The 57,671-nt window shown below is 42.7% G+C and carries 48 protein-coding genes and 2 pseudogenes (2 of these 50 only partly in view); 10 read left to right on the plus strand and 40 right to left on the minus strand.

Annotation, left to right across the window (positions count from 1 at the left end; genetic code table 11):
• From HWQ47_RS20350 to dnaK, 8 genes and pseudogenes are all read right to left on the minus strand, one after another.
• Positions 1 to 639: the start of a methyl-accepting chemotaxis protein gene (locus HWQ47_RS20350; RefSeq protein WP_269967852.1), read on the minus strand. 1,680 nt of this gene lie to the left of the window's left edge; 639 of the gene's 2,319 nt are visible here — the first part of the coding sequence; it begins with the start codon at positions 637 to 639; its stop codon lies off the left edge, out of view.
• A gap of 146 nt (positions 640 to 785) precedes the next feature.
• The gene (gene carB, locus HWQ47_RS20355) at positions 786 to 4,004 is read right to left on the minus strand and encodes a carbamoyl-phosphate synthase large subunit (RefSeq protein WP_269967853.1); all 3,219 of its coding nucleotides are present in this window, start codon (positions 4,002 to 4,004) and stop codon (positions 786 to 788) included.
• Positions 4,005 to 4,023: 19 nt separating this feature from the next.
• Positions 4,024 to 5,181 (minus strand): glutamine-hydrolyzing carbamoyl-phosphate synthase small subunit, encoded by a 1,158-nt coding sequence (carA, locus tag HWQ47_RS20360; RefSeq protein WP_269971808.1) that lies wholly within the window; start codon positions 5,179 to 5,181, stop codon positions 4,024 to 4,026.
• A 176-nt stretch (positions 5,182 to 5,357) separates the two neighbouring features.
• The gene (gene dapB / locus HWQ47_RS20365; protein WP_269971809.1) at positions 5,358 to 6,170 is read right to left on the minus strand and encodes a 4-hydroxy-tetrahydrodipicolinate reductase; all 813 of its coding nucleotides are present in this window, start codon (positions 6,168 to 6,170) and stop codon (positions 5,358 to 5,360) included.
• A 101-nt stretch (positions 6,171 to 6,271) separates the two neighbouring features.
• Complete coding sequence (locus HWQ47_RS20370) at positions 6,272 to 6,889, minus strand: FKBP-type peptidyl-prolyl cis-trans isomerase (protein WP_269967854.1); 618 nt, start codon at positions 6,887 to 6,889, stop codon at positions 6,272 to 6,274.
• 68 nt (positions 6,890 to 6,957) lie between these two features.
• Positions 6,958 to 7,774 (minus strand): annotated as a pseudogene (locus HWQ47_RS20375) (M48 family metallopeptidase).
• 548 nt (positions 7,775 to 8,322) lie between these two features.
• Positions 8,323 to 9,453 (minus strand): molecular chaperone DnaJ, encoded by a 1,131-nt coding sequence (dnaJ, locus tag HWQ47_RS20380; RefSeq protein WP_269967855.1) that lies wholly within the window; start codon positions 9,451 to 9,453, stop codon positions 8,323 to 8,325.
• A gap of 115 nt (positions 9,454 to 9,568) precedes the next feature.
• Positions 9,569 to 11,491, minus strand: a complete 1,923-nt coding sequence (gene dnaK / locus HWQ47_RS20385; RefSeq protein ID WP_269967856.1) for a molecular chaperone DnaK — start codon at positions 11,489 to 11,491, stop codon at positions 9,569 to 9,571.
• Between the two features lie 349 nt (positions 11,492 to 11,840).
• On the opposite strand from dnaK, the gene HWQ47_RS20390 reads away from it, so the two are divergent.
• Positions 11,841 to 12,761 carry a DMT family transporter gene (locus HWQ47_RS20390; protein WP_269967857.1) on the plus strand — a complete coding sequence of 307 codons (921 nt, stop codon included), beginning with the start codon at positions 11,841 to 11,843 and terminating at the stop codon, positions 12,759 to 12,761.
• Between the two features lie 34 nt (positions 12,762 to 12,795).
• Here the strand turns inward: HWQ47_RS20390 and HWQ47_RS20395 are convergent, their stop codons facing one another.
• From HWQ47_RS20395 to HWQ47_RS20420, 6 genes and pseudogenes are all read right to left on the minus strand, one after another.
• Entirely contained in the window at positions 12,796 to 13,332 is a 537-nt protein-coding gene (locus HWQ47_RS20395; protein ID WP_269967858.1) for a pilus assembly FimT family protein, read from the minus strand.
• 296 nt (positions 13,333 to 13,628) lie between these two features.
• Positions 13,629 to 14,294: a hypothetical protein gene (locus tag HWQ47_RS20400; protein ID WP_269967859.1), complete on the minus strand. Its 666-nt coding sequence runs from the start codon at positions 14,292 to 14,294 to the stop codon at positions 13,629 to 13,631.
• Between the two features lie 768 nt (positions 14,295 to 15,062).
• Entirely contained in the window at positions 15,063 to 16,079 is a 1,017-nt protein-coding gene (locus tag HWQ47_RS20405; protein WP_269967860.1) for an IS110 family transposase, read from the minus strand.
• 573 nt (positions 16,080 to 16,652) lie between these two features.
• Positions 16,653 to 17,884, minus strand: a pseudogene (locus HWQ47_RS20410) (ISL3 family transposase).
• Positions 17,885 to 18,684: 800 nt separating this feature from the next.
• Positions 18,685 to 19,506: a subclass B1 metallo-beta-lactamase gene (bla, locus tag HWQ47_RS20415; RefSeq protein WP_269967861.1), complete on the minus strand. Its 822-nt coding sequence runs from the start codon at positions 19,504 to 19,506 to the stop codon at positions 18,685 to 18,687.
• 91 nt (positions 19,507 to 19,597) lie between these two features.
• Complete coding sequence (locus HWQ47_RS20420; protein ID WP_269967862.1) at positions 19,598 to 19,780, minus strand: hypothetical protein; 183 nt, start codon at positions 19,778 to 19,780, stop codon at positions 19,598 to 19,600.
• A gap of 266 nt (positions 19,781 to 20,046) precedes the next feature.
• Here HWQ47_RS20420 and HWQ47_RS20425 point away from each other — a divergent pair, with 266 nt between their 5' ends.
• Entirely contained in the window at positions 20,047 to 20,328 is a 282-nt protein-coding gene (locus tag HWQ47_RS20425) for a hypothetical protein (protein WP_269967863.1), read from the plus strand.
• A 44-nt stretch (positions 20,329 to 20,372) separates the two neighbouring features.
• Here the strand turns inward: HWQ47_RS20425 and HWQ47_RS20430 are convergent, their stop codons facing one another.
• The 4 genes from HWQ47_RS20430 to HWQ47_RS20445 form a co-directional block, all read right to left on the minus strand.
• Positions 20,373 to 21,647: a glutamate-5-semialdehyde dehydrogenase gene (locus HWQ47_RS20430; RefSeq protein WP_269967864.1), complete on the minus strand. Its 1,275-nt coding sequence runs from the start codon at positions 21,645 to 21,647 to the stop codon at positions 20,373 to 20,375.
• Between the two features lie 51 nt (positions 21,648 to 21,698).
• Positions 21,699 to 22,817: a glutamate 5-kinase gene (gene proB / locus HWQ47_RS20435; RefSeq protein ID WP_269971810.1), complete on the minus strand. Its 1,119-nt coding sequence runs from the start codon at positions 22,815 to 22,817 to the stop codon at positions 21,699 to 21,701.
• A 222-nt stretch (positions 22,818 to 23,039) separates the two neighbouring features.
• Positions 23,040 to 24,329 carry an NCS2 family permease gene (locus HWQ47_RS20440; protein ID WP_269967865.1) on the minus strand — a complete coding sequence of 430 codons (1,290 nt, stop codon included), beginning with the start codon at positions 24,327 to 24,329 and terminating at the stop codon, positions 23,040 to 23,042.
• Positions 24,330 to 25,571: 1,242 nt separating this feature from the next.
• Entirely contained in the window at positions 25,572 to 27,110 is a 1,539-nt protein-coding gene (locus tag HWQ47_RS20445) for a M17 family metallopeptidase (RefSeq protein WP_269967866.1), read from the minus strand.
• A gap of 354 nt (positions 27,111 to 27,464) precedes the next feature.
• On the opposite strand from HWQ47_RS20445, the gene HWQ47_RS20450 reads away from it, so the two are divergent.
• A complete protein-coding gene (locus HWQ47_RS20450) occupies positions 27,465 to 28,925 on the plus strand; it encodes an aminoacyl-histidine dipeptidase (protein ID WP_269967867.1) in 1,461 nt (486 codons plus the stop codon).
• Positions 28,926 to 29,014: 89 nt separating this feature from the next.
• Here the strand turns inward: HWQ47_RS20450 and dinB are convergent, their stop codons facing one another.
• The 19 genes from dinB to HWQ47_RS20545 form a co-directional block, all read right to left on the minus strand.
• Positions 29,015 to 30,097 carry a DNA polymerase IV gene (dinB, locus tag HWQ47_RS20455; protein ID WP_269971811.1) on the minus strand — a complete coding sequence of 361 codons (1,083 nt, stop codon included), beginning with the start codon at positions 30,095 to 30,097 and terminating at the stop codon, positions 29,015 to 29,017.
• Positions 30,098 to 30,514: 417 nt separating this feature from the next.
• On the minus strand, positions 30,515 to 30,703 hold the full coding sequence (locus HWQ47_RS20460; RefSeq protein WP_269967868.1) for a hypothetical protein: 189 nt from the start codon (positions 30,701 to 30,703) through the stop codon (positions 30,515 to 30,517).
• A gap of 205 nt (positions 30,704 to 30,908) precedes the next feature.
• Complete coding sequence (gene bfr, locus HWQ47_RS20465; protein WP_269967869.1) at positions 30,909 to 31,376, minus strand: bacterioferritin; 468 nt, start codon at positions 31,374 to 31,376, stop codon at positions 30,909 to 30,911.
• Positions 31,377 to 31,385: 9 nt separating this feature from the next.
• A complete protein-coding gene (gene bfr, locus HWQ47_RS20470; RefSeq protein ID WP_269967870.1) occupies positions 31,386 to 31,856 on the minus strand; it encodes a bacterioferritin in 471 nt (156 codons plus the stop codon).
• A 369-nt stretch (positions 31,857 to 32,225) separates the two neighbouring features.
• Complete coding sequence (locus HWQ47_RS20475; protein ID WP_269967871.1) at positions 32,226 to 33,212, minus strand: GGDEF domain-containing protein; 987 nt, start codon at positions 33,210 to 33,212, stop codon at positions 32,226 to 32,228.
• Positions 33,213 to 33,558: 346 nt separating this feature from the next.
• Positions 33,559 to 33,783, minus strand: coding sequence for a (Na+)-NQR maturation NqrM (nqrM, locus tag HWQ47_RS20480; RefSeq protein ID WP_269967872.1), 225 nt, complete (start codon positions 33,781 to 33,783; stop codon positions 33,559 to 33,561).
• 97 nt (positions 33,784 to 33,880) lie between these two features.
• Positions 33,881 to 34,897, minus strand: coding sequence for an FAD:protein FMN transferase (locus HWQ47_RS20485; RefSeq protein ID WP_269967873.1), 1,017 nt, complete (start codon positions 34,895 to 34,897; stop codon positions 33,881 to 33,883).
• Between the two features lie 408 nt (positions 34,898 to 35,305).
• Complete coding sequence (nqrF, locus tag HWQ47_RS20490; RefSeq protein ID WP_269967874.1) at positions 35,306 to 36,553, minus strand: NADH:ubiquinone reductase (Na(+)-transporting) subunit F; 1,248 nt, start codon at positions 36,551 to 36,553, stop codon at positions 35,306 to 35,308.
• 45 nt (positions 36,554 to 36,598) lie between these two features.
• Positions 36,599 to 37,207, minus strand: a complete 609-nt coding sequence (gene nqrE / locus HWQ47_RS20495) for an NADH:ubiquinone reductase (Na(+)-transporting) subunit E (RefSeq protein ID WP_269967875.1) — start codon at positions 37,205 to 37,207, stop codon at positions 36,599 to 36,601.
• 5 nt (positions 37,208 to 37,212) lie between these two features.
• A complete protein-coding gene (locus HWQ47_RS20500; protein ID WP_269967876.1) occupies positions 37,213 to 37,845 on the minus strand; it encodes an NADH:ubiquinone reductase (Na(+)-transporting) subunit D in 633 nt (210 codons plus the stop codon).
• A complete protein-coding gene (locus tag HWQ47_RS20505; RefSeq protein ID WP_269967877.1) occupies positions 37,845 to 38,639 on the minus strand; it encodes a Na(+)-translocating NADH-quinone reductase subunit C in 795 nt (264 codons plus the stop codon). Before HWQ47_RS20505 ends, HWQ47_RS20500 begins: the two co-directional genes overlap by 1 nt.
• Entirely contained in the window at positions 38,632 to 39,831 is a 1,200-nt protein-coding gene (locus HWQ47_RS20510; RefSeq protein ID WP_269967878.1) for an NADH:ubiquinone reductase (Na(+)-transporting) subunit B, read from the minus strand. Before HWQ47_RS20510 ends, HWQ47_RS20505 begins: the two co-directional genes overlap by 8 nt.
• Positions 39,831 to 41,165 carry a Na(+)-translocating NADH-quinone reductase subunit A gene (locus tag HWQ47_RS20515; protein WP_269967879.1) on the minus strand — a complete coding sequence of 445 codons (1,335 nt, stop codon included), beginning with the start codon at positions 41,163 to 41,165 and terminating at the stop codon, positions 39,831 to 39,833. Before HWQ47_RS20515 ends, HWQ47_RS20510 begins: the two co-directional genes overlap by 1 nt.
• Positions 41,166 to 41,694: 529 nt before the next feature.
• Positions 41,695 to 42,204 carry an S-ribosylhomocysteine lyase gene (gene luxS / locus HWQ47_RS20520; RefSeq protein WP_269967880.1) on the minus strand — a complete coding sequence of 170 codons (510 nt, stop codon included), beginning with the start codon at positions 42,202 to 42,204 and terminating at the stop codon, positions 41,695 to 41,697.
• 146 nt (positions 42,205 to 42,350) lie between these two features.
• Positions 42,351 to 43,448 (minus strand): TRAP transporter substrate-binding protein, encoded by a 1,098-nt coding sequence (locus HWQ47_RS20525; protein WP_269971812.1) that lies wholly within the window; start codon positions 43,446 to 43,448, stop codon positions 42,351 to 42,353.
• 71 nt (positions 43,449 to 43,519) lie between these two features.
• Positions 43,520 to 44,884: a TRAP transporter large permease gene (locus HWQ47_RS20530; RefSeq protein ID WP_269971813.1), complete on the minus strand. Its 1,365-nt coding sequence runs from the start codon at positions 44,882 to 44,884 to the stop codon at positions 43,520 to 43,522.
• Positions 44,884 to 45,408, minus strand: a complete 525-nt coding sequence (locus tag HWQ47_RS20535; RefSeq protein ID WP_269967881.1) for a TRAP transporter small permease subunit — start codon at positions 45,406 to 45,408, stop codon at positions 44,884 to 44,886. Before HWQ47_RS20535 ends, HWQ47_RS20530 begins: the two co-directional genes overlap by 1 nt.
• A gap of 225 nt (positions 45,409 to 45,633) precedes the next feature.
• Positions 45,634 to 45,933, minus strand: a complete 300-nt coding sequence (locus HWQ47_RS20540) for a BolA family protein (protein ID WP_269967882.1) — start codon at positions 45,931 to 45,933, stop codon at positions 45,634 to 45,636.
• A 94-nt stretch (positions 45,934 to 46,027) separates the two neighbouring features.
• Positions 46,028 to 46,531: an ACT domain-containing protein gene (locus HWQ47_RS20545; protein ID WP_269967883.1), complete on the minus strand. Its 504-nt coding sequence runs from the start codon at positions 46,529 to 46,531 to the stop codon at positions 46,028 to 46,030.
• A 429-nt stretch (positions 46,532 to 46,960) separates the two neighbouring features.
• Between HWQ47_RS20545 and HWQ47_RS20550 the strand changes: the two genes are divergently transcribed.
• From HWQ47_RS20550 to HWQ47_RS20570, 5 genes are all read left to right on the plus strand, one after another.
• The gene (locus tag HWQ47_RS20550; RefSeq protein ID WP_269967884.1) at positions 46,961 to 47,656 is read left to right on the plus strand and encodes a response regulator transcription factor; all 696 of its coding nucleotides are present in this window, start codon (positions 46,961 to 46,963) and stop codon (positions 47,654 to 47,656) included.
• 120 nt (positions 47,657 to 47,776) lie between these two features.
• Positions 47,777 to 48,304, plus strand: coding sequence for a hypothetical protein (locus HWQ47_RS20555; RefSeq protein WP_269967885.1), 528 nt, complete (start codon positions 47,777 to 47,779; stop codon positions 48,302 to 48,304).
• A gap of 62 nt (positions 48,305 to 48,366) precedes the next feature.
• Entirely contained in the window at positions 48,367 to 49,065 is a 699-nt protein-coding gene (locus HWQ47_RS20560) for a fimbria/pilus periplasmic chaperone (protein ID WP_269967886.1), read from the plus strand.
• 71 nt (positions 49,066 to 49,136) lie between these two features.
• Positions 49,137 to 51,509 carry a fimbria/pilus outer membrane usher protein gene (locus tag HWQ47_RS20565; protein WP_269967887.1) on the plus strand — a complete coding sequence of 791 codons (2,373 nt, stop codon included), beginning with the start codon at positions 49,137 to 49,139 and terminating at the stop codon, positions 51,507 to 51,509.
• The gene (locus tag HWQ47_RS20570; RefSeq protein WP_269967888.1) at positions 51,496 to 52,395 is read left to right on the plus strand and encodes a hypothetical protein; all 900 of its coding nucleotides are present in this window, start codon (positions 51,496 to 51,498) and stop codon (positions 52,393 to 52,395) included. Before HWQ47_RS20565 ends, HWQ47_RS20570 begins: the two co-directional genes overlap by 14 nt.
• A 1-nt stretch (position 52,396) precedes the next feature.
• On the opposite strand, the gene HWQ47_RS20575 is transcribed toward HWQ47_RS20570, so the two are convergent.
• Positions 52,397 to 53,005: an alpha-ketoglutarate-dependent dioxygenase AlkB family protein gene (locus tag HWQ47_RS20575; protein ID WP_269967889.1), complete on the minus strand. Its 609-nt coding sequence runs from the start codon at positions 53,003 to 53,005 to the stop codon at positions 52,397 to 52,399.
• Positions 53,006 to 53,129: 124 nt separating this feature from the next.
• Between HWQ47_RS20575 and HWQ47_RS20580 the strand changes: the two genes are divergently transcribed.
• The gene (locus HWQ47_RS20580; RefSeq protein ID WP_269967890.1) at positions 53,130 to 54,389 is read left to right on the plus strand and encodes a methyltransferase; all 1,260 of its coding nucleotides are present in this window, start codon (positions 53,130 to 53,132) and stop codon (positions 54,387 to 54,389) included.
• Positions 54,390 to 54,691: 302 nt separating this feature from the next.
• Positions 54,692 to 54,853, plus strand: coding sequence for a hypothetical protein (locus tag HWQ47_RS20585; RefSeq protein ID WP_269967891.1), 162 nt, complete (start codon positions 54,692 to 54,694; stop codon positions 54,851 to 54,853).
• 998 nt (positions 54,854 to 55,851) lie between these two features.
• On the opposite strand, the gene HWQ47_RS20590 is transcribed toward HWQ47_RS20585, so the two are convergent.
• Complete coding sequence (locus tag HWQ47_RS20590; protein ID WP_269967892.1) at positions 55,852 to 56,853, minus strand: DUF4062 domain-containing protein; 1,002 nt, start codon at positions 56,851 to 56,853, stop codon at positions 55,852 to 55,854.
• Positions 56,854 to 57,418: 565 nt separating this feature from the next.
• Positions 57,419 to 57,671: the end of a porin family protein gene (locus HWQ47_RS20595; protein ID WP_269967893.1), read on the minus strand. 311 nt of this gene lie beyond the right edge of the window; the window shows 253 of its 564 coding nt (coding positions 312–564); its start codon lies off the right edge, out of view; its stop codon occupies positions 57,419 to 57,421.

Here is a 57,671-nt window from a genome sequence, read left to right on the forward strand (position 1 = left end):
CGAAGTTGCAAAATCCAGCTCTTTAAAAACAGAATACACCACTACGCCAGTTTCTGGTTCAACAAGGAAAATATCATAGAAACCGAACGACTCTAAATACTGATTGAGGTGAGGATGATACTGCTTGTGTAGCTCACTGTAACGAGTCCCGTCTTCTGCATAAGCTAGCTGATTTTTGCTACCCAATGGATTTTCGTTACCGCTAATATAAGCATGTTGGATTAATTTAGTATTATCACTCAATAACTCGAGTTTGACCGTTGAACTTGAGGAGCTTGAAGGGTTTTGCGAGCGATACTCCTCATCAAACATCTGAGTATAATATCCCTTTAACTCGCCATTTTCTTTAAGTTCTGTTTGTTGAGCATATTGAAAGAATGGTTGTGGGAGAGCCTCCATCATATTCATAACCATGCGATCATTGGACAAGGTTATCATTTCTTTTTCTATCGTCGAAAAGTAACGTTCAATCTGATTCTTTTGCAACTCTCTTATTGCGATCAATCGATCAAATGCTCTTTTCTCCAAAGCTGTGGATGCAATCGAAGAAGATTTCCATCCAACAAGCGCTCCTGCGGTAAGTATGCCCATTCCTGACAGTAAAACGGTCGCTAAAATAATCTTGCTTGATATTTTCATGCAAAACCCACCAACTAATATTACATTAAATTATTTATTTAAAGTCTAGTCGATATAAGAAAAGTCGCCTTCAGAACTAAAGACCGTGGCAATTAAAACAAAAAAGGCCACAAATGTGGCCTTTTGAACAAGATAAACTGAAAAAACTACTTAATCCGTTTGTGTAACTCTTGTACCGAATTGACATTAGTTCTGTCATCAGCAGCATGGGCCATACAAGTTGCAAATGCAGCATTTAACGTCGTTGTATAGTTCACTTTATAACGCAAGGCACCACGGCGAAGTTGACGTGAATCTTCAATCGCTTGACGACCTTCAGTTGTATTCACAATATAGGTGTATTCATCATTCTTAATACGGTCAAGAATATGAGGACGACCTTCGTGTACCTTATTGACTAAGCGAGGGTTAATACCCGCTTCACCTAAGATAACCGCAGTACCATGAGTTGCATCGATCTCATAGCCTAAACCGATTAACTTCGCCGCTAAATCGACAACACGCGCCTTATCACTGTCACGAACAGACAATAGTGCACGTCCAGACTTAGGCACTTCACATGTCGCACCAAGTTGAGCTTTGGCATAGGCTTCAGCAAATGTATCACCCACGCCCATCACTTCACCCGTTGAACGCATTTCAGGACCAAGCAAAGGATCGACACCAGGGAACTTGTTAAAAGGCAGTACCACCTCTTTCACAGAGTAATAAGGTGGAATAACTTCTTTAGTGAAGTTCTGTGATTTAAGGCTTTGGCCAGCCATCACGCGTGCTGCAATCTTAGCTAAAGGCACCCCAGTTGCTTTAGAAACAAATGGGACAGTACGTGCTGCACGTGGATTGACTTCGATCATGTAGATCTCATCATCCTTAACAGCAAACTGAACATTCATCAAACCGATAACGCCCAGTTCCATCGCCAGTTTACCCACCTGCTCGCGCATACGATTTTGAACATCGTCACTTAAACTATATGGTGGCAGTGAACAACCTGAATCACCAGAGTGAACACCCGCTTGCTCAATGTGTTCCATGATAGAACCGATAACCACAGTTTCACCATCACATATCGCATCAATATCGACTTCTATAGCGTTATCAAGGAAACGGTCTAGCAGTACCGGTGATGCATTAGATACGCTAACTGCTTCGTTAAAGTAACGACGCAAATCTTGCTCATCATAAACAATCTCCATTGCGCGACCACCCAATACATAAGATGGACGAACCACTAACGGATAACCGATACGCGCAGCTGAAATAACCGCTCTTTCAACAGTGGTTACTGTATCATTTTCAGGTTGCTTCATCTCAAGACGTTGGATAGCTTGCTGGAAACGTTCACGGTCTTCAGCGCGGTCAATCGCATCAGGGCTAGTGCCTATAATCGGTACGCCTGCAGCTTCTAACTCACGAGCAAGTTTCAGCGGAGTCTGACCACCGTATTGAACAATAACGCCTTTCGGCTTTTCAATACGTACAATCTCTAACACATCTTCAAGGGTTACAGGCTCGAAATATAGTCTGTCAGAAGTATCGAAATCCGTAGATACGGTTTCGGGATTACAATTGACCATAATGGTTTCATAACCATCTTCACGAAGCGCTAAGGCCGCATGAACACAACAGTAATCAAATTCAATACCTTGACCAATTCTGTTTGGTCCACCACCTAAAATCATGATCTTGTCACGATTTGATGGAGCAGCTTCACATTCCTCTTCATAAGTAGAATACATGTAAGCCGTATCCGTTGAGAATTCTGCCGCACAAGTATCGACGCGCTTATAAACCGGGAATATCTCGTGTTTGTGACGCAGTTTACGCATCTCAGATTCACTGATCCCAAGTAGTAATGACAATCTGATATCAGAGAAACCTTTACGCTTTAGTTGACGTAAAAATGATTCACTCATGCCTGACATACCTGAATCCTTAACATCAGATTCAAGCTTAATCAGTTCTTCAATTTGAACTAAGAACCAAGGATCAATGTTCGTCAGACCAAAAACATCATTCACAGATAATCCAGCACGGAAAGCATCGGCAATATACCAAATACGCTCAGCACCCGGCTCTTTAAGCTCATGACGAATACGTGTCATGGCATCAGGCTCATCAATATCGATAATCGGATCTAAGCCGTTCATACCCACTTCAAGCCCACGAAGCGCTTTTTGTAGCGACTCTTGGAAGGTGCGGCCAATGGCCATCACTTCACCCACAGACTTCATCTGAGTGGTAAGACGATCATTTGCGCCGGCAAACTTCTCAAAGTTAAAGCGGGGTAATTTAGTCACGACGTAATCGATGGAGGGTTCAAACGAGGCTGGAGTATTACCACCAGTGATATCATTTTTAAGCTCATCTAACGTATAACCGATTGCCAATTTTGCCGCTATTCTAGCGATCGGAAAGCCTGTGGCTTTCGAAGCAAGAGCTGATGAACGTGATACGCGCGGGTTCATCTCAATGATAACCATACGGCCATCAACAGGGTTGATACCAAACTGTACGTTTGAGCCACCGGTTTCGACACCAATCTCACGCAATACTGCAAGGGATGCATTACGCATCAACTGATACTCTTTATCGGTCAGAGTTTGCGCTGGTGCAACGGTAATAGAGTCACCGGTGTGAACACCCATAGGATCAAAGTTTTCGATAGCGCAGACGATGATGCAATTGTCATTGCGATCACGTACCACTTCCATCTCATACTCTTTCCAGCCGATCAATGACTCATCAATAAGCAGTTCACTTGTCGGTGAGAGGTCAAGACCCTGAGAACAGATCTCCTCGAATTCCTCTTTGTTATAGGCAATACCGCCACCGCTGCCACCCATTGTAAATGACGGACGGATAATACAAGGAAAACCAAGCTCAGCAACGACGGCATTCGCTTCATCCATGGTATGAGCAATACCCGCACGAGGACACTCAAGACCAATGGATTTCATTGCCTTATCGAAACGGCTACGATCTTCAGCTTTATCAATTGCATCGGCAGTTGCACCGATCATTTCGACATTAAACTCTTTAAGAACGCCTTTACTCTCTAATTCAAGCGCACAGTTAAGTGCTGTCTGACCGCCCATGGTCGGAAGTATCGCATCAGGGCGCTCTTTGGCAATAATGTTACGAACAACTTCCCAGTGGATAGGCTCGATATAAGTTGCATCGGCCATCTCAGGGTCTGTCATGATCGTTGCTGGATTAGAGTTAACCAAAATAACTCGGTAACCCTCTTCGCGCAGGGCTTTACAAGCCTGGGCACCAGAGTAATCAAACTCACATGCTTGACCAATAACAATCGGCCCAGCACCTAGGATAAGAATACTTTTTATATCTGTACGTTTTGGCATTGCTTAAACCTTCTCCCGACTATTTGGCGTTCTGACGATACAATTCAATAAGTTCAATAAAGTGATTGAACAGTGGAGCCGCATCATTGGGTCCTGGACTCGCTTCAGGATGTCCCTGGAAGCTAAATGCTGGTTTATCCGTCAAATGAATACCTTGCAAAGAACCATCAAAGAGTGATTTATGGGTCACCTTAATGTTGGCTGGTAAGCTAGATTCATCAGCAGCAAAACCATGGTTTTGGCTAGTGATCATCACATTACCTTGCTCGATATTACTTACTGGGTGGTTTGCACCATGGTGGCCAAACTTCATCTTCAAGGTTTTAGCACCAGACGCTAATGCTAATAACTGATGACCCAAACAGATCCCAAATACAGGGACCTCAGTTTTCAAGATCTCTTGAATAGCGGCAATCGCATAATCACATGGCTCAGGATCACCGGGTCCATTTGACAGAAAAACCCCATCAGGATTCATGGCTAACACTGTCGATGCTGGTGTTTGAGCGGGAACAACGGTCACATCACAACCACGGTCAACAAGCATACGTAAAATATTACGTTTTACACCGTAGTCATACGCGACGATTTTATACTTAAGATCAGATTCTGGTGTATCAACAGGCAATCCACCGACTAGACGCCAGCTTCCACTGCGCCATTGATACTGAGTTTCAGTTGTGACTTCTTTGGCTAAATCCATGCCTTTTAGACCCGGGAAAGCTTTTGCTTCTGCAAGTGCCTTAGCCACGTCTTGCTCACCGACTAGGATACACCCAGCTTGTGCGCCTTTCTCTCGTAAAATACGGGTTAACTTACGCGTATCAATATCAGCAATACCCACAATATTATGTGCTTTTAGGTAGTCACTGAGACATTGTTGATTACGGAAATTACTGGCTATTAAAGGAAGATCTCGAATAACCAGACCACGTGCATGCACGCTATCTGATTCTGTATCTTCATCATTGGTGCCAGTATTACCAATATGGGGATAGGTTAAAGTTACAATTTGACGAGAATATGATGGATCCGTAAGGATCTCTTGGTAACCTGTCATTGAAGTGTTAAAAACAACTTCACCAACAGCATGTCCATCGGCACCAATAGCTGTGCCAGAGAATACAGTTCCATCTTCGAGTACGAGTAAGGCAGACTTTGTCAACGCGACCTCCAAAAAGAGCCAAGCCACTAAAATATAATGTTTTTTCTTGCTTTTAAAATACCAATATCCGCACAAATACGAAATTTTGACAAATTCGGGCAACTATATATGAGTTAGTGCACTTGGTCTATAAATTTAATTTTTAAAATGCTAAAAAAAACCGCCAATTTGACGGTTTTACAAAATAGTTACTTAAGTCCTAAAACTTGCTGCATATCATAAAGGCCTGCATCTTGTTCAACTAACCAGGAGGCTGCTCTCATTGCACCTTTGGCAAAGGTCATCCTGCTTGATGCTTTATGGGTTATTTCGATACGTTCACCGATATCGGCAAACATGGCGGTATGCTCACCGACAATGTCACCGGCACGTATGGTAGAAAAACCGATGGTCTGACGATCCCGCTCGCCTGTTATTCCTTCGCGACCATACACAGCACACTTATCTAGGTCACGACCTAAAGTATTAGCGATCACTTCGCCCATTTTAAGTGCTGTCCCTGACGGAGCATCTTTCTTATGTCTATGGTGAGCTTCGATAATTTCAATATCAGTGTAATCTCCCATCACTTCAGCAGTAATCTCAAGCAATTTCCACAGCAAGTTAACACCAACAGCCATATTGGGTGCCATCACCACTGGGGTCTTTTCGGCATAAACCGAAATCTGTTCTTTCTGAGAATGATTAAACCCTGTCGTGCCAATAACGATGGCTTTACCATGATGAGCACACCAGTGTGTGTGAACTAAGCTAGCTTCTGGTGAAGTAAAGTCGATTAGCACATCGAAATCATCGACCACAAGATCCAAAGAGTCGGTAATCGGTACGTTCATAGAGCCAACACCAGCAAGCTCACCAGCATCAACACCAATTAACGTTGAGCCAGCTCGTTCGATGACGGCCCCCAAAAATATCATTGGGTGCTGCTTAGCGGCTTCAATAAGAGTGCGCCCCATACGGCCACTACCGCCAGTGATTGCCACTCTGACTTTTTCACTCATCATAGACTCCTTACCTAACCCTTATTCTTTACTGACAGACATAATGACAGTGCTAAAATTTTCTCAAAAAAAAGCCTAAGCATCTGCTTAGGCTTCTAATATTACAGAATGTCGAGCAGTTCGACTTCAAATACTAGCGCCGAATATGGCGGGATAGATGCACCGGCTCCACGCTCACCGTAAGCTAAGTGATGCGGTACATAAAGCCTCCACTTAGAACCCACAGGCATTAGCTGAAGTGCTTCAGTCCAACCAGCAATAACACCCGAGACTGGGAACTCGGCTGGCTGATCACGCACAACTGAACTATCGAACACATCACCATTAATGAAAGTACCATGATAATGGGTACGAACAGTCGCATCTAGGCTTGGCTTTTCGCCAGTACCTTCGGTAATGATTTCATACTGTAGACCAGACTCTAATGTCAAAATACCATCACGCTTGGCAATTTCAGCAAGGAATATTTCACCTTCAGCTGAAGCGGCTTCTGCCGCAGCTTCCTGCACCTTTTGAATACGCTGACTGATCTCAGTAAATGCAGCCTGAAGATCTTGCATAGCAACTTGACTCTCTATACCGTCAAACGCATCAGATAAACCGAGCTGTACAGCTGAGATATCGATACCTTCAAAAGAGTTAGCAGCTAGCTGCTCACCAAGTTGGCGACCAACACCGTAACTTGCTTGTGCTTCAATAGTAGTAAACTTGTCAGACATAATGATTCTACTCTCAGTTATTCAATTAATTTTCGCGCAGTAGCTTAACATAACCACAAAACAGATACTTAATTTGATCTCGATTTTTTATCAATTTTACACGTCTGTTTAATCCTAGCCTGACTTGCCTTATATAAAGGAGCAACCTGTGTCTGCATCTTATTCAAATCATCAATTCTGTGGTCATGGGAGGGATGCGTTGCAAGAAGCTCGGGACCTTGGTCACCACCTTGCTTAGCCATATTTTGCCAGAGCACCATGCTCTGACTCGGATCAAATCCCGCTCTTGCCATTAACTCAATCCCCATAATATCCGCTTCACTCTCCTGTTCACGGCCATAGGGTAGAATAAAGCCCACTTGGGTACCTAAACCTAATGCAGCCATATAGAGGTCTTTATTATTCACCCCGCCAGCAACCAGTGCCACATCAGCCAACTGCATTCCCATACCTGTCATCTGAGTTCGAGAAACCTGCTCATTACTGTGATTAGCCAAAACGTGTGCCACTTCATGCCCTATTACTGTAGCAAGTTGATCTTCATTTTCAGCCACCTTCAACAATCCTTGTGTAAACCCCGATATGACCACCAGGTAGTGCAAAGGCATTAACTTGGGGGGATTCAAACACCACAATATCCCAAGGTAAATTCGATGTAGGCAGCACGCTTGTGATCCGGTTCGCGACACAATCTACATAACGATTGAGTTTGGCATCTTGACTCACTTTCTCTTGCTTCTTTATCTGCTCAAACGAACTTGCCCCCATCTGATCTATCTCTTGAGAGGAAAAAAGTAGTATCTGACTTCGTCCCGTTGGTGACTGGCTAGTCGCACAGCCCATTAACCCGAAGGTCAACAGAAGTAATACAGGTAACAATTTCATTGATAAATAGTCCTTTAATAAATACTTCTAGGTTCTAGGCTAGATTATTAGCTGGTTCTAGTTCTAGGCTAGATTACTAGCTGGTTCCAGGTTCTATTCTAGGTTCTAGGTTCTAGGTTCTAGGTTCTAGGTTCTAGGTTCTAGGTTCTAGGTTCTAGGTTCTAGGTTCTAGGTTCTAGGTTCTAGGTTCTAGGTTCTAGGTTCTAGGTTCTAGGTTCTAGGTTCTAGGTTCTAGGCAATATTCTATCAAACTTTTATCAACCTTAGTGCAACAGATAACGGAACATTATTTGGTAACACCAAGAAATGCACGACTGAATTGAGCCAGGAGGTAGAGTAACGCACGGAGCTGTTACCGATGGAGTATTACAGGTGCCATGACGCTCGGGATAACTCTTGTTAAGGGAAGTCCCTATATAAATCCCTTCCATCGCAGTCCTTGCGATCAGGGATAAGCACCTCCATGTGCAAAAAAGCCCCGTTTTGCGTTAGCAAACGGGGCTTCGTAAACTTAATTTCAGCTTTTCGACTATTTTTTAATTCTAGGGTTAGCCATTTAGATCTTGAAAAAACTTCTTCACACCGTCAAAGAACCCCTCAGCCTTAGGGCTGTGTTTCTTAGATGATGAACCCGTTAAGGTTTCATCGAACTCGCGAAGTAGCTCTTTTTGACGCTCGTTAAGTTTAACCGGCGTCTCCATCACAACCTTACACAGCAAATCACCTACTGCATGGCTACGTACAGACTTCACACCTTTACCACGCATGCGGAACATACGACCAGTTTGTGTTTCTGCTGGGATCTTAAGGTTAACCTTGCCATCAAGTGTTGGCACTTCAATCTCACCGCCAAGACCTGCTTTACCGAATGAAATTGGCACTTCGCAATAGAGGTTATTACCATCACGAACAAAAATAGCATGTTCTCGCACACTCACTTGTACATAGAGATCGCCGGGAGGTGCACCAAACTCGCCCGCTTCACCTTCACCAGATAGACGAATACGATCGCCATTATCAACTCCGGCAGGGATCTTAACCGATAAGGTTTTGCTCTTCTCGACGCGACCTTCACCATGACACTTATTACATGGATCTTTAATGATTTTACCGCGACCATGACAGGTTGGACAGGCTTGTTGAACCGCAAAAAAGCCTTGACGCATCTGAACTTGGCCTTGACCGTGACACGTGCCACAAGTCGTAGGTGAAGTGCCTTTCTTAGCACCGCTACCATCACAAACATCACAAGTCGTCAGCTTTGGAATACGTAACTCTTTCGTTAACCCTTTCACGGCCTCTTCAAGAGACAACTCTAAGTTATAACGCAGATCACTACCACGAGCAGCTTGACGCTGACCACCGCCACGACGACCACCACCAAAGATGTCACCGAATACATCACCAAATACGTCACCAAAGTCAGCACTACCGCCACCATGACCGCGATTAGGATCAACCCCCGCATGACCAAATTGATCATAGGCGGCTTTCTTATCGCTATCGGTCAGAATCTCGTAAGCCTCTTTGATCTCTTTAAAATTGGTTTCAGCTTGCTTATCATCTGGATTGCGATCCGGATGGAATTTCATGGCTAAACGTTTGTAAGCTTTTTTTATTTCACGTTCGCTAGCGTCACGCCCAACACTTAGTACTTCGTAATAATCTCGCTTTGACATAATCTCACGCTTTTTTTTTGCTGAAGTTACAGTTAATCTCTTAGCTAATCTTGTGACAACGGGCGTTAGAGTTTCCCCTAACGCCCGTGTGCAATAATGTCGGGGTTAGCCTCTATTATTTCTTGTCATCTTTTACTTCTTCAAACTCAGCATCAACAACATCTTCATCTGGCTTAGCAGCTTTGGCTTCACCTTGTGAAGCTTGCTGACCTTGCTCTGCTTGAGCTTTGGCTTGAGCAATTTCCATCAACTTAGAAGACGCTTCCATTAGCTCTTGAGTTGCCTTATCGATTGCTTCTTTGTCTTTACCTTTAGTCGCGGTATCAACAGCTGCCATCGCAGCTTCAATCTTCTCTTTGTCGTCGCTTGATAATGCTTCGCCAGCTTCTTCAATCTGCTTCTTAGTCGAATGAACCATACCATCGGCTTGATTACGCGCAACGACTAGCTCTTCGAACTTAGCATCTTCATCTGCATGCGCTTCAGCATCACGTACCATGGCTTCAACTTCTTCTTCACTTAGACCAGAAGAGGCTTTAATGGTGATGTTCTGCGCTTTACCGGTTTTCTTATCGGTTGCAGAAACATGCAAGATACCATCGGCATCAATATCGAAAGCAACCTCAACTTGTGGCTGACCACGTGGTGCAGGTTCGATACCCTCTAGGTTAAATTGGCCCAGAGACTTGTTGCCACTTGATTGCTTACGCTCACCTTGAAGTACATGAATGGTTACCGCACTTTGGTTGTCGTCAGCAGTCGAAAAGGTTTGTGAAGCCTTAGTCGGGATAGTGGTGTTCTTCTCGATAAGCTTAGTCATTACGCTACCCATAGTCTCAATACCTAGAGACAGAGGCGTAACGTCAAGTAAAAGTACATCTTTCACTTCACCAGAAAGTACACCAGCTTGAACTGCAGCACCGATAGCAACCGCTTCATCAGGGTTAACGTCTTGACGTAACTCTTTACCAAAAAAAGCTGAAACTTCAGTGCGTACTTTAGGCATACGAGTCTGACCACCAACAAGAATAACTTCGTTGATATCTGAAACGCTTAAATCTGCATCAGCAAGCGCAACTTTCAGAGGCTCTAGAGTACGAGTGATCAAATCTTCAACCAAAGACTCAAGTTTGGCACGAGTGATCTTGACCACTAAATGCTTAGGACCTGATGCATCGGCAGTGATGTAAGGTAGATTCACTTCAGTTTGAGTCGTACTTGAAAGTTCGATCTTCGCTTTTTCAGCCGCTTCTTTTAGACGCTGCATAGCCAACGGATCTTTACGTAAGTTCATGCCTTGATCTTTTTCGAACTCATCAGCAAGATACTTAATCATACGGTTATCAAAATCTTCACCACCTAAGTGGGTATCACCGTTAGTTGCAAGCACTTCAAACGTCTGCTCACCATCTACGCTGTCAATTTCAATGATAGAGATATCAAATGTACCACCACCTAAATCGTATACAGCAACAATATTGTCGCCTTGCTTCTTATCAATACCATAAGCAAGTGCAGCCGCTGTTGGCTCGTTGATAATACGCTTAACTTCAAGACCTGCGATACGGCCAGCATCTTTAGTCGCTTGACGCTGTGAATCGTTGAAGTATGCAGGAACAGTAATAACTGCTTCTGTTACTTCTTCACCTAGAAAATCTTCGGCAGTCTTCTTCATCTTTTTAAGAATTTCAGCAGAAACCTGTGGCGGAGCCATCTTCTTACCGTGAGCTTCAACCCAAGCATCACCGTTATCAGCTGCAATGATTTTGAATGGCATAATGTCAACATCACGTTGAACTTCGTCATCTTTAAAACGACGACCAATAAGACGCTTAATCGCGTAGAAAGTGTTAGTTGGGTTTGTAACAGCCTGACGCTTTGCAGGTTGACCCACTAATATTTCGTCACCGGTGTAAGCGACGATTGAAGGAGTCGTACGATCGCCTTCGGCATTTTCCAATACGCGTGCTACGCCACCATCTAACACAGCTACGCAAGAGTTAGTTGTGCCTAAATCGATACCAATAATTTTACCCATTGTGGTGCTCCTGAAATCTTTTCTATATAAAAGCTAATTTGTCATCTGATGGAGATATGGGGACGGACTAAACTAATTTCAAGTTAAAGCTTTATTGCTTTGCTTAAAACAGTAACGCTAGATCCAAGGTGTCTCAATATCTTTCCTTAAACCCTATATTGGGCCTTGGGTATCAATTACAAGGGGAGATAACAAAAAAGAACTAAACCCTCAATTTTTTGATCTATGACGTACTATCAAATAGTGAATACTATATAATGAATGCAATTAAGAAGTGCAGTTGATTGATGTCATGTTCTCAGATGAAACCACAATCCACTGCTTAGTCGTCTCTTGTGAGTAATAAAAATTGAAACAATCTAATCAGGCTTATGTTTACGGCATAGGCGCTGTATGCCTATGGTCAACTGTTGCCTCCGCCTTTAAACTGGCGCTGGAACACTTTACCCCTTTACAGCTGGTATTGGTCGCTGTCACCACTTCGATTGTAGCCCTTGGAATCATTCTTGTTGTTCAACGAAAACTCAATCTGATTAAAACTCAGTTTGTTGCACGTCCATACTTTTACCTGCAGACAGGCTTAATTAATCCGTTTCTCTATTATCTAGTGCTTTTTAAAGCCTATGACCTGCTGCCCGCTCAGCAGGCATTATCACTCAATTATACTTGGGCCATACTCTTGCCACTCCTTTCTGTTCCTATGCTGGCGCAGAAACTTCGTAAAAGTGATATGGTCGCCGCAATTGTCGCCTATTTTGGTGTATTCGTTATTGCTACCAACGGTAACCTCACTGGTTTCTCATTTGAGAGTGGAACAGGGGTCATCCTAGCACTAACCAGTACCTTACTCTGGTCTCTCTACTGGATCATCAATACCAAAGATAAAGGCGATCCAGTTGTCAGCCTACTCTTAAGCTTCTTAGTCGGATTTCCCTTTATTCTTGGCACACTGTTATTGACTCAAGAGCTACCAAGCTGGAACTTGCAAGCTTTTGCTGCAGGTATCTATGTGGGTTTTTTCGAAATGGGGATCACTTTCGTGCTTTGGTTAATTGCACTTAAAAAAGCTGACCGCACCGCAAGTATTAGTACTATGGCTTTTATGTCGCCTGTCATGAGCATAGGTTTTATTGCCTGGATCTTACAAGAGGAGATAGCCCGCTCCACCTACGTAGGGCTAGGACTTATCTTAATAGCATTAGCACTGCAGCAACTGCTGCCACTACTTAACAAACTAAAACTAAAGAGTGGTACTACCCACTCTCATTAATTGAACGCTTTACTCTGAATACAAAAAGCACCATTTAGCAGTCACTATGTTTGACGGTAATGATTGGTTCTGTGGTATTGATGACATTTTCGTAACGAATATGGCAGTTAAAGCTGACACTTTTATCGTTAAGATCTTCAGAAAAAAAGATATAAATGTAGTTGTTGGCAATGGATTTATCAATAAAGAAAGGCGCTGCGTTGTTATCAAGCTCAATAGCAGTAAGTGATACTGAATCGATATCAAGCCAGGCTTGGACTTGACGATTAAGCTCATCGAAACTGTCGTTGCCATCGACTATTGGGTAGCCGTTGTAAAGAGGGATCAATACGCCAGCTTGCTCAATACTACCAGCACCTATATTTTCTCCTTCAATAACAGCCTTACTGTGGACCATACTTAGACCACTTTTCATGGCTGCAGCGATACCGTCTAAGACAGCAACTTTACTATCAGCATTGAAATTAACAAATTTAGGTAAAGCGATAACAGCTAAGATCCCGAGCACAATGATTACCACGACCATTTCTATTAGCGTAAACCCGTTTTTTTGTACTGAGGTAAAAGTCATTATGCGTCCGTACTTAAATTAGCATTAACGTCACCTAAACAGTTTATAGTGAAAGAAGTCAATTAACTGATTGAACTTCCACCCGCTATTTTCCGGGCCCTATCGAGTCTACAACCACGTGCAGTTCGGTGAAGGAGAGTAGATTAACACATTGCTGTAAACCGCCAAAGTGTCCGGTCAATAGCCATACTTACGCAACGTCACTTTGCCACATTAACGTAACACCTAAACTACGGATACAGAAAAGCCCATCGAAATGGGCTTTCATTAGCTATAAATATGTTTCTATCAACAGATTAAAAGTGCTCAACTTCGATCTGACCAACACCAACATTTACACTGAGGTGACCAAACCCTGTATCATCTTGGTTATAGTAAGCTTGTCTGACGAAGTTACGGTCGATGGCAACAGCATGACCATCATCTTCAACACTCACCTCACCGACACCGGATTCAAGCGAGACAGAGCTATAGATAATGCTATGTTTAATTTGTGCATGACCGACACCTAAGTCGATATCAACATCACTTTCCATGTTGTTGACTTCCACCTGCCCCACACCAACATTGAGTGTTACCGCGGCCTCTCGAGGTAGGTAGATTTTCCACACTTGCTTAACATCATCTTGATCATTCAATTTTAGTGTAATTTGCTTAGATGCTTGATCGATGTCTAACTCAACATCATCAAGTTCTGAACTGCTCCAGAGTGAAAACCAACTGCTATCGGAGTGAGATACCACCACTTCAACTCGTATCTCCTGCTCATCGATCGCAAACACCTCCGCCGACCCTACATCCATATCTAATAACACTTGCTGACCATCACAGGCAAAAGTCTGGCTCAAGCTTCTATCTGCGTCAGCTTGAACAGGCATGATTGCCAAAGTAGAGAATGCTGCAGACATCACCAACATGCTACTAAGGGTTGCTGTGGCTATTTTTTTTATTAGCATCATCATAATAGGGTCATCCTGTGATTTAAAATCCTGATATGAACGAGATAAAGCAAGAGCTAAGCCAAGATTATATTCTTATTATATTTCATACAATTAAGTAAACTTAGTTAATTGGTTAGGTGAGAGTTTCGAAACTTGGTGGTGGATTAGACTAATGCTTGGTGGATCTTACTAATGGGTTGGCTACTTGTCAGATAACAAGTTCTGGACACTTGTTAAATAACAAGTGATGAAGTCTCTTTGTGGTTGGTTTCATTTGGCAAGTATCTATATTGGTTTGTTTACTGAGAACCATACCCTCAATGGTATTTATTGCTTGCAGCAGGCCTTATGTGTAAATACTTCTATGACACGGCGCAAGTATATCTGACCTACATGGATAGTAGGAAATGCAGAAAAATGTCTGGAACATTTTCTGCCCTGTGGGCTCTACCGTGACATCCTTGTCACGGAAGGTCACAGCCACATTCACACCTGATTGTTTATCTCTTCGATTGAACTTGTTGGTTGTAGCTCGTTTCTGGACAGAATGTATGGTACGCCCCGTTATTGCAAATAATAAAGCAAGATAACAGGAGTTGGTTTGCGCTAATGTATTCAGAGTCTATTGAGACCTTCATTAGTCCCAGCTCTACGATGAGATCCGCGCCAGATTGTCCTCAAAAACGAGAAAGCATATTAATTGCTGTTCTGTCCATCAGGTCTTCAATCTGGTGGTCTAACCGTTTTGTCATCTATTTTTATCATCTGCAAACTCGGTAGTAACTCGATTTAAACTCTTAACTCAAACGCTTTCTGGCTTGTCATTACTGACCAAGCTATACGCGCTAATTTATTTGCTAATGCGACAACCGCAACATTGAACGGTTTCCTCATTCTTAACTCTGTTAACCAATGACCAAAATACCGTTCAGATGTCTCAGGCCTTGACACAATGACTCGTGCGGCATCAACAAACAATTCTCGCAGTTCTTTATTACCCCGTTTAGAAATGCCAAGCATTCTTGTCTTTCCCCCTGTGGAGTATTGAAACGGAACCAGACCAATCCAAGCAGCAAAATTTCGGCCATTCTTAAAATCTGATGCGTTCCCTACATTTGATAAGCAACAAGCAGCTGTCATTGGCCCTACACCAGGTATTGACTGTAGTAACTGCATTAATGGGTTTTCATTAAGTAACAACTGCAATTTCTTATCTTGTTTTTTTATTAATTCGTTCAGATGTTTGTAGTATTCATGTAACTCCTGCAACTCGACCATCAATGTTAAAGGGATCGGTTCACCTTTATCTGCTAGCCATTGGAACAGCTTTTTCATATGGGCATGGCCTCTAGGAAAGCTCATACCAAACTCAAGCAACATAGAGCCAATTCTATTCATGCTGGCAGTTCTTTCTTTGATGTAGCCCGAACGTATACGACGAATGACAGTGGCGACTTGTGCGGTTTCACTTTTTGGTGATGTGAATCTCATGCTGGGCCTCATTGCCGCTTCAGCAATGGCATCTGCATCAATGAAGTCATTTTTGTGAGTTTTAACGTAAGGTTTTACATATTGAGCGGGGATCAATTTAACTTGATGACCATATGACTCACATTTTCTAGCAAGCCAATGGCAGCCACCACAGGCTTCCATTGCAATGATGGTTGGCTCTTGAATGGATAAAAATTGAATCAGCCTCGGTCTGGTTAATTTCTTACGAAGCACTTCCCTCCCGGCATAGTCATGAGCAATAAGATGAAATGTGCTTTTACCTAAATCAATCCCTATAACGCGAAAGTTAGACATGATGATCACCTCTTATTTGTTAACCAGACAAACTGGAGTTTAACACTAGGTTGGGGCGTACCATCTTATTAACTTGCTGACTTGCCTAATAGCAAGTTTCAAATATCTTTTTAGCTTGGGTTCATTTAGCTAAATTAGTATTTGGTTATTGCCAGATAGGCATAGCTTCGTTGATATCTATTGCTTGCAGAATGTGCTGTTTATGGATATACGAATGTCGTGATCACACGGATGTGAACGAACGACCCTTATGTGTAAATACTTCTATGACACGGTGAGTGAAGCATAGCTTCAAGCTAACGAACGAGAAGCATGGATGCTGAACTGGCATTAAGATAGGGATATCGTTGCAAGCTCAATCCTTATAGCCTCTACGACAGCGTCCATGCTGTCGAAGGTCATAGCCGCATTCACACCTGATTTTTTATCTCTTCGATTTAGGTTTTGTACGACAAAGTCCCTTGGTGATCACACTCAGAGATTGAGTGATTCTAGGAAGGTTTTGGACATAAACGTGTCAGAGTTAAAGTTCTTAAAGTAATGAGTCTCATTAGGTAAGGGGCTCTTCTCCGCTTAGGTGAGCTTGATATTTGGATAAAAGGTTGAATGGGTATCAGGGACTGATGTTTGTCTGATCTTGAGTTTGAAGTATTCAATGTCTCGTATCCCTCTAGCTCTTCGCCTGAGTAAACCAATAGAGACATTCCCCGCTTCAACTCGAGCGTTGGTTAATCTATATTTTGCGTAATTGCAGACACCAATTTTTTTATCCAATAGTGCGTCTGCATAATTACACAAGGACAATATCCTCGTTGACCTAGCAAGACCGCACCAAGCTTCAAGTGCCTTAACCATCGACGTGTAACACGGTTCATCCCATATCGCTTGTAACTGCTCTTTCAGCATATAAACAATGCAGAGAGTCTTGTTACTCTCGAGTAAATCACCAAGCCTATCTGACTGCCTTTCATCCAACTTATGGGCGTTTTTTAGCAAGAGAAATAACGTTCCTTTGAGCATCTTTTTATCTTCATGAGAACCATTTCGAAAGGCTTTGGCGCGTTCTTTTTTGATGAGTAAACAGTAGTTTTGCATCACATGAAATCGGTCGAAAACGATATCTGCGTTAGGGAGCATTTTCCTTACTGCCGATTGATAAGGCTGACCCATATCCATTGAAACCGCTTTAATACCGTCTCTTGTAGTTGTTGAGAGTTGCTCGAAGAACGAAATAAGGATTGCTGCTTTTCTACCGTGTTCGACCCAAATTAAATGACCAGAAACCAAATCGTATACAACGGTCATGTAGTCATGCCTTTTGGCTCTGGCTACTTCATCAACGCCAATATGGATTAAGTTGTTAAGCTTCGCTGGCTCCAAGCCTGGCAGAGTTGAATGTAGATATTCCTTATCAATGTTCTTTACCGTCTCCCAGCGAATACCTAAATGTTGAGAGACTGCGTGAATGCTCATGTATCGGCACAATCCACTAATGAACCGACAGAAGCGAATGGTATATCGCGCTCCTTTTGCAACGTATTCAGTCGCCTCAATTAACCTTCTTCCGTCTTTATCTCTGGTCTGAGCGAGTTTGACTTCGATGCTACAAGGACGTTCACTAACAGGTAGATCGTGTACCCGTCTTCTTACATAGTGATCAACTGTACATCGCCTTTCAGTTCTTGGTTCTTAAACCGTCCGTCTCGGCGGCATCGTACAAGAACAGAGTGAGAGCCTTGTTCTATAGAAAAGGACTGTACACATTGCCCTTTAAAGCTAAATAGGGTGGATGATAATGATGGCAAGGTATATTCGCTTATTCACAAATAAGAAAGTGTTGTAAATAATAATGTTATTTATGATCTTTGATATGAATAGACTCACCTAAGCGGAGAAGAGCCGCAAAAGTAGGCCAACAGGCTCTTCACAACTCTTTCCTGATTATTGCCTTTAACTAATAAAGGGGCATTTCCGTGTTAGTACAGAGTCCGAAAAACTTTAATCGAAGAGATAGATAAACGGGTGTAGGTGCGGCTGCGAGCTTCCAAAACATGGCCGGAAATGTTTCCTTCATTTCTAGGCATTTCCCACATCCTTGTGGGTCTGATGTTTTGGTAGAGCCCACAAGGACGTGCTTGCGGCGTCTCGTAGAAGTAACTACACATAAGCCTGCGGCAGGCAATGGATAGCAGTGAAGGCAAGATCTTCAATAATCAGCCCCAATTCCAACTTAGCCAAATGAACCAAATCAGAAAATGTATTCAGTCTTCATTCGAAGGCTAGCCAACTTTTGGGCATTTTTGTGCTAGCTAAAGAGCCAATAGGACTTTAATCGAAGGAAAAACAACCAAGTGTAGATGTAGCTGTGGACGTTGATGGCATGGCCGAAAATGTTCCCTTCATTTCTCGGCATTCCCCACATCCTTGTGGATCAGATGCCATCGTCGAGCTTACATGGATGACTCTTTTGAAATCAAGAGCAGCGTGTCACAGTAGTCGCTGCACGTACCCCGCTGGAGGCGATAGATAATAATGAAGGTGCGACCTTCAGCAACCGACCCAATACCAGCTAAATCAAAAGTTAAACATAAAATGTAACCTAGCTTTATTCGAAACTGGCAACCCCTTTTGTGACAGACAAACTATGATCTAATATCGATTGGCCATGAGCTCCCTCCCCATGTCCAGGGAAGATAAACTCAACTTGGGGGAACTCTGCTTTGACTTTATTGATACTGTGATACCAGTTTGCTAAATCCGCATCACCCGTCCAGCCAAGGTTATTCACGTTTTTGTCTTTCAATAAGCAACCACCAATAATGACTTTCTCTTCAGGTAACCAAACCACTAGATTGTCCATGCTATGGCCAGAACCTGGGTAGAAAGCTTCAATTTGGCCTTTAAGCAGCTCAAATTTATCTCCTGAAAAGCTGTGATTCGATGTCGGTTTCTTATCCTTAACTAATAGCAGATTGGTCATCTTCGATGCATAAGTGGCAAAACCACGTTTATCAAGATAACCCAAGCCTCCGGCTCTATCCTGATGGTAATGAGTAACAATAGTTCCCTTAAGCTGCAGCTGTTGTATCTCTAACCAGCGCATCAGATCTGGCATATCCGATTCGCTCCATGGGGTATCGATAAAGTAAGCATCGTGTTTGTCGAGATAGATAAATGAATTGGAATCAAAGGTCATCGCAGGTTTATCTTCGGAAAATTTGACCTCTTTGTAAGACTTAACCAGAAACAGAGTTGGTGATACCTCACTTATCTTAATCACCTCAGACGTCCATTGTGATGCATTAGATTCCGGTAACTCATTAGCTGAGCTTATATTCACTCCGGTCAATAACATGAGCACACCAGTAGCAAATGAAAAAGCTGAAAAACGGTACGCAGAAATCATTAAGCTTAGGTATTTCGTCATTGCATAACCCTGTTAATAGAATTGCTCTGAATATACAGGGCAATTGAGGCAAAAATCTAGCAAGATAATGACAATCTACAACTAGAGACTGCTAGCCATTCACCAATGAAAACATATAATCTTCGAGTTGAGGCAAGCTGGTAATATTCACCGCGCCACTGCCTGCCCACAATGATTGGTATTGAGGTAGATCATGGCGTTTTGCATGCTCTCGAATCGCTTTAGTGGCGTAATGCTGTAATGGATAAATCGGTGACTCGCTAAGTTTGAGCATGGCCAGTTCGTTAGCGATGCCACGGGCTTGGCTGCCGGTAATACTCGATGTTTAAATTCCTTTTCATCGTTGAGGAAACATCAAAAACAGTTAACTGACTTCGCTAACAAAGACCAGCCATCAAAGAATTCAATAACTTGTCATTTCACATAACGACTAAGTAAGAATGATGAATTGTAATTAATTCGCCATTACATCTCGATTAAAATAAAATCACTTAATGTTCATCTTCTACTCTACATCGCGAGTAGCCTCAGGAATAGCACATGAGTAAAAAACCAAATAGAAAAAGTGCGATGCTGCAGATAATTGAGCAAGTTAAGGATGAATTTCCTCTTTATGAATCAGATACTTTTGCCTGCGGCCCAGATAACAGCTGCCAAGGCTGCCCTAAAAAGCTGCTTGAGTTAGTCGATACCGAACTGACCTATTGGGAATCTGCAATCGCAAGAGGGGTAACCCCTGATTTCGATGAGATCACCCGCTTTGGTAAGTTATGCAAGAATGTGCGTCGCGGCTTGGTTCGCAATAACGTATTAAAGGCTTAAAAAGGAAGCTAATCAGCTTCCTTTTTTTAGTATAGATAGGCCAATTAACCCCTTACGGTGTATTCCCCAACACCAATCCACTTATAGGTGGTTAACGCCTCTAATCCCATTGGCCCTCGAGCATGCAGTTTTTGTGTGCTTACTGCCACCTCAGCTCCCAACCCAAACTGACCACCATCGGTGAAGCGAGTACTGGCATTAACGTACACGGCCGCAGAGTCCACCTGATTAATAAAATGAGCTGATGCGTGAATATTGTCGGTCAATATCCCCTCCGAGTGCCCGCTTGAGTAAGTGCGAATATGATCAATGGCGACATCGATATTTGCGACTAGCTTGATCCCTAATGTCAGCGATAGCCACTCTTGACCGAACGTTTCATCGGTTGCAAGTAAGATAGCTACGCCCAGTTTATCCGCAATCGCTTTTGTCTGCTCACAACCATAAAAACTCACGCCTTGTGCGCCGAGATTTGAAAAAAGTTGCGGCAACAATGTTTCAGCCAATGACTCGTGTACAAGCACGGTATCCAGCGCGTTACAGACCGTTGGACGTTGCACTTTAGCATTGGCTATCACATCAATTGACTTTGCAATATCAACATCTTTATCAGCATAAAGATGGCAGATCCCTATCCCACCAAGAATCACCGGGATCGTCGCTTGTTCAGCACACAAACGCTGTAAATTTTGACCACCACGAGGCACTATCATATCGACAAACTGATCCAGCTTTAGCAAGCCGGAAACCAAAGCTCTATCCGGACTTTTAATTAACTGGACACTGTTCGCATCCAAGCCTTGATCGGCAACAGCACTACGGATAGCTTCACTGAGCGCTAAATTAGATTGCAAAGTCTCTTTGCCACCACGCAAAATCACGGCATTCCCGGTTTTAAGTGCCAGTACGGCAATATCCACAGTCACATTTGGACGCGCTTCATAGATAACACCAACCACACCCAATGGCACACGACGACGTGATAATCGCAGACCATTATCTAATAATTGGCTCTCTAATTCTGTACCAACGGGATCGGCTAAGCTAATGACATTATCAATATCACTGATCACACCTTTTAAGCGAGATTCATCTAGTAACAATCTGTCTATCATGGCTTCATTAAGACCACTTTCACGCGCAGCCGCCACATCTTTACAGTTTGCTGCTAGTATTTCTTGGCTTCTGGCAGTTAAGCTTACAGCAATCGCCGATAATAATGCCTGCTTTTGAGTGCCGGTTAAATTGGCCAACGCATAACTTGCCTGTTTAGCATTTTGACCCAGCGTTTGCAGATATCGTTCATTATTTTCAATCACGTCACATCACCCTAAATGTTTTAAAAGACCTAGAACCCAGTTTTCTTCGTTTTAAAGTACGACCATATCATTACGATGTACAATAGCATCACCATAGTCATATCCCAGCAATGACTCTATATCATCCGAGTGCTTTCCTGCGATTTTATTCAGATCAGCTGCACTATAGCGGCTAATACCACGAGCATATTCACGGCCTTCATTATCGATGAGTTGCAACGTTGTACCACGATCGAATTCACCAACTACAGATATAATCCCTTTAGAAAGCAGACTGCGGCCTTTTTGTGTCACCGCATTGATGGCCCCCATATCGAGCACCAATTTACCTTTAGTTAACTGCCCCGCTAAAATCCACTGTTTGCGGCTCTCTAACGGATTTTCAAGTGCAGTAAAATGAGTACCAACGTCCTCTTTACATACTGCATTGAGTATCACTTGTGTGCGTTGACCCGATGCGATCACAACCTCAATACCTGCGCGTCTGGCAATATCAGCAGCTTCAAGTTTAGTCGCCATACCGCCAGTACCTAGACCAGAAACAGCACCACCAGCAAGCTGGCGTAAACTATCATCAATATTGACCACTTGCTTAATAAGTTTTGCTTCGGGATTTGAACGAGGATCGGAATCAAACAAGCCAAGTTGATCCGTTAATAGTATTAAAAGATCAGCATGACAAAGCAGTGCGGCACGCGCCGATAGATTGTCATTATCACCCACCTTAATTTCATTGGTGGCCACGGCATCGTTTTCATTAATAATAGGAATGATGCCGTTCTTTAGCAGTGCATTGAGTGAATCTCGCGCGTTTAAGTAGCGCTCCCGGTCATGGAGATCGGCTTTGGTCAACAATAACTGGCCTACGTGTAAACCGTAAATACTAAAGAGTTGAGACCAAGCTAAGATAAGTTGACTCTGACCAACTGCCGCCAAAAGTTGTTTATTAGCCACAGTATCGGGAAGTTTCGGGTAACCAAGATGTTCACGCCCAGCTGCAATTGCACCTGAAGTACACAAAACAACCTCAACTCCCGCTTTCATTAGTACAGACATCTGTCTCGCTAACTCAACCATATGCGCTTTATCCAGCTTTTTACTGCCGGAGGTTAGTACACTCGTTCCCAACTTGACCACCACACGGCGGTAACCAATCTCACTTAAGTTCATGTTCAAAATAGTCAATAAAGCCGAACTTAGCGTTATACCCAATCCTGAGCCTAAATGGTAGCGGTGAGTGTAAAAGAAAGGGCTTTTTACTAAAACAATAAAGATATGGCAATAAAAAGGCCACATAGAGCGTGACCTTTAACCTATCCGTACACATATTTGATGATCAATCAAAACCAGCAGTATTATTTCTATTTAATCTCTATTCTAAAAAATGATCGGTTAACCGTACATAAATTTCGCAATGAACAGAGCTGCGAGTATGACGACTCCGGCATTGAGATCTTTGTAACGTCCACTCATTAATTTGATCATGGCATAAGAGATAAAGCCAAACGCAATTCCTGTTGCAATAGAGAATGTCAGCGGCATCAAGATGCAAACTACAACAACCGGTGCCGCCTCAGTTAAATCTTCCCAGGCAACATGTACTAACCCTGACATCATTAAGATTGCCACGTAAAATAACGTCCCAGCCGTGGCATAAACTGGCACCATTGCGGCTAACGGCGAAATAAATAGTGACAATAAAAATAGTATACCCACCACCACAGCCGTAAGCCCGGTACGACCACCAGCACTCACACCCACCGTACTTTCAATGTAACTGGTGGTCGTTGAAGTGCCTAACATGGCACCTGTGATAGTTGCGCTACTGTCGGCCATTAAGGCACGGTTTAATCTTGGTAAGCGTCCCTTGTCATCTAAGAAGCCTCCCCTTTGCGCAACTGCGACCAAAGTGCCTGACGTATCGAACAGATCGACAAAAAGAAAGGCAAATACCACTGATAGCATGCTGATCTCAAGTACACTTGAAAGATCCATCTTCATAAACGTCGGCAAAATAGAGGGAGGCAGTGAAACAACACCTTGATATTGCACGTCGCCAAAGAGAAAACCGAGTAGTGTAATCGCGAGAATGCTCACAATCACCGCTGACTTCATTCCTCTCTGCACCATCGAGATAATTAAAAAAAAGCCTAGTATGGCCATCACAGCAGGAAAGGCTGTGATATCCCCCATGGTCACTAATGTCACGGGACTTGCCACTACAATACCCGCACTCTTTAATCCAATCAAAGCCAAAAATAACCCAATGCCAGCTGCAATGCCTAAACGCAATGACATAGGAATACTATTAACGATCCACTCTCGAATTCTAATAAGGGAAAGAATTAAAAAGCAGATCCCTGATAAAAAGACGGCACCCAATGCCGTCTCCCAGCTATAGCCCATCTCTCCTACAACGGTATAAGTAAAAAAGGCATTTAAACCCATACCAGGAGCAAGTGCTATCGGGTAGTTTGCGACTAACCCCATAATTAAACAGCCAACTGCCGCAGCCAAACAAGTCGCAACAAACACTGCACCATGATCCATTCCTGCATCAGCAAGCATCATTGGATTAACAAAAATAATATATGCCATCGTCAGAAAGGTAGTAAGACCTGCCACCAACTCTTGCTTTATACTGGTTTGATTTTGTTTAAGTTTAAATATTTTATCCAACATGAAATGGATCCTTGTTTAGTCTTTCTATATCGTCACTCGTAAACAGATAGAAGCAAACTGACTGTGGAATTAATAGATGCAATCCGCGCTACAAAAAATTAACATCCATGAGATTATAGGCGGTTTAAGAGAACCAGACTAGTCAGAGCAAATGCGTTAGTAAGCCAAGAAGTGTAAATTGCAGGTAAAAAAAAGCCTGCTCAATGAGCAGGCAAAGACTAATTTCAAGTGTTCCTTAAAGGAAAGAGTTTCCGCGCTAACAGTTACACTGGCAATTCGATAATTTATGTTATCAAACCACGACTTGAGTCTACACTCCCCTAAGGGGATAAAGGGTCTATGGATGGTAACTAACTTCCTATAGCTCAATGAAGAGCATCTAGTAGGGGCAGTAAACCCTAACAATCGTTACAGCAATCGCTAAAAGGAGGGTTAAGCCTTAAAGCTTCATGGCGAATAATCCGCCACGTAATGAATCAGTACAAAACCAAGTGTTCTGCCAATAAGTGTGCTGAATTCCGGTATAAGACATAATCAATACTCCTAACAAAGTTATCAAAACTTGTCGCTCGATTCCTTGGAGAATTATCCTTCCTGGATAGACTAAATAGTTGAAGGCATCATTGCCTAACCAACGAGATAACTATACCCATTTGGTAAGTTTATTACAAGAGTTTTCTTACAAAAAGCACAAACCTATCAAAATATCGGCCCCATCTGTAATTTTGCAACAGAATGAGCATAGTTAATGATGAGTTTTCATCCATAGACAAAACAATAATTGGTAAGATAGTCAGAATTTAAAGGCAAAAAAAAGCCTGCTCAATGAGCAGGCAAAGACTAATTTCAAGTATCCTTAAAGGAAAGAGTTTCCGCGCTAACAGTTACACATGCATATCATTTAGAAAGCTAAACAACATACAACTTGAGTCTAAACATCCCAAAAGGGATAAAGGTTGATGGATGATAGAGACTACTTAAAGGGGTAGTCAACCCTGAAATTCATGAAAGGTAAACCTTTCTGGTTAGCACAACGTCCACGCAGTGCTAAACCGAAGAAAGGAGTATAGGCTTGCGTAATTTAATTACAAGTAATTTTTGATTTTTATTGAAAACTAGTCAAATATGGTAAATTTACTACCTAATTGTATGTATTGTACGTCATCCACCAATCGGCTTTTGGATTGAATCCCATAAGTACTCTTACTTTCCCTAACTAAAGATTAAGTAAGAGTCTATTCTCTACCTCTTCTCAGTCATGTACTTATACAAACCAACCAAAGGAGTGGCTGTAGGCTTACCGTAATATGGATGACCTTCTGTAGCACTTCCTGCTATATCTACATGAGTAAAAGCCATTGGCTTTGCGGAATGAACGCCATGTTCACTCAAGCCAGAGGCCTTCAGTAGAAAAGCGGCTGGGTATTGATGTCCTCGAGCAGTCACAGACGAAGGACCATTGTTTGAGGATATAATATCTGCGGCACCCGATGGATCAACAATTTTGGCATAGTCTTCACGTCGTAATACAGATTGCTCTATCGGCTCCCCCCAAGCTTGGCCTTGAGCCGCAATACTGGCAGCAACCCCCGCCTGTTTAGCTACACTGTTTTCAACCGTAGCGGTGTAGCCACCAAAACAGCGCACCACATGACCCGTTAAGGTTGCCACAGAAAACAGCTCTGGTTTAATCGCCTTGTCGGCCTTAATCCGCAGATGAGACAGCAGATCTGCCAATACTAAACGCCCTTCAGCATCGGTGTTACCGATACGTACTCGTACACCTGCATGGCTGGTTATAATTTCATCCGTCACAAAGGCTTCACTGCCGATACTGTTTCTGACTAAACCAAGCTCAGAGACAACCCGAATACCTTTGGGTTTTAGCATAGACAGCGTTTTCATTAAACCAGCAACCGCAGCAGCCCCACCTTTATCTCGGCTCATACCAGCCATGCCACCAGCAACCTTAATGTCGACTCCACCAGTATCATAAATAACCCCCTTGCCAGCAAAGAAGTAAGTGCGCTCGATATCGCCCTCCCCCACATACTCAAGTTTGACGACCCGTGGTTGATGACGAAAAACGGCAAATGATGAACGACCCACGGCACTCAATAAAGGATAATCACGCTCTAATACATCTCTGGCTTCAATAACGCTGACCTTAAGACCTGAGTCTTGAAATTCCGCCACACAATAATCGGCAAATGCGGCAGCCGACATACGCTCAGGCTCAGTACCACACAAATCTCTGGCGAGAACACGACCCGCTTCAAGGGCGTTCAGACTGTTGCTCATATCAGATGAGAACAGTAAACCTATTGCATCAAAAGCAGCGATATCTCCTTTGGCTTCACGCGCCTCAAGTGACTGCCATAATTCCTGACCGCATGCGAGAGCTGCAACCTCACCACCAAATTCATATCTAGCATCGCTGTCTTTAATTACCAATAACAGTGGACGCTTTGCACCTATCTGCTTAGCTAACGTTATGCCAGCCCTTGCTGCATCGGCAAATACTCTGACATCTTCGACATCATCTTGGCTGTTTAATACCGGTGACAGAATCAAACGTCCTCCCGCCAAACCCGGTGCAAACAGCAAGGTGGCAAACTTACCAACACGATTATCGACTTTGGCACCGTGGTCGGCCAATAAAGATACCTCATCTAAGCCTGTTTGCATGATATCAGTGGCGACAACAACGAGTGCATCCCAGCCACCACCTTCAAAAATCGCATCTTCATCACGTACATCAATAAAGTTAACCTGAGCCATATGTCATCCTTTTGCTTATAAAAACTGACCTAAATAAAAAGAGGAGGTAAGAGTTTTATTGTTTGCTTTAATTTTATTATTTAGCAAACAATATGCCTTTTACTCAAGCCAATGCCAACCTATTTTGCTTATAAAACACTGCTTGGAAACATTCTATGACAGCTACCGCAATAACAAGCTAAAGAGAGTGAATAGCCCCTCAAAAGTACACAATACTCTGTGATAGACTATGCGCATTTCTAACCTCGCACGCCCAATCAATCTCAATATATGCGTTTCAGCCCCTGATAGGCGGCCTGAACAGAGCAGAGGTTTAGTCGTTTGGGTTTACACATTATAAAAGGGGAACTATCCGTGACTGCAATAAGCCAATTACAACCTCAAGCCCTATGGCAGTGGTTTGACCAAATCTGTGCAATACCGCATCCTTCAAAGCATGAGCAAGCATTAAGTGCGCACATTCAAGCTTGGGCCAAGGATAAGCAGCTCGATATAGTTGAAGACAAGGTCGGCAATCTCATCATCAAAAAACCGGCCACACTAGGCATGGAAAACCGTAAAGTCGTTGCCTTGCAAGCACATATTGATATGGTGCCGCAGAAGAATGCTGACACTAACCATGATTTCGAAAAAGACCCGATTATTCCTTATATCGACGGTGAATGGGTCAAGGCAACCGGCACAACCTTAGGTTCCGATAATGGCATAGGCATGGCATCAGCTTTAGCTATTTTAGGCTCAGATGATATCGCTCATGGGCCACTTGAAGTTTTACTTACTATAGATGAAGAAGCTGGCATGACAGGGGCATTCGGCCTCGAAGCTGGTTATCTCGATGCAGAGGTTTTAATCAATACCGATTCAGAGCAGGAGGGTGAGATCTACATGGGCTGCGCCGGTGGCGTTGATGCACAGTTCAGTGTTCCTATGGTATGGCAATCTCCAGAGCAGTCAAATTCGACATATACCCTGACGTTGTCAGGTTTAAAAGGCGGTCATTCCGGTGTGAATATTCACCTTGGACGGGGTAACGCCAATAAGTTGCTTGCCCGTTTTCTGTTTAATTATGCTGATGAGCTAGCAATAGAGCTAACCAACTTCACTGGTGGCTCGTTGCGTAATGCAATACCACGTGAAGCAAATGTCAGCTTTATGTTACCTGGTGAGAATGTCCCACAGCTTGAAGCTTTGATGATTGAGTATCAGAGTTTAATTCGTCAAGAACTCGCCATCACAGATCCACTGATGCTACTCGAGCTAACCGAGATACCAGCAGCCACTCAAGTGATGAGTGAAGATGCCCAAAACATGCTTATTGATCTGCTTAACGCTTGTCCAAATGGCGTTATTCGCATGAGTGATGAAGTTATCGGGGTCACTGAAACGTCACTGAATGTGGGCGTGATTAACACTGAAAATGAGAGTGTTGAGGTTATTTGTTTAATCCGTTCACTACTCGACTCGGGCCGTGAAGAAGTTGAAGGTGTATTGACATCATTGGCTAACTTAGCGGGTATAGAGATCGAGCTAAGCGGCGCCTACCCAGGTTGGAAGCCTGACAGTAGCTCTCCGGTAATGGCACTTGTGCGTGAAACCTATGATGACATCTACAACAAAGAGCCTGTTATCATGGTGATACATGCGGGTCTGGAGTGTGGTCTGTTTAAGAAACCCTACCCAGAGATGGACATGGTGTCTATCGGTCCGACCATTCGTTACCCACACAGCCCAGATGAAAAAGTATTGATAAAAACCGTGGAACAGTATTACAAACTACTGTTAGCAGTACTGGAACGTATTCCAGAGAAAGGATAACTAAATAAAGGTTCGAGGTCCTAGGAACTCGATAAATGCTTCTTAAGGCCCTAGTTCTAGAACCTAGGGCCTTCTTTTAAAAACTTATTTTAAAAGCCTAAGTCCATCTGTGATTCACTCGCTTCACTTTGTTCCGATTTCTGGGCATCTGCCTGACTCGCCAAACCTACCGAGACTCCTAATAATCGTATCCCTCTTCCCTGTTGTCGCTCCAAAGCTTGAACGAGCAGATCATAAAACAGTTTTACCGATACTTCATCACTTCTGTGCTCTATGGTGGTCTGTTTAAAATCATTAAACTTAAGCTTCACCACTTGTTTGTGTATCTTCCTCTCTTTGGCACTGCGATGAATGCGCGTCGAAAGCTCCTGCAGTAATTGCGGCATCACACCTTGGCACTGCTCTAGTGTGTAGATATCTTTAGCTAGTGTGGTCTCAACCCCAACCGACTTGCTTTCTCTATGGGAGCTAATCTCCCGTAAATCGATACCTTGGGCTCGTTCGATTAAGACGGTGCCAAACTTGCCAAAACGAGCTATCAGCTCATCTTTCGGGTAATCCTGTAAATCACCGCAGGTGACCAGTCCGATATCTTCAAGCTTTTTACCTGTGACCTTACCAACACCTGGAATTTTTGTTAAAGGTAAGGTTTTTACAAAAGGGGAAATCATCTCTGGTGTTATCACATATTGTCCATTAGGTTTATTGAGATCGGAGGCGACTTTGGCGAGAAACTTCACAGGGGCGATACCGGCAGACGCCGTTAATCCTGTTAACTCGAATATCTCCTGACGAATCGCCTCAGCAATACGCGTAGCTGAGCCCTGACATTGAGTGCTGTCACTGACATCTAAATAGGCTTCATCGAGAGATAGGGGTTCGATTAAATCGGTGTAGCGAGCAAAAACTTCACGGATTTGGTTAGATACCTCTTTGTAAACCAACATGCGCCCAGGAACTAATATTAAGTCCGGACACAGCTTTAATGCGTAGCCTGAAGCCATTGCTGAACGTACGCCAAAAACGCGAGCTTCATAGTTACAAGTGCTGATCACCCCACGACGATCACTGCGTCCTCCCACAGCAATCGGTTTGCCTCTCAGTTCGGGGAAATCACGCATTTCCACTGCGGCAAAATAACAATCCATATCGATATGAATGATTTTCTTCACGGTCAATTAATTTCTTAATCCGGGTGTCACTCACACACGAGCACACCAATTTATCTCTTTCAATTAAGATACTGTATATTTAAACAGTACTCAAGTTATTGTCACCCAAAAATAGAAAGGAGTCATTAAGAGCTCTTCTATAACACTTCAACATTAAAGAGATAGGTAACACTGTTAAATTTTAAACGGTTGAATACTCATCGGTGATTCTTTGAATATATTGAGCAACGCAATCAATCTAGTTGAGGACACTTGATTGGCGCTTAGAGAAGGGTTTCGACGATCTGTTACACATGGATAAAAATACAGATGGCTAACGCACAAACAGTATTGAAAACGATTTAAGCTGTCACAGAAATAGAATATCGGCTCATTTACATCTGAACACTAATACAGGCTCTAAAAAGTAGAGAAAGCTTAAAACTGCGCATAGATCATCTTAATCTCATCTTCGCTCAAGGCAATGGTTTCACAGTGACTCGAGTTTGATAACTGATGCTTTGCTCTGATTAGCTCAGACTCTAGTGACTTTATCCGCAGTTGCAGATTTGAGATCTGTTCGCCAAAGCTGTCTGGCATTAACTCTATTTGCTTGGTTGTGTTCATATCAATCCTCCCACAATGTTACTCATTTAGGATAAAGGATTTGACTGAACTTAAGCTGTATGAAGAAGAACTTACTTGTACGAAATTGCATCGTTTTGTATCAAGAACATATTATTCCTGACACAACAATTAATAGATCATAATATCTTTCATAAAAAAACCCAGTTAAAAACTAGGCTTAATTTTTAACTATTATCTTAAGCCACTACATTTTTGATTGTAGATAGTTTTGTAATCCAACTTTACCGATCAAACCTAACTGTTTTTCAAGCCAATACATGTGATCTGATTCAGTCTCATCAAGTAACACCTCTAAGATTTCTCGGGTCTGATAATCTTTCTTATCTTCACATAAGGCTATTGCCTTGCGAAGATTCTCAGCAACTTGATACTCATAATTAAGGTCATTTTCCAACATCTCTTGCGTATTCTTACCAATATTAAGCGCTTCACGACTGGCTACATCTGGGGTTCCCTCTAAAAACAAAATGCGCTGAACCAGTTTTCCAGCATGCACCCGCTCATCGTCTGATTCATGGGAAATTCGTACGTGTAGCTCATTCAACCCCCAATCTTCATACATCAATCCATGGACAAAATATTGGTCCATTGCCGAGAGTTCACCGGTCAAAAGCTGATTAAGTGTATCGATAACGTCTTGATTACCTTTCATACTAGCCTCTTATTTATCTATTTTTGATTGTAAGTAGTTTTGGATGCCCGTTAGTCCGATCAATTCCTGCTGAGCCTCAAGCCAATCCAGATGCTCCTCTTCATCTTCCAGAATATCTTCAAGAACATCTCGGCTTACATAATCACGCTCTGTTTCACAAAGCTCAATAGCTTCACGGAGTTGAACTAACTCCTCCTCTAACATCTCTTTGTCGCAAGCCAGCATCTCTTCACTGTGCTCACCAATACGTAATCTTTGTAGCATCTGGAGATTAGGCAGTCCCTCTAGAAATAACACTCGTTCGATCAACTTATCCGCATGTTTCATATCTTGGATAGATTTCTTGTATTCCGTTTTATCGAGCGCATCTAATCCCCAATTCTTAAACATTCTGGCATGGAGGAAGTACTGATTTATTGCAGTCAATTCAAAGGTAAGTACCTTATTGAGCTGACTAAGTACTTTAGGTTGGCCTTTCATTTGATTCTCTCCCAAATTAAACACTGATAAGAAAATATAAAAAAATAATTAGAATTTGATCTACATCAATAAATAGAGGTTAACACACCATTAGCTAAAAAGATAAAAATCCTTATATATCATAACCTTGGTAAAGAAGAAGTATTATCATTAAGATTTAGTTTACCAAACACATCTTAGAGAGAAGGTACTCAAATATTTACGTTTTATATAAAAACGGTGTAAACAGATTGCAGTCCATTAATAGAAAAGTTGTATGGAGATATGAAAAATAGGAAAGTTAAATGTATCGTTTCATTAGGTTAACAGAATCCACCATAGGAGGTGGTTAATAAAACGATTAACGGATCGCGGGGATAAATCTACAAATTAAAACAGCTCTATATCATCTTCAATTTTAAGTGGAATAATAGAACCATCGGCAATAAGGTCTTCGTAAAGTCCAATCCTATCTCTACCTGTCTCTTTGATATAATAAAGTGCTTTGTCAGCTTTTACTAACAGCTCACTCGGTTCCTCTTGGCAGTTAATTTCAATGATCCCCATCGAGATAGTCACCTTCACCTCTCTACCATGATGAATGGAGAGTTTATGAGAAAAATCCTCACACAAATTCAGCATCTCAGCCTTTTCCCGCTTAGACATGATAATAACAAACTCATCACCACCAAATCTGAACATGCTATCAAGTTCGCTAAAAGTGGATTTCATCACCCTCACAAGATCAATCAGTATTTCATCACCATACAGATGACCAAAAGTATCATTGATCACTTTAAACTTATCGATATCAAAGATACATAACCAGTAACGCTTGGCACTGAGATCACATGTCTGGGGGTTAATAACACAATCAATCGCCTCCTGTTTTATCACCTTCGCCGCTTTAGTCAGGCGAGGTAGAAAAGCTTTTCTATTAAGAAGCCCAGTTAGGGGATCGGTTTCACTCTCAATCACAATAGAGAGAAAGTTTTCGTAAACCTTAGAAAAACCTTTAAGCATCTGTTCATCCTGATTTGAAATATGTTCGCATGTGACCCATAAGATCATCACCACGACATCTTTTAACATAATAGGAGTTGCAGCTTGCTCTAATTTATTTGAAGCAAATTTAACCGTCGAGCGACGCTTTAGACACTCAAGCAATACATTATGAGCGGTCTCATTACTCTGAAGCACCAACTGAGTTACAGCTTCATCCAGAGCAAGGTCTGTATCGACTTTCAAGATCTCAACCTGCTTAGCATTGACCATCTGCCTTACTGTCGACACTAAGCTTTCGGCCAACGAATCGAGTTGACGTTGGCCTGTCATTTGTACAACTGATTCTAATACAGCTTCCGGCTCATTGAACATAATAGGTACTTTATGTAGAGTTAACTTAATTTGTGGATAATCAATAGTTACAGTAACACTTGAGATCCTTAGTATAGTTGACACTAGTGCAGGCAAAAGGGTCTGACAAGAAAATATACAAATGAGTTTGATTCACGCCTTTGAACAACCACAAGGTAAATTTATATTCTTGACCTCCAAGGAAGCAGGAAATGCCTTAAATCCATGGTAAATATACGTAGGTGTTCTGACCGCCATGGATAATGGAAATGCCATAAAATGTATGGAACATTTATGGTCAGACACAAAAAAAGGGCATGACCTGTGCCATCCCCTTTTTACGCTAACTGCCATCAAAAACGTAACCTTAAAGAATACGGTTCTTTGCTAGCTTTTCACGCCTTGCCTCTTCAGCAGCCATCTTAGCTTTACGGTTATCACAAGGATCGTCGCAATCACACGCTTTCTCTATACCAAGAGTGCCTAGACCACCACAACTACCTGCTACCGCAGTGCGTTTAACGATGTACCCAATCGACATCAAAAGAAAAAATAACAGTAAAACGACAAAAGCTGCAATAAATGAACTCATTGTGTACTCCAACAAAGCGTATGTGAACATTATAACATCAGAACACTTAAGCTATCACCTTAGAACAAACCTAAACTTCGATAATAAACACTTGCCATTACAGACCGACAAAAGGTAAGAAGGCGTCACTGTAAAAGACCTTAAAGCCTGTATCTTGTTTTTCAATTAACATGATGGCTAAACCTTCACGCTGAGCAAGCTCTAATGACGCTTCAGTGCCTAACACCATCATGGCTGTAGCATATCCATCGGCAATCATACACTCTTTATGAAGTACTGTTACCGAAGCCAATCTATGATCGATAGGATAACCGGTACGAGGATCGATCAAGTGCGAAAACTGACGTCCATCCTCTTCATAATAGTTGCGGTAATCACCGGAGGTCGCAATGGCCATATTGCCAGGAGCGATAACTTGTTGCACTTCACGGTCGTCGACATCAGGCTGCTCTATTGCTACTCGCCAAGCAGAGCCATCCATTTTGTCACCAAATACGCTAAGCTCACCGCCTATTTCAACTAAGTAACCTGTAACATGATACTGATCCAATATCCTGGCAATGACATCAACACCAAAACCTTTAGCAATAGAGGAGAGATCGACGTACAAATCCCCCTTGGTTTTGCCCAACCTATTGCCATCAACACTTAGATACTCAATTCCCGTTCTTGCCTTAGCCTCAGCGACCACCTCTTTCGATGGTATTTCAGTAGGACGTTTATCGGGACCAAAACCCCATAGGTTAACTAAGGGCCCTAAGGTAATATCTAACGCACCATCTGTTACTTGATAAAGATGGATCCCCTCCTTTATCACAGTGGCCATATCAGCAGATACTGTGACAGTCTCTTCAAAACCTGTTGAATTAAAAAGCGATAACTCTGAATCAGGCCTATAAGTTGACATCTGATCATTGACCTTCTCGAGTGCAAGATCAATTTCAGCTTGTAATAAGTTCGCCTCCGGTAGATGCTCATTTGGCACCACTTTTATGTGGTAAGTCGTGCCCATGGTATTGCCAGAAAGAGAGATGATTTCAGCAGGGTTAGAACACCCTAAAACAAAAAAGGTTAGCCCGATAAAAGCTAACCATTTCACAGAGGTCTTTTGCATTGACCTAAATCCTTATATTCCACTTAAGACTAATACCAATCGGTATAACTAGCATATAAAGGAAAGTGGCATGAGCTTATCAACCTCCACTTTCCACACTAGATGACAACTCTATCTGCGGATTCTAGCCTTAAAATACCAATCTAACTAAATTATGTGATTAATTTAGAGCTATTCAGGCTTTTCAATTCAACGCGCATTGATGAGAAAATGGTTATTCCCTTTTAAATCAATGCAAAGCAGAAGTGGAATGCCTGAGAAGCTCACTTAGTGCGGGTTTCAAAGTCCTTTATGCAGTGTTAGATGCTTTCGATATAGAATAACGATTAGCTTCAAACATCTGCCTTGCCTATAGGACTTTGAATTCCCGCTGAAAAACCACATTCTTAGTGAGACTGGTATAAGCGATTAGCCACCGAAGTCATCGAGTAAGATGTTTTCATCTTCGACACCAAGATCTTTAAGCATGCCGATAACAGCGGCGTTCATCATTGGAGGACCACACATGTAGTACTCACAATCTTCAGGAGCTTCGTGATCTCGCAGGTAACTTTCATAAAGCACATTATGAATGAAACCTGTTTTACCTTCCCAGTTATCTTCAGGCTGAGGATCTGAAAGGGCAACATGCCAATCGAAGTTTTCATTGTCAGCCGCTAAACCATCGAAATCTTCAACATAGAACATTTCGCGCTTAGAACGAGCACCGTACCAAAAACTCATCTTACGACTTGTATGAAGACGTTTAAGCTGATCGAAGATATGAGAACGCATCGGTGCCATACCAGCACCACCACCAACAAATACCATTTCATTCGTCGTCTGTTTTGCGAAGAACTCACCGAATGGGCCAGAGATCGTGACCTTATCACCCGCTTTTAAGCTAAAGATATAAGAAGACATCTTACCGCAAGGCAGTGACAAATCACGGGGTGGAGGTGAAGCAATACGCACGTTGAGCATGATGATACCTTCCTCTTCAGGATAGTTCGCCATCGAATATGCACGGATTGTTTCGTCTTCAACCTTAGATTCAAGCTTGAAGAAACCGAAATGATCCCAATCGCCACGGTATTCTGCAGGAATATCATAATCTGCATATTTTACGTGATGCGCTGGCGCTTCAATCTGAATATAACCACCGGCACGGAATGGAACAGTATCACCATCAGGGATCTGTAACTTAAGCTCTTTAATGAAGGTGGCTTTATTATCGTTAGAGATAACAGTACATTCCCACTTCTTCACACCGAAGATTTCATCTTCAAGCTCAATTTCCATATCGGTTTTCACGTTTACCTGACAAGATAAACGGCAGCCCTCACGAGCCTCACCTTTAGTGATATGACCTAACTCTGTTGGTAGAATATCGCCACCACCAGATTTAACCTGTACTTTACACTGACCACAAGTACCACCGCCGCCACAGGCGCTCGATATAAAGATACCTTTCTCAGCGAGTGCACCAAGTAACTTACCACCAGCAGGAATGCTGATACTTTTTTCAGGATCTTCATTGATCCCAATTGTAACGTCACCGCTATTTACAAGCTTAGATTTGGCAAACAAAATTATTAACACCAAGCCCAAGACTATTGCAGTAAACATACTCACACCGAGATAAACCTCAAGTGGAGTAGATTCAAGAATATCCATCAACTTATCCTTATAAGTCCGAAACAGGAACCCTGAGGGCCCCGCTTATAGGGAAACACCAGAAAACGACATAAATCCAAGCGCCATAAGACCAGCTGTAACGAAGGTAATACCTAAGCCACGCAGCCCATCAGGCACATCAGCATATTTCAGCTTTTCACGGATACCCGCTAACAAAACGATAGCCAACGCAAAACCTAGACCCGACCCCACACCAAACACAACACTTTCAGCTAGGTTGTAATCACGCTCAACCATGAAAGATACCGCACCAAAAATGGCACAGTTTACCGTGATAAGTGGCAGGAAGATCCCTAACGCGTTATAAAGTGGTGGGAAGAACTTATCCAACACCATTTCAAGTATCTGTACCAAGGCTGCAATAACACCGATGAAGGTGATAAATTTCAAGAAGCTTAGATCAGCATCAGGAAGACCAGCCCAGGTCAAAGCACCGGGAGCTAAAAGTCCTTGATAGATGATTTGGTTAACGGGTACAGAGATAGCCAATACAACAACAACTGCAATACCTAGTCCCATCGCCGTGGTCACTTTCTTTGAAACCGCTAGGAATGTACACATACCTAGGAAAAAAGAGAGCGCCATATTCTCGATAAAAATAGAGCGAATTAGCAAACTTATATAATGTTCCATCACGCTTACCCCTTTGCTTCTACTTGCTCTGGCTTAACAGTACGAATGATCCAGATCAAGGTACCAATTAAGAAGAACGCACTTGGAGGAAGCAATAACAGACCATTTGGCTGATACCAGCCACCGTCTGAAACCTTGCTTAAAATCTCAACACCGAATAACGACCCGTTACCGAAAAGCTCACGAATGAAACCAACAGACATCAAGATAGCACCGTAGCCTAAGCCATTACCGATACCGTCCATAAAGCTCATCATTGGCGGCGTTTTCATCGCATAAGCTTCAGCACGACCCATTACAATACAGTTGGTAATAATCAAACCAACGAATACCGAAAGCTGCTTAGCAATATCATAAGCGTAAGCTTGTAGCACTTGATCAACCACGATAACCAGCGATGCAATAATTGTCATCTGTACGATAATACGTACACTACTCGGTATATGGTTACGAAGCATAGAGATGAAGAGGTTTGAAAATGCCGTAACAACCGTCAAAGCGATTGTCATTACCAATGCCGTTTCCATTTTACTGGTTACAGCAAGCGCACTACAAACACCGAGCACTTGGAGTGCAATCGGATTGTTATTAACAATTGGCCCCGACAGAACCTGTTTAAGCTCTTTAGCGTTAGCCATTAACTCAGTCCTCCATTACGAAATTTCTCGATAAAGCGACCAAAACCTTCGTCACCTAACCAGAACTCAAGTGAGTTTTGAACACCATTACCTGTCAATGTTGCACCGGACAGTGCATCGACACCGTATTCAGATGCAGCAATCACTGGATTTTTAGTGACGCTAATAACTAAGTTACCTTCAGCATCGTAAATCTTCTTACCATACCATTTCGCCATCCACTGAGGATTTTGAACTTCACCACCAAGACCAGGTGTTTCACCTGAACCGGTAAAGGCATAATAAACCAAACTCTGAATCGTATTCATGTCGGGTTTAATGGCGAGAAATGCATACATGGTTGACCAAAGACCATAACCTTTAATAGGTAAGATAACGGTCTTAGGCTGGCCCTGTTCATCATTGACCAGATAAACCACTGCGGTGTTAGCGACACGCTTTACTGACGCGATATCATTTTGTGGTTTAAAAGAGTTTGCAAGATCACGAGATGCTTTATCAGCATCGAATAAATCTGCATTACCTTCAACCCAATCACCGGTTTTCAGGTCAACAAGCTTAGCGACAACGTATTTATTGTAGGTTGCAAGCACCTCAGCTTTCGACATAGGCGCATCATCAGCTTGAGTTAGACCGGCAGCTTCTAGAATGTATTTTTGCTTATCGAGCAATTTATTCTCTATCTGAATAGGTCTTAGTAATACCGCGGCAGTAGAGACAAATACTGAACAGATAAAACATAAGCCAACGACGACAAAGAGGGTTCTTCCGAACGAATCTTTTTTACTAGCCACGAGCAATCCTCCGCTTGATATTTGCCTGAACAACAAAATGGTCAAATAGTGGAGCAAACAAGTTGGCAAACAAGATGGCCAACATCATACCTTCTGGAAACGCTGGGTTAATGACACGAATAAATATCGCCATTGCACCAATCAAGATCCCGTATCCCCATTTGGCTGTATTCGTAAACGAAGCCGAGACGGGATCAGTCGCCATAAACATCATACCGAATGCAAAACCACCCAGCACTAAATGCCAATACCAAGGCATGGCGAACATTGGGTTGGTATCACTACCGATGAAGTTAAGTAGACTAGAAACCGCAATCATACCCACCATTACACCAGCGACAATACGCCATGATGCAATACGGGTATAAACGATCACTGCACCACCAATTAAGATAGCGAGAGTCGACACCTCACCCACAGAACCTGGAATGAAACCTAGGAAAGCATCCCACCAGTTTTGGCTAAATCCATATTCTAATGTGCCTTGCGCCGCTTGACTCAGTGCCGTAGCACCTGAGAAACCATCTGCTGCAACCCAAGTGGTGTCACCAGACATGCTTAACGGATAAGCGAAGAACAAAAAAGCACGACCCGCCAATGCAGGGTTGAGGAAGTTACGTCCTGTACCACCGAAGATCTCTTTCGCCACAACCACACCGAAGGTGATACCTAGGGCTACCATCCACAAAGGAATAGTCGGTGGTAGAGTTAATGCAAACAGAATAGAGGTAACAAAGAAACCTTCGTTAATTTCATGCCCGCGAACCGAAGCAAACAAGACTTCCCAAATACCACCAACCGCAAATGTGACGGCATATATAGGTAGAAAGAAACAAGCACCATACCAAAGTAAGGCTGGGATCCCTGAGTTTGCGGTAAGCTCAGTACCGAACATACCGAACAGGCTAACCTGCCATACATCTGGAGTAGCAAAGCCAGCGGCAATAGCTTCTTGAGCCTGAAAACCTACGTTATACATACCCATAAACATGGCGGGGAATGTACATGCCCACACCAAGATCATCATACGTTTCAAGTCTAAGTTATCACGAACTTGAGTCGGCCCTTTATTCACATGGCCTGGAGTATAGAAAACCGTATAAGCCGCTTCGAAAATAGCGTAAAACTTTTCGAATTTACCGCCCTTTTCAAACTGAGGTTCAATATTTTTAAAAAAATCGTTAAAGCTCATTAGCCTTCCCTCACGATCGTATCTAAACAGTCACGAAGATAAGTCGCATAATCATACTTACCAGGACATACGAAAGTACACAGTGCCAAATCTTCTTCATCCAATTCAAGCGCGCCTAATGTAACTGCGCCATCAAAATCATTAGAGACAAGATCTCGAAGTAACATAGTAGGAAGAATATCCAGTGGCATAACACGCTCATAGTTACCGATAGGAACCATAGCTCTATCTGAACCACCTGTACTTGTCGTCATATTAAACAGACGAGAAGGTGACAAGTGACCTAAGAAAGTGCGAGTAATAGAGTATTTATCAGCACCAGGCATAGCCCAACCGATAAACTCTTGCTGTCTGCCCTCTTCAAGGAAAGATATTTGCTGATGGAAACGACCTAGATAAGCATAAGGTCCGACGGCTTTTCGACCGCTAAGCACTGAGCCTGAAACTGTTCGAACGTCACCCGCTGACATTTCACCCGCTGACAATTCAGCAGTAGAGGCACCTAGTTGAGCACGAATCAATCTTGGTTTTACTGCTTTAGGTCCAACAAGTGCAACAATACGTTGAGAGTTTAGCTCACCGCTCGTAAACAGTTGTCCTATCGCAATCACATCTTGATAACCCACATGCCAAACAGTTCTGTTTGCTGATGCAGATAATAGACAGTGAATATGGGTACCTGCTAGACCTGCTGGATGCGGGCCAGCAAACTCTTCAACCTGTGCATTCGCAGCAGGAATATCAGCGCCTGGTGCTTTACATAAGTAGACCTTGCCTTCAGTTAATCTCGACAGAACCTTAAGTCCATTGGCGAAATCTTCTTTATGCTCACTGATCACCACTTCAGGGTTGGCAGCAAGAGGCTGGGTATCGATGGCAGTAACAAAGATGCCTGCAGCGGTAGAATCTACGGCTGGAGCTTTACTGAAGGGACGAGTACGCAATGCAGTCCACAAGCCTGATTCGATCAGGTTGTTACGAACTAGCTGCGGTTCCAATGAATCTAGTTGTGCGGCATCATATTTAGCGAAAGAGACACACTCATTCCCTTCGATTTCGATAACCACTGACTGGAGAACACGTTGTGCCCCCCGGTTAATTTCAACAACTGTACCACTGGCTGAAGCCGTATATTTAACACCAAGGTTCTTTTTATCTTCAAAGATAATTTGACCTTTCTTAACTTTATCGCCCACTTTAATTTTCATCGTGGGACGTAAGCCAATATACTCTTCACCCAAAGTAGCTACACGTTTAATGGCTGGACCATTATGTATGACTTGTTCCGGCCTACCAGCTAAGGGTAGGTCCAATCCTTTCTTTATTGTAATCATATCCACAAGCACTACGTTATGAAGGAAAGACAATGCGCCGCGTTCCTGCAATAAATTGACAAGGAAAATGCCAAGCCCATCTCATTGAGCTAGCGCAGGTTTATTACAGAATTGCGACTGCAATCACGCTGTTCGCGCGCATTTTACCGTAAATATTAATGCATCGCCATGAAAAATGTGAGCCATTTCATAGTATATGTCGCTTTCATAGAGTTAGGCGTCGCTCACGTTTTCTTTTTTTATTTGATTTAGGTACCACTTAACTAATAGCAGACCTTGATCTAGCAAGGGTATCACCAATTCAAGAACATAAACCAAACACATAAACCGGAAAAAACAACAAAAAAACACAAGCACTCAACAGCTTAAACTTTAAGCGCGAGATACGAGCTACAACTTTACCTCTGAACAAATTTACTATCCAAATCAAGAGGCTTTATCGACGATAAAATCACAATCACATGTTACATTTTCAACTTGCTATGAAAAACGGCTTGAACCGTTTCTCATTTTGATGATATTTCAACCGTTAGAGTCCTTTAAGGATCTCATCACTGAGTTTAAGTTCATCATTTTTGTTAACACTGATCCCTGAAGCTATAATTGTGCGAGCAATACCCTTAGCTTGCTCGAGTGAATGCATATTAAATGTACCGCATTGGAACTCATTCAGTTCAGGGATATCTGATTGTGATGCAACAATGAGCACATCATTCATCGCCGCAAGCCAAGACTCCGCCACATCCGATTCTGAGGGGGTACCTATCAAGCTCATATAAAAACCAGTACGACAACCCATAGGGGAGATATCGATAATTTCGACTTTATCTCCATTGAGGTGATTACGCATAAACCCGGCATAGAGATGTTCTAAAGTATGGATACCTCGCTCACTTAAGATATCTTTATTAGGCGCGCAAAAACGCAGGTCAAACACAGTGATCGTATCGCCTGATGGGGTCTTCATTGTTTTTGCCACGCGAACAGCAGGTGCATTCATACGGGTATGGTCAACGGTAAAACTATCCAGTAACGGCATCTCAACTCTCCAAATTATTTCCCCAGCATCATCTAGCATAGGCTAAGTGAGTAAGGAGTTCATTTTTAATACTATTTATTACCAAACTCTTTTATACAAGATTAACAAGATTTACGCACCTTGATGGCAGTTAATGTTGCAAAGTTTTATTCCCTTATCCGGGTATATGCATCTTCTGAGATTTTATGGTACTTACGCACACCCTCTTCATATTTCGTATATGCTTTATACACTTTATCCATTGTGGCATCTTTAGCAGATTGCTCTCTAATGACCTCTTTCGAGACCAGAGCGAGTTGTTTCATCACTTCATCGGGATACTGCTTAAGGATAACCCCGTGCTCATCAATCAATGACGCTAAAGCGATGACATGCTTAGAGGTATATTCATCTAACATATCTTGGTTAATTGCTCGCGCCGCAACCGTCACAATGGATTGAAGATCAGCAGGTAAAGTAGCAAATGCTTGCTTATTAATAATGAACTCTAAGGTGGTACCCGGCTCATGCCAACCAGGGTAATAATAAAATTTAGCCGCCTTATGCAGACCAAATGCGAGATCGTTAAATGGCCCAACCCACTCAGTAGCATCGATGGTACCAGTTTGCAGTGCAGTATAGAGTTCACGTCCAGGTAAAGTGACCGGAACACCACCAACACGCTTCAACACTTCGCCTCCTAGGCCCGGTAAGCGCATTTTCAAGCCTTGCAGATCTGCCATAGAGTTGATCTCTTTATTAAACCAACCTCCCATCTGCACCCCTGTATTACCACCAGCAAGTGGAATAATACCAAAGGGTTCATAAACCTCCTCCCACAGCTCCATTCCACCGCCATAATGTAACCAACCATTCATTTCTTGAGCATTCAACCCAAATGGAATCGAGGTAAAAAATTGTGCCGCGGGTGTTTTTCCTTTCCAATAATAAGCAGCACTGTGTCCCATCTGCACTGTACCTTGGCTCACCGCATCAAAGACCTCAAATGCGGGCATCAACTCACCAGAGCCATAAACCTTGATCTTAAGTCTGCCAGCAGACATCTCTTCGACTAGTTTTGCAAAGCGCTCGGGGGCCATACCAAGCCCTGGGAAGTTTTTTGGCCATGAAGTCACTAACTTCCATTCAATGGTTTCAACATCAGCAGTGCTGGTTTGAACCTCCTGATTTTGATTCTCTTTCTCTTGACACCCTGTTATAAACAGGGCCATCAATGAGATTAATACCAGTGTTACTCTTTTCATCATATCCTTTCCTTATTGATATTTTCCTTATAAAAAACGGAACCACAGCTAAGCATACTTAGCAGGGAAAACTAACCATATATTTGAGCGGGCAGCCAAGTGATCAGTCCAGGCCAAATACTCAATAACAACATCAATATCAGCTGGATGATAACAAAGGGGATCACCCCTTTATAGATCTGACCACTCGTCACTAACTCTTTACTCACTCCCCTTAAGTAAAAGAGAGCAAACCCAAACGGTGGCGTTAAGAATGAGGTTTGTAAATTAACGGCTATCATGATCCCAAGCCAGATAGGATCGAGCCCCATCGCAAGTAAAATAGGCGCAACTAAAGGCACAACCACAAACGTGATCTCAATAAAATCCAGGATAAACCCAAGCAAAAAAATCACTAACATAACTAATAGTGTGGCTCCGATCAGGCCACCAGGCATATTATTAAACAGGTCGTGAATGAGGACTTCTCCACCTAGACCTCTAAATACGAGTGAAAAGAGCGAGGCACCAATTAAGATAAGAAACACCATTGAGGTTATTTTGGTCGTACTGAGCATCACTTCTTTTAACTGAGTAAGATTCATCTGCCTCTTTATCAGCGCGATAACTAAAGCGCCGAATGCACCCACCGATGCAGCCTCTGTTGGCGTTGCCACACCTAACAATATCGACCCCAACACTAAAAAAATAAGCAGTAATGGCGGCACTAACGCTCCCAGAGTTTGCAAAGCAAACTCCAAGTCTAATTTGCGTTTGTCTATCGCGGAGGGAAATTGTTCAGGCCTAAACTTAATTAAAAGTAAGGTATAAAGGCAATACATACTCAACAGGAGTAAACCAGGGATCAAGGCTCCAGCAAAAAGATCGCCAACCGAGACTGATTTCGGACTAAAAATCCCCATCTGTAACTGGGCTTGCTGATAGGCATTTGAGAGTACATCCCCGAGTAATACTAAGGCGATAGAGGGAGGAATAATTTGACCTAAAGTTCCCGTTGCACAAATTGCCCCTGCACTAAAGGCCGGATCATAACCTCTCTTTAATAGTGACGGCAATGACATCAGCCCCATGGTGACCACTGTTGCCCCTACAATCCCTGTACTGGCGGCGAGAAGCATGCCGACAAAGAAGACACTAAAGATCAAGCCTCCCCTAAAGCGACCAAAAAGCTCTGCCATGCTAGCCAGAAGCTGCTCTGCGACCTTAGATTTCTCCAGCACCACCCCCATAAAAACGAACAGTGGCACAGCCATTAAAATCGGATTATTAATCACCCCATATAAGCGGTTAGGTAATACACCCAATAAGCTACTATCAAAAGTCCCAGTTAACGTTCCTATTCCAGCAAACATCAGAGCGACACCAGCAAGTGTTAACGCAACTGGATAACCTAACATCAACACCAGACAGACAGCTAGGAAAAGTAAAATAGCCATCATTGATCCTCCCCTCGCACTTCAATGTCTCCCACAAGCTTGTTACCGAATAGAGCCGAAGCGTGACGCACTAGATCGACTGTTCCTTGAAGCAGTAAACTCACCACCAGCAACAATAGGAGACTTTTTTGCAGATAAACAAAGGGCAGACCGCCAGCTTCAACTGAGATTTCAGAATAACGCCAAGACGCTATGACATAATCAAAACAGGAATAAGCAATGAAAATACACACGGGGAAAAGTAAAAAGAGGGTGCCAAGCAGATCGACCCAATGTCGGCCACGACAAGAGAAGTTACGATAGAATATATCAACGCGCACATGACCATCATGTTTAAGGGTATAGCCTGCCGCTAAAGTTAATATAGCGCCATGGAGATAAAGAGCTCCTTCCTGCACCGCTGTAGCCCCCGTATCAAAGGCATAACGTAACACGACGACCGCTAAGGTCATCAATACAATTAATAGCGTAAACCAGCTTACTCCTTTACCGATAAGTTCAGTAATTTTCTCTATTTGACTCATTCATGTTAATCACAAATTATTACGTAACTTATTGATAACAGAATTAACGTGATAGATAAACAAAAAGCAGAGGGGATGGGTTAAATCATTACTAGAAGATGACAGACGATTGCATTCAAGTAGACTAACAGTGAAGAGTTTATGCCACACGTTTTACGAAAATTCCTGAAAACGACTAGGCTTTCAGGCATTTAGAGCCTAAAGGTAGCTTTATACCAAACGATATTAACCTTTACACTTAGGCGAATCCGGCACCGCGACTTCAGCAGCCCACTCATCAGGAGAATAAGTGTGCATAGAAAGTGCATGTAAGCCATTAGCAAATTCAGTCGCTAATGCTTCATTAACCGCTCGGTGACGCGCTATAAGACGCTGACCTTCGAACGATTCAGAGGTGATAATTACCTTAAAGTGGGTTTCTGAATTTGGTGGTACATGGTGATTATGACTTTCATTGATCACTTCAAGATGAATTGGCAACAAGCTTGCGGTTAGTTTTTCAATAATTATCTGTGCAACTGACATAAAAATTCTCTCAAATATACAATGACAGCAGGGTAATCCCTAAGCTGCGAAAGATCAATTATCAGAGTACGTACGCCCCCTAAATGTTAATCAATCAGATTTGGCTCACTCTTACATCATCACCTAAGCCTTCCAATGACGCGACCACTCTTTCGCAGGTTATAGATTCAGGAATCGCTAGGGTTAACGTTGCAGAGAATACTGTAGTACTCAATCCTGTGACGGCAAAGCGATGACACTCTAAAGATTCAAGTTCAACCTCAAGGTCGGCTAAAATGTCATCTATATCTCGTGTCAGACCGGAGCGATCATTACAATCCACCACCAGCTTGACTCTCTGTAATGTGTTAGGCAGTTGAGCTTCAACGACGGCATAAGAGAAATGCAAAGCGGGAAAATGAGTGACAAACTCTGCTTCAAGCAGAGGCTGAGACTCAATGTCTATGGCCACCTCGAATAGAGCTGAGAAATGTCCGCCAAGCTTAATGACTTTACTCGTTTGCCATTCACCACCATGAAAACGTGTGATATCGGCCAATGATTTGATGATACCAGGCTCAGACACACCACTGACTGTTGTAACAAAAGTTTTCTTCATATGATATTCCTTCCAATAGAAACAGTGCCACTGACTTGTGTCTATCAATATTGGTCTTTGGCATCAACACTTAACAGAACAGTATTAAGTCGATCGATACCTAACAATATTGGACGCTATAAGCTGAATGGTTTGATAGTAAACCTATTCACATAACCTCACATTAACTATCAAGATTAATTAATATCAATCTCCCATATTGTCCGAAACTCATGGGGAACCAGATCCCTCTCGATGTTGCCATTGCATCCTCTTTGTTTTTGTTTTTGTTTGAATAAGTTAATCATGATTCGAATACCACCCAATAAATACTTTATACAATATTGTTGAAGCAGGTCATGGAAATATTAAATGAAAACAGGCTAAATGTTGTCCATTGATGGCTGCTAAATTCAAGCGAGTAATCGAACTCAGAATCAAGGATTGACAGTGAAAATATTTAAAAAACAAACCGTATATATAGTGTCTAAAAATACAATGTGGACAGAAGTCGTCATTGCCAGCCTTGCCACTACCTTTGAGTGCGATGTTTTTCTTAAAGAAACATCTGTTGAAAGGCTATGGAACTTGCACCAAGACACTATTATCGTGTTCGATAAATCGACACTTGGAAACCCCACATCCCAATGTGTATCTCCTGCTGAACGAGGGGGGAAATGGCTACTAGTCAATGGAAAACAGATTGATGAACAAAGTGTTGCTGGAATAATCGCACTTGGTTTTTCAGGTTTAATTATCTCTCCTTTTACCTTAGAAATGCTTCCCAGAGCGTTAAGAGCTATTGTGTCAGACCAATTATGGTTCAGCCGAGTAGCCATGTCACATACACTAAAACATCTAGTCAGTTCAGCAGGGCCAGCTCACAACTCAGTAAACGTATTAGGGGCAAAGTACGCGCTCTCTTGTCGAGAACAACAAGTGTTTTTGCATCTTTTTCAAGGTAAAAGCAATAAAGAGATTGCCGCACAACTGCATCTCAGCCCCAGCACGGTCAAATGTCATGTTTCTAGTATTCTATTAAAAACAGGTAAAAGTAGTAGGAGTCAAATAAGTATGCTTCTCATGGAGGCTGATACAAGCGACACTCTTGTAACACAGGAAAACAAGCTAAAAAACAGCGCTTAATTAGGCCGAAATTAGTTCTTCTTTAGACACTTAATTGGACATCTGGTCTATATCCAACTAAGTCGATACTGTTTATATTTTCTCTATCAAAACAAGGTTGTTAAATCATCGGAGAATAATATGAAACGTTTAATTAGTAGTGTCGCGATCGCATTGCTTTTTTCTGCAGGCGCAGTTGCAAATAATTGGTCAAGTCACCCAGATGAGCGACCAGACGGTCAAACTCAGTTTAATGTTGACCTTACTGGCGAAGTTCCTCAGCGTTGTATGATGTATTCGACTCAAGATAAATCTATTGAGTTAGATGTTAAAGTAACCAACAGCGTAGCCAGTGAGTTTACATTCCAAGCTTGGTGTAATAATGATAATTCCAAAGGCACATTAGTTGTCGGTGCACAAGCATTTACAAATAGTAATGGTACAGATGTTATTCCTCTTGAAGTCTCGTTTAACGGCACCACAAGTACTATTGATAAAACGCAAAATGCCAGCAATTCACACGCAATCGAAGTCGCAATGGATGTGAGCAATAGCACTGAAGGCTACATGAGTGCAGATAATACCCTGACCATCAAACCTATTGTGACCGGCTGGGAAAAAGCGGGGAATTATAAGACGTCAATGTATGTATCGCTTTACCCAAGATAAGTAATCGTTTTCTCTACTTAGATTTAACAAACAAGGGGCCTTTGGCCCCCATTTGAGGATATATGCGATTATTTACCATCTTGTTGCCGCTGCTTTTACTGTTTCCCTGCGTTGCACATGCCTTCGAACTTTTCCCAATGGTGACATTCTTTTCGGATCAAGGAAGTAAAAGTGAGCAGTTTTTTCAGGTCAATAACACCACAGAACAACCCCTACCTTTAGAAATTTTCGTCAAACAACGACATCTATCAGGCGAAAAGCCCGAACAGCTGACTGACTCCGATGATTTCTTTGTTTTCCCTCCCCAAGTGCTAATACCGTCGGGAAAAACTCAAATGGTCAAAGTAAAGTATATCGGTGACAAAACTGATATTTCAAACTCTTATCGGATCGTTTTTAGTCAGTTGCCCATCAAAGATGACGTTAAGGAGAGCAGCATAAAAATGTTATTCCAGATTGGTGCTCTGGTGTTTGTGTCTCCAAGTAACGTGACAAATACCGTTACCGCTAGCATTGAATATCAGGACGACATGCCTTCAACAATGCTGCTGACAAATCAAGGGGCTGGGGTGATCGTTATTCCTCAACTCTCTTTTACCGTCAAAAGTGATCACGCTAATCACCACTGGAAATGGCAAGACATTCAGCATTTATTTAATCAACAATATCTTGTGCCAGGAGAGATGGTCAGCGTCGCTGTGAATAGTTTGTTATCAGTACAAGATAGTTCAGCCTCGGTGGATATAAAGGGCAAGCGGTGATAACAAGGGCTTCATGGCCGTTCTCCCTAACATTGTTACTAATATGCTTACTCCCTTGTAATGCGAATGCGATGAGCTTCTCACTGCCTCTGGATATTGAAGGGCGACAACTCGGCACAATACCTGTCACCTTAAAAGGCACCGAAGTCAACGCTGTTTCATTGGTGTCGCTTAAATCAATTCTCAGTACCCGGGTAGCGGATGATGTTTGGCAAGCTTTGTTAGAAAATCATTCAACCACAGATGATATGGTGTCACTTGCTACGTTAGCCAAGAAAGGGGTTAATCTGGTGTTTCTCCCTTCTACCCTAACCCTTACTGTGGATATATCAAGTGAGGCGCTAGGGCAATTCAACGTGGACTTCAGTGAAGGTTTCACCCCGTTTTCACCCTCTAATAGTGGCTCGTTTAGCTGGTTAAACAGTATTAACTTCACCCATACTGAAAGCTGGCAATCCAGCAGCAATAATAGCTTTTCTTCTGCCGATTGGTTGGCCCAAATGAATATAGGTGGTGCTAGTGGACTCAATATAACCCTAGCAAATCATCTCGAGGCAGACGAGGATGATACCCGTGTCCTGCGAGGAGAGTGGACCGCATTTTACGATAATCCAAACGCCCCCTTGCGGATGTCGATTGGAGACGTTGAATCGAATTCGGGTTCTGGAGTTGCTGGGCACCTATCCAGTGTTAGCCTTGGAGGCTTGTCAATTAAGAGTGATTACGCAGAACTTCAACCTGAGCGCATTATAGGCCCTAATAACAACCAAGAGCTGATCCTTAAAGAGAGTGCCGAAGTAGAAATTAGCGTCAATGGACAGATTATTTTCAGTGGTCGTCAGGAGGCAGGACGTTTTAACCTGAGCAATTTACCCATGGCTAATGGTGCCAATGACATCATAGTCAACGTCACTTACCTCTCAGGGAAAGCTGAACGTTTTGTTTTTTCGCAATTTTACAACAGTAGCCTATTAAACCAAGATATGCTCAATTACGCTGTTACTGCTGGTGTGCCCTCTATTTTTGCCGATGACGGTATCGAATATTTAGACACCTGGACGGTAGCAGGGTTTGCTGAATATGGCCTGTTATCCTGGCTAACACTTGGGGTCAATGGATCCGTTGCTAAATATGGACAAGTACTGGGTACCACTGCAACCCTAGGAACAGATTTGGGTAACCTTTCTAGCCGTTTATCTTTTAGTAACCGAGAGAATGCAGGCTTTGGTAATATTTTATCCTTCACGTTTGAGAGCACCGTATTAGGGACTTCTAATAATCAAACTCCCAACCTTAGATTGAGCGCTGAGTTCTCAGACTTGTTTACCTCGACGCCCTGGGATGAAGAGGCTCTAGCGACAACATATGAACGCTATTTAGCTAATTACGTTTGGGTATTCAATAACCAATGGGATGCAACGATATCTGCCTCCTATTATAAAGACAACCAAGACACCAAACAGAGCAATCTCACCTTTATGTTGAACTGGAAAGTAGGTAACTGGACCTTAGGTTCTGGCGTCAGCTACCAAGATACTGACACCTATGATGCCGCTGATGTCGAATATTTTATAACCCTTGATTGGCGCCGATCTAATACCCGCAATAGGGTTAATCTAGCTGCTAATTACAATAGTAATAATAACCACTCTCAAGTTGAACTCTATCAAACCAGTAATGATAGAGTTGGCAGTCTAGGATACCGGGCACAAGCTGAGTATGAAGATGGACGAGAGAGTCAAAATGCACAACTCAACTATACCGCTAACAGAGTGCGATTAGAGGTAGAAGTGGAGCGCAATAAAAATAGTAGCAACGGCAGTGATGCCGGCTATTCAGCATCCATTAGAGGCAATACTGCCATTGGGCTTGTTGATGGTAAGTTGGGTTGGGGACGAGCACAAGAAGGCCCCTTTATTGTATCCCAACTTCATCCGTCACTGTCTCAGCAGCAAGTGCTTTTGGGCACAGATCAACAAGATGGCTACAAAGCTGCAGGCACCCCAATGATTGGCGGTTTATTGCCATTAGAAGTGGCTTACAGCAACAACATAATTGACCTTAACGTGCCTGATGCCCCCATTGGCTATGACTGGGGAGAAAGCAGAATAACCATCTCACCTGGCGCTGCAACAGGTCATTACATGATGATAGGTTCAGACCGCTCATATACCGCAAAAGGGATATTAATCGATGCCAGTGGTAAGCCCGTCTCCTACCTACAAGGTGAAATTATCAGTGAGGAGTTACAACTGCCGTTCTTCACCAATAAATCTGGTCGTTTCTACGTTCAAGGCGTTGGACCGGGAAAGTATATGGTGACAATAGCTGATGACAGATACCACCCCTTGCCCGTCGTAGTCGAGCAAGCCGATAGCCATTTAATCGAACTTGGCACGCTTAACTTAGCGTGTATTAAGGAGAGTTGTGATGAAAACCTTTAATCCCATAAAAGCAACGCTAACATTGATAATGCTAGCTGTCGCGTTCTCAAGCTCGGCCTATGAGGAAAATCCTGACAACAACGCCAGCTGTGAAGGTAATTGGCGTATTGAACTGAACACGAACTCATCCTCCAAAGAACAAAAAGGACGACGAGGAGTCTGGATCCCTGGTACCATTTACCTCGACAGAGTGCTCGCTAAATGTGCCAAAGAGATTGTACTCAAACAACCTCATGGAGGAGAACCTTTACTGCATGGACTCAGCTCACAGCATAACTATGAATTAAGAAATGCCGCTCGCCAACCCCTGTCTATTACGGGTAAAAACGACTATGTCCTGCCTGTTTTCAAAAAACAACAAGTGGACTTATGGGTGTATATCCCGGGTGGCAGAGACTTATCACCAGGACATTATCAAGCCACGCTTGATGCCGAGCTTAAAAGCGATATAAATACTAACGTGTTGCAGAAAAGCTACTCCTTTGATTACCTAGTCACTCCCTATGTTCGGGCGAAAATAGTCAACTCAAGCGACAGATGGATCCAACCAGCAGGCACCTCAGTACGTGTTCACTTAGGGGATTTAACGCAAAGGAATCGCCGTGATTTACCCGTTTACGTCGAGAGCAACAGTTTCGTTAGCATGACCGTGGCATCCTTGAATCAAGGAAACCTTGTCAATGTGACAAATCGGCGAAATAAGGTGCCCTACCAACTCCTGTTTAGTGGCCAACAAATCGACCTAGTCGATGAAGTGACATTTGATATCAACAACCGCCCATTTAGTGGGAAAAAGATGACCATATCATTCCAAAACACCGCCAAGCCTTTTGCCCGCGCAGGTCTCTATGAGGATGTAGTGACCATCAGTTTGTATGCGAGGTAGTTTACTTAGCATTGTGATAGTGGGGAGATAAGCTTCTGAAGGTGTAATTAACTCTTGGCTTATGTACCCCCATACGTTTTGGTAAACTATGCTGCCAACTTTGTTGCATCGGCCAGTGCATCAGTAACAGATCACCACTGTCGAGTGTCAGCTTTACTTTCTCTAGCGTCTCTTTATGGCGAAGAAAAAAGTCACGGCTTGCACCTAAGGTTAAAGAGGCAATATCGCTACCCGACACGATTTCAGGCTCATCATCACTATGCCACCCCATAGATTGTGTGCCATCAACATAATGGTTTACCAATACACCATTGGAGATAAAACCAAAATCACGGTGCAGCATTACCCTAAGCTTATGCGCATATTTTGGCCAAGGTAATGCCTCAATAAATAGACCTGAGTAGAAATAATGACAACCAAGATCTCCAAACCAAGCTTGAGAACGAGGGATCACATGAGACTGACCAAAAACTTGCACTATCGGCCGCGTGAACGGATAAGATTGAGCTTCCTTAAGAAGTGCTTGTTGTTGCTGTGGATTTAAATAGCCTTTTAGCAGTGTAAAAGGAAAGTTATCACGCACACCTTCTAGCAAAACTTGCTGTTCCATATCGACTCTGTCCCCTCTAGATTAACCGACGCCAATCTCCCCCAACTGACACCTTAGCCTTATATACCTGCCGATCTTAATCTGCGATAATGCCTGCCCTTATTTTATTGGTACATTTCGGCATATGACAACAAAATTTTCAGTCACGGATATTGAGCTAGCACTAGCACGCTATCCAAAAGATCAGGAATCAAACTTACAGGCGTGGGATGCGGCTGATGAGCACCTAATAAAACATCTTAAAGAGACTGAACAAAAGCCTGTTATTACCGCAATAATCAATGATAATTTTGGCGCATTAACCACTTGTCTTCGAGCAATGGACGCAGCTTGGCCATTAATGGTTGAAACAGATGCAAAAACCAGCCAACTGGGTATTCTGCAAAATTTGGCGACAAATAAGCTCTCTCGTGAAGGTATAGCCTGGCTTAATAGCCGTGAAGCGCTACCAAGTAAAATTGAACTTGTGTTAATGAAGCTTCCAAAGAACTTAACCTATTTCGCCCACCAGCTCAGCCGTCTATCTCACGTTCTGCCAAAAGACACTCAGGTACTCATTAGTGCCAAAGCCAAGTCAATTAGCAAGTCAGTACTCGAACTGATTGGCAAAAATCTAGGCCCTGCCACTGCTAGCCTGACTTGGAAAAAAACCCGTGTGATCACTTGTATCAGTGACGGTGTCATCCGAAAGCTTCCTAATGAAATTCAATGGTCTGTTCCTAAATTAAACCTAGAAATACGTAACCTGAGCAATGTATTCGCCGCTAACAAACTCGATATTGGCGCTGAAATCATGCTGGAAAATATGCCTAAAGGTAATTTCAAATCGATTATCGATTTAGGCTGCGGCAATGGCATATTAGGTCTGCATGCAAAACAGCTGTTTCCAGATGCCTACATTCACTTTGTCGACGATTCAGAGATGGCCGTCGAATCCGCCAAACAAAACTGGCTACTCAACAAATTAGACACTGACGGTCTCGTCGGCGAACAAGCCACCTTTGGTTGGGATGACTGCCTAACCCACCTAAGTGAAGGTGTGCGTCCCGATCTTATTTTATGTAACCCACCTTTCCATCAAGGTGAAGCAATCACCGATCACATCGCCTGGCAGATGTTCCTCCAGTCATGGCGTTCACTGAAAAACGGCGGCATCTTACACGTGGTTGGTAACCGTCATCTGGCATACCATGTAAAGCTGCAGCGCATCTTTAAAAACTGCACCACTGTCGCGTCAAACGGTAAGTTTGTTATCTTGCAGGCACAGAAAATCAGCAAGAAAGCCGAGACTTTTGAGACTCTAGCTATCAACGTTGAGGCTGACGTTGAAGTAGCAGCAAGTGAGCCACACCCACAAAGTGGGCTTTATGGCACCAAGAAGTAGCTTGCCAGATCGCAAGTTTCAAATATCTTCTTAGTTGGGCTCATTTGGCTGAATTCGTATTTGGTTATTGCCAGATAGGCATAGCTTCGTTGATATCTATTGCTTGCAGAATGTGCTGTATATGGATATACGAATGTCGTGATCACACAGATGTGAATGAACGCCCCTTATGTGTAAATATACTTCTCTGACACGGTGAGTGAAGCATAGCTTCAAGCTAACGAACGAGAAGCATGGAGGCTGAACTGGCATTAAGATAGGGATATCATTGCAAGCACATCTGACCTCCAGGGACGGAGGAAATGCAGAAAAATGTCTGGAACATTTTCTGCCCTGTGGCCTCTAAGACAGCCAATAACCTCCCTGTTAAAAGGCCAGTTCGATATCCCTATCTCCCGCTCGAAGAGTTTCACCCTGTAAAACCTCGCCTTGCTGTCGAAGGTCATAGCCGCGTTCACACCTGATTGTTTATCTCTTCGATGTAAGGTTTGTGGTTGTAGAACGTTTCTGGACAAAAGCTTGCTGACTTGCCTGATAGCAAGTTTCAAATATCTTTGTGGTTGGTTTCATTGGGCGAGATTGGTATTTAGTTAGCTGACAGCAAGCCATTACTTTAATCCAGTTAATTGCTTGCAGCAGGCCGATGTGCAGATACTTCAGTGAGACGACGCAAGTACAATCCCTGTAGTCTCTACGATGACATCCATGTCATCGAAGCTCACTGCCGCATCTACACCTGAGTGTTTGTCTCTTCGAGTTAGGTTGTATAGTTATGACTCATTTCTGGACAAAAGTTTGCTGACTTGCCTTATAGCAAGTTTCAAATATCTTTTTAGGTTGGGTTCATTGGGCTAGGTTTGCATTTGGTTATTGTCAGGTAAGCATGGTTTAGTGGTTGTCTATTGCTTGCAGCAGGCCTTATGTGTAAATACTTCTATGACACGGTGAGTGAAGCATAGCTTCAAGCTAACGAACGAGAAGCATGGATGCTGAACTGGCATTAAGATAGGGATATCGTTGCAAGCTCAATCCCTATAGCCTCTACGACAGCCAATAACCTCCCTGTTAAAAGGCCAGTTCAATATCCCTATCTCCCGCTCGAAGAGTTTCACCCTGTAAAACCTCGCCTTGCTGTCGAAGGTCATAGCCGCATTCACACCTAATTGTTTATCTCTTCGATTTAGGTTTTGTACGACAAAGTCCCTTGGTGATCACATCAGAGATTGAGTGATTCTAGGAAGGTTTTGGACAAAAGTGCGTTAGAACTCAGGCTCTAAAACTGGGCTTTGAGATTAGGAAATGTACAGTGCTCGGCCATATTGTAACGCCCACTTAACTTGCGCAGCAAGGCAATACGGTAATTCCGCATTGCGCCATAATCTCTAAAACAGATTGGAAGTAAAACTGCCACGCGTTGCAAGTCAGGTTAGATTATTTGTTAGGCGACTATTACCGACAGGTTTTATTCACTTTTCCTAACAACTCTAGCTTCCAACATTTTTTGAGTCCCCAGGTCTGTTAACTCCCACTTAGATACTGCATCGCCACTATCAATGGAGATTAGGTTTAATGCCACAAACTGAATTCGAATAGTAAATAACACCTGAGTATCGACCAACAGACTACTAATATTATAATTGTTCGTATCAGTACCACTATAATGTGAAGCTATAAACTCACTAATTGAGGTTTCATATGGTCTATCGACTAAGAAAGGGGAAATAGTGCTAAAGAGATTTTTCCAAGTTGTTTCTTTAGACCAACTGGCATATTGAGTATCGTCATGAAAGCTGTTTGCATAAATTCTATAGTCGCCTTTAAGCATTATTCTACTATCAAAATTTGCTAACTCGGTTTCAGGAATGGGAGTTGAAGATGAATTCACTTCGGCTAATTGCATGCTTATCTTATTGTTTTCTTTCCTTAATTCATTTATTTCAGCCAACAACTCAGGGGAAGCTGTTGAATCAGCTCGCACCCAGCCTATAGCGGGAAACATTTTAATGGTTTTGTTTAAACTGAGTGAAACTTGACCTGGCAACTGCGCAGGATTATCCCAAAAACGAATTAAACGACCATTACTTACTTTATCGCGAAAATCTTGCAATTTTTGATAATTAGCTTCGTCATTTTCTGATTTAGCCCTTGGTAATTCATTTGGTGACTTATGTAATAATGCGATTACTTTAATACCTTTACTTACAGCATAATCAAATTCTTTTTCTGTATAACTGAGCCCGTCATCAGCGGTAGAACCGTAACGACCTCCGATTATTAACAGGTAATAATCACAGTCATCAATAATTTTTTTAATGAATTCCCACTGTTCTTCATCTGCTGCAGGAAATAATTCCATTCCCGCAGGAATGCAATCCATCTCCATCAATGTTTGCAACACACTTTGCCTTTCTTCTTGAAGGTCAACATAGGTAGAACTCACAAAAACTTGATAACGCTTATCCATAAAATTCCCAGTTCATTTTAATTAACACAAATTGAGCGCTGTACTGCGACCATGTAGCCTAACATTCGTACAGTGCGCATGCGTATTTAATAAGCCTATTATTAAAGCCTTACTAAAGTAAAGCTATTGATTTATAAGAACTCTACCAGAGTAGCACTGAATAAACGAGCACGAAAAATTGCAAAGTTAGCATTGATATTGATGTCTTATCTAAAGCTGTCACTTATCGATTAGCAAAAGTAGGTCAACTAACTTGCTACGGTTCTGTGTAGCATATCGCCTGAAACTGATAAAGGGGCAAAAGTGAGTTACGAAACTCCAGCAATGAAGTCAAATCGAAGAGAAAAATGAACAGATGTAGATGCAGCTGCGAGCTTCCAAAACAGGGAAGTTTTGGTAGAGCCATCCACGGATGGATTCACGGCGTTTCGCAGAAGTGTCTGCACATACCTCGCTGGAGGCGATAAACAGCAATAAAGGTGATACCTCCAGACACATCCCTCAATACCAAACTCAGCCGAAAGCTAAAGCAGAAAATGTAATCAGCCTTCATTGGAAGGCTGAATTAAAAGCGGTAACTCATGCCGAAATTGAAGCTTTGCACTTGTAGCTCTTGAATCGGAACGTATTGATACTCAAGGTTTAAACCAAAACCTGATTGAAAACGTATGCCCCAACCGACTGCACCATAAAAATCACTGCCACTGCTTTCAATACTCTTGACCTCATCACTACTGAAGAAACCTGTAATATCATAATCCAGCTGGTTAGCGCTCATACCTACTTTGGCATAAAGATGGTTACTCTCGGAAAGGGGG

The organism is Shewanella sp. MTB7, from assembly GCF_027571385.1.
Lineage (GTDB): Bacteria > Pseudomonadota > Gammaproteobacteria > Enterobacterales > Shewanellaceae > Shewanella.

Excerpts from the sequence above, each read along its gene's own strand:
- HWQ47_RS20445 (WP_269967866.1), bottom strand. The coding sequence starts at position 27,110 with ATGGCTCAGGTTAACTTTATTGATGTACGTGATGAAGATGCGATTTTT.
- HWQ47_RS20555 (WP_269967885.1), top strand. The coding sequence starts at position 47,777 with ATGAAACGTTTAATTAGTAGTGTCGCGATCGCATTGCTTTTTTCTGCA.
- proB (WP_269971810.1), bottom strand. The coding sequence starts at position 22,817 with ATGAACTTAAGTGAGATTGGTTACCGCCGTGTGGTGGTCAAGTTGGGA.
- HWQ47_RS20510 (WP_269967878.1), bottom strand. The coding sequence starts at position 39,831 with ATGAGCTTTAACGATTTTTTTAAAAATATTGAACCTCAGTTTGAAAAG.
- nqrM (WP_269967872.1), bottom strand. The coding sequence starts at position 33,783 with ATGAGTTCATTTATTGCAGCTTTTGTCGTTTTACTGTTATTTTTTCTT.
- HWQ47_RS20535 (WP_269967881.1), bottom strand. The coding sequence starts at position 45,408 with ATGAGTCAAATAGAGAAAATTACTGAACTTATCGGTAAAGGAGTAAGC.
- HWQ47_RS20475 (WP_269967871.1), bottom strand. The coding sequence starts at position 33,212 with ATGTTCAATGAGCCGGAAGCTGTATTAGAATCAGTTGTACAAATGACA.
- HWQ47_RS20540 (WP_269967882.1), bottom strand. The coding sequence starts at position 45,933 with ATGTCAGTTGCACAGATAATTATTGAAAAACTAACCGCAAGCTTGTTG.
- HWQ47_RS20545 (WP_269967883.1), bottom strand. The coding sequence starts at position 46,531 with ATGAAGAAAACTTTTGTTACAACAGTCAGTGGTGTGTCTGAGCCTGGT.
- HWQ47_RS20500 (WP_269967876.1), bottom strand. The coding sequence starts at position 37,845 with ATGGCTAACGCTAAAGAGCTTAAACAGGTTCTGTCGGGGCCAATTGTT.
- dnaK (WP_269967856.1), bottom strand. The coding sequence starts at position 11,491 with ATGGGTAAAATTATTGGTATCGATTTAGGCACAACTAACTCTTGCGTA.
- HWQ47_RS20585 (WP_269967891.1), top strand. The coding sequence starts at position 54,692 with ATGCAGAAAAATGTCTGGAACATTTTCTGCCCTGTGGCCTCTAAGACA.
- dapB (WP_269971809.1), bottom strand. The coding sequence starts at position 6,170 with ATGAGTGAAAAAGTCAGAGTGGCAATCACTGGCGGTAGTGGCCGTATG.
- bfr (WP_269967869.1), bottom strand. The coding sequence starts at position 31,376 with ATGAAAGGTAATCAAGACGTTATCGATACACTTAATCAGCTTTTGACC.
- nqrF (WP_269967874.1), bottom strand. The coding sequence starts at position 36,553 with ATGGATATTCTTGAATCTACTCCACTTGAGGTTTATCTCGGTGTGAGT.
- HWQ47_RS20425 (WP_269967863.1), top strand. The coding sequence starts at position 20,047 with ATGAGTAAAAAACCAAATAGAAAAAGTGCGATGCTGCAGATAATTGAG.
- luxS (WP_269967880.1), bottom strand. The coding sequence starts at position 42,204 with ATGCCGTTACTGGATAGTTTTACCGTTGACCATACCCGTATGAATGCA.
- HWQ47_RS20400 (WP_269967859.1), bottom strand. The coding sequence starts at position 14,294 with ATGATGATGCTAATAAAAAAAATAGCCACAGCAACCCTTAGTAGCATG.
- HWQ47_RS20580 (WP_269967890.1), top strand. The coding sequence starts at position 53,130 with ATGACAACAAAATTTTCAGTCACGGATATTGAGCTAGCACTAGCACGC.
- bla (WP_269967861.1), bottom strand. The coding sequence starts at position 19,506 with ATGACGAAATACCTAAGCTTAATGATTTCTGCGTACCGTTTTTCAGCT.
- HWQ47_RS20530 (WP_269971813.1), bottom strand. The coding sequence starts at position 44,884 with ATGGCTATTTTACTTTTCCTAGCTGTCTGTCTGGTGTTGATGTTAGGT.
- HWQ47_RS20560 (WP_269967886.1), top strand. The coding sequence starts at position 48,367 with ATGCGATTATTTACCATCTTGTTGCCGCTGCTTTTACTGTTTCCCTGC.
- HWQ47_RS20405 (WP_269967860.1), bottom strand. The coding sequence starts at position 16,079 with ATGTCTAACTTTCGCGTTATAGGGATTGATTTAGGTAAAAGCACATTT.
- nqrE (WP_269967875.1), bottom strand. The coding sequence starts at position 37,207 with ATGGAACATTATATAAGTTTGCTAATTCGCTCTATTTTTATCGAGAAT.
- HWQ47_RS20440 (WP_269967865.1), bottom strand. The coding sequence starts at position 24,329 with ATGTTGGATAAAATATTTAAACTTAAACAAAATCAAACCAGTATAAAG.
- HWQ47_RS20395 (WP_269967858.1), bottom strand. The coding sequence starts at position 13,332 with ATGACTTTTACCTCAGTACAAAAAAACGGGTTTACGCTAATAGAAATG.
- HWQ47_RS20515 (WP_269967879.1), bottom strand. The coding sequence starts at position 41,165 with ATGATTACAATAAAGAAAGGATTGGACCTACCCTTAGCTGGTAGGCCG.
- HWQ47_RS20570 (WP_269967888.1), top strand. The coding sequence starts at position 51,496 with ATGAAAACCTTTAATCCCATAAAAGCAACGCTAACATTGATAATGCTA.
- HWQ47_RS20485 (WP_269967873.1), bottom strand. The coding sequence starts at position 34,897 with ATGCAAAAGACCTCTGTGAAATGGTTAGCTTTTATCGGGCTAACCTTT.
- HWQ47_RS20370 (WP_269967854.1), bottom strand. The coding sequence starts at position 6,889 with ATGTCTGACAAGTTTACTACTATTGAAGCACAAGCAAGTTACGGTGTT.
- HWQ47_RS20525 (WP_269971812.1), bottom strand. The coding sequence starts at position 43,448 with ATGAAAAGAGTAACACTGGTATTAATCTCATTGATGGCCCTGTTTATA.
- HWQ47_RS20575 (WP_269967889.1), bottom strand. The coding sequence starts at position 53,005 with ATGGAACAGCAAGTTTTGCTAGAAGGTGTGCGTGATAACTTTCCTTTT.
- bfr (WP_269967870.1), bottom strand. The coding sequence starts at position 31,856 with ATGAAAGGCCAACCTAAAGTACTTAGTCAGCTCAATAAGGTACTTACC.
- HWQ47_RS20420 (WP_269967862.1), bottom strand. The coding sequence starts at position 19,780 with ATGCTCAAACTTAGCGAGTCACCGATTTATCCATTACAGCATTACGCC.
- HWQ47_RS20590 (WP_269967892.1), bottom strand. The coding sequence starts at position 56,853 with ATGGATAAGCGTTATCAAGTTTTTGTGAGTTCTACCTATGTTGACCTT.
- HWQ47_RS20565 (WP_269967887.1), top strand. The coding sequence starts at position 49,137 with ATGAGCTTCTCACTGCCTCTGGATATTGAAGGGCGACAACTCGGCACA.
- dnaJ (WP_269967855.1), bottom strand. The coding sequence starts at position 9,453 with ATGTCAAAGCGAGATTATTACGAAGTACTAAGTGTTGGGCGTGACGCT.
- HWQ47_RS20460 (WP_269967868.1), bottom strand. The coding sequence starts at position 30,703 with ATGAACACAACCAAGCAAATAGAGTTAATGCCAGACAGCTTTGGCGAA.
- carB (WP_269967853.1), bottom strand. The coding sequence starts at position 4,004 with ATGCCAAAACGTACAGATATAAAAAGTATTCTTATCCTAGGTGCTGGG.